Genomic DNA, 44190 nt, shown 5'->3' with positions numbered 1-44190 from the left:
AGCTTCGCGCTCGCCCGGTGCGCATGGGTAAAGGTCGTGCGGCCGCGATACAACGCGGCCTGATGGGTCGCACGTGTGTCGTCGCGCGTACGTTCGGCGCGTGCCTGCTCGGCTTGCGCGAGCCCGTCCTGGGCCGCGGCGTACGGATTGTGCGAGATCCGGCTCATCGGCCAAGCCCCCCGGGCCGGACGCGCGCAGCGGCGATCGTCGTGATGGGGGCGTTCATTGGGGCAACGCGGTGCGCATCATCTGGTTGGCGAAATGCAGCACCGCGGACGCCGCCAGCGGGGCCACGATGACGATCGTGATCACCACCGCCACCAGCTTCACGCCATGCGGCAAGGTCTGGTCCTGCATCGACGTGATCGCCTGCAGGAACGACACGGCGAGCCCGACCGCGGCCGCCACGATGACGACCGGCAGCGAGCAGTAGAGGCACAGCAGCATCCCCTGGGCGGTAGCGCCGATCAGCGCGTCGATTTCCATCGAGAGTCCCTGTGAACAGAGGTTCGGTATCGATTGCAGCGCACTACTTGTAGGTCAGCACGAGGCCGTGGATCAGCGTCGACCAGCCATCCATCACGACGAACAGCAGCAGCTTGAACGGAATCGCGACGTTGGTCGGCTGCACCTGGTTCAGCCCCATCGCCAGGAGCACGTTGGCGATGATCAGGTCGACCACGATGAAGGCGACATACAGCAGGAAGCCGATCTTGAAGGCCTCCGTCAGCTCGGTCAGCGTGAAGGCGGGCGCCAGCACGAACAGGTCCGTGTCCTTCAGTTCGCTCGCGACGTCCTTCGGCCAGACCATCGCCGCCGAGCGGACGAAGAAGCGCCGCTCGCGCTGGTGCGCATGGGCTTCGAGAAATTTGCGGAACGGCTCGCGCGCCGCGCTGAACGCCTGCATCACCGCCTGCGAACTGGATTCGCCGGCGACCGGATCGGTCGGCAGATTGCGCGACGCGGCGATGGCGACCGGCGCCAGCACGTACGCGGAAACCAGGATCGCGATGCCGTTGAGCACCATGTTCGGCGGCACCTGCTGCACGCCGAGCGCGTTGCGCAACAGGCCGAGCACCACCACGATCTTCATGTAGCAGGTGACGACCATCGCGACGAACGGCACGATCGTGATCGCGACGACGACGAGCAGCAGCCCGGTGAGATCACTGTACTGAACCATCGTCGTGTGCCATCCGCAGGATTCGAACGCCGAGACGGTCGGCCACCGCGATCAGCTCGCCCTGGCCGATCGTCTGCCCGTGCGCGACCAGCCTGATCCGCGCGTCGGTCACGCGCGTGTCGAGCTCGATCACATAACCCGGACGCAGCGACGACAGTTGCGCGAGCGGCAGTGCGACGCTGTCGAGCTCGAACTGCACGGGCAGGTCCAGTTCGCCGATGTCGACGGGCTCGTCGTGGAAATCGTCGGCGAGCGGTGGAGAGTCGTCGTCGGTGTGTTGCAGTTCGTCGGTCATGACGGGCTCCTCGATGATGACAAGCCGGCTGCCGTCGATGTCGACAGCGGCGCAAAGCCGGGTCAGCCCCGGCGTCCCCCAGGCGGCGCGCGCGCGAAACGCATCGCCCAGACCCAGTGCGGTCTCGATATGGGTCGGCATCGTGCGCAGCAGGACGTCGCCGGGGCGCAGCGCCTCGAGCGCGGTTATCGCGATGCGGCGCGCACCGATCGTGATGCGGCCCGGGATGCGCAGCGGCGGACGAAAGGTGTCGACGGCGCCGGGCTGCGCAGGCAGCGCGTCCTGCGCCGGGGCCGCGTGCGACCGGCTCGCCCGCAGCGACGACAGGCGCCGTTCGAGCAGCGCGAGGGTCGCCGGGCCGATCCGCAGCGTTGCATCGTGGCGGTATCCGTCGAACGTGACGGACACATCCGCGGCGAGTTGATCGTCGTTGACGTCGCGCGTGTCCGGCGTCCGGCCCGCGTGACGCTCCCGATGCCGCGCGGCCGTCGCGCTGCCGGTTCGCAGCACGTCCGCGACGCGCCACGTGCCGATGCCCGTTGCGAGCAGCACCTCCGTGAGCGGCGCCAGCAGCACGCTCGCGATCGATTGCCGCAACGCGTGCATGGCGCCGGTGCCGGCCGCCGCTCCAGCTCCGCGGGATTCGGGCGCGAGTATCTGCAACGCCGGATAGCGTGCCAGATCGACGTCGATCGACAGGCTCCCCGTGACATGCGCGAGGACGATCCGGCCCGGTTCGGCGGGATGCGCACCCGGATCGGCTGTCGATGCCGCGGGTTTCAGCTGCCATCCGGTGACGCCGCCGAGATGCGACACCAGCGCGTCGACACGCGCGTCGAACAGGATCCGGCTCGCTTGCGCGGCGGCGGGCGTCAGCCGCGGCAGGCCATGCGCCAGCGCATCGGCGGGCAACGCCGGCACGTCGGCGCCGTTCGCGACGAGGGCGGGCGGCCGCTGTGCCGCGCCGCCCGTCATGCCGTCATTTCGCGAAACTGTTTCGGTGAGCACGATAGCGATTGAGGGTTGTCCAGGCCGGTGTCGGGACGCTCGTCGGCAGGCATGCGGCAGACGATCCGAGCGTGACGTCGCGTCACTCGATGACGATCTCGATCTGCCGCGGTTCGCCCCATGCATCGAGGAGTCCGGTCAGTTCGCGATCCAGGAGGCGACTGTGCTGCCAGAGTAGCTGCCTGCTCGACGGATCCTGCGCATCGAAACGAAGCTGCAGACAGGCAGGCGAAAGCGACAGGTACAGCGTCGTGTCCGGCAATACCGCCGGGTCGAGCGGCAGGCTGACATCCCAGTTGCCCGATCGCGCGATCGAGCGGTTCGAGCAGAACTCGGCGATCTCGCGTGCGATGCGCGCGGTCAGCTCGATGAAGCGGTTCTGCTGCCGGTAGACGGCGCCGACGATCGGCGCGCTGGCCGCGCCGATCCGCTCGTCCAGCGCAGCGCCCGCGCGCGGGTGGCGCCGCGCGGTGCCGAACGGCACGTGGCCGCCGGTGTCGTCGCCTTCGGCGCCGAAATCCGGTGCGTCATACGCGTGCTGCCCGTCGCCATCGCCGTCGGATTCCGTGCCGGCCACGCGCGGCACGGCCCGCCGGCGCAGCAGCGCCGCGTAATCGAAGCGCCGCGCGCGGCGCGTGCCTGGCGGGTCGGCCGGCTCGGTGGCGGGCGCGATGATACGGGCGGGGCGGTGGATCCTGGACATCGCGATTTACAGCATCACCCGGCCCAGCGGTTGCAGATCGACATGCGAGCCCAGCTCCTGATACGAGTAGACCGGCAGCCAGCCGAGTTGCGATTCGATCATGCGCCTCACGTAGCGGCGGATATCCATCGACGTCACCAGCGCGATGCCCGCGCGCGGCACCGGACCGACGAAGGACTGGATGCTGTCGACCAGGAACTTCGCTTCTTCCGGCGGCAACGCCAGGTAGTTGCCGGTCGGCGTCTGCTTGATCGCCTGGCGAATATGCTGCTCGACCGGCATGTCGAACAGCACGGCTGGCAACTGCCGCGCGCCGTTGGCGGCGCGGTGCGCGAGGAAGCGCGACAGGTCGCCGCGCACGTATTCCGTGAGCATCAGCATGTCCTTTTCCTTCGGTCCCCACGCGATCAGGCTTTCCATGATGTTGCGCGCATTGCGGATCGACACCTGCTCCTCGAGCAGACGCCGCAGCACGTCCGCGATCCGTTGCGGCGGCAGCACCTTCTGCACCTCGGCGACGAGCCCCGGGTAGTCGCCGCCCATCTGGTCGAAGATGTATTGCACCTCCTGGACCCCGACGAACAACGCCGCGTGCTGCCGCAGCAACGCGACCGACGCATGCGCGATCAGCTGCTCCGCGCGCCACACGCGCGTCTTCGCGGGCACCGATTTTTCGTCGATCCAGTAGGTTTGCGGGCCATTCGCGACGAGCGGCATGCCGACGTCGCACTGCGCGATCATCGCGTTGGCGGCTTCGTTGTCCACGGTGCGCGCATCGCCGGGTTCCGGCGCGCTCGCGGCCGCCGCGCCGAGATCGGGCAGCACCACCTTGCCGGGCGGCAGCGCGAGCGACAGCTGCGGCACGTCGTGCATCAGGAATTCGCAGCTCGACGGCGGAACGCGGTCCGAGACCCAGATCGTGATGCCGGGGAACGGCAACCCGAGTTCTTCCTGCAGCAGCGCACGCTCGGCCTCGAACGCGCGGTCGAGCGCCGGCTGGTTGATGCGCACGACCAGATCGGCGGAAATGCGTACGCCCAGCGGCGCGGCGAACGCGGGTGCCTGCGGCAGGATCGCGGGCGAGCCGGTTTTCGCGCCGGCCCGCTGCATCGAGCCGAGCGGCTCGTCGGCGGACGCGCCGCGGGACGGCTTGCGCTGGCCGAGCCGATACGCGGCGAAGCCGAGCGCACCCGACAGCAGCAGGAACAGCGGCCACGGAAAACCCGGCACCGCGGCGAACGCCAGCAGCAGCAGCGACGCGAAGGCCAGCGCGCGCGCGCTGGCGCCGAGCTGCCGGCCGATCTCGGCGCCGAGCGACAGCGACTTGCCTTCGCGTTCGTCGGACACACGCGTGATCATCACGCCGGCCGCCACCGACAGCAGCAGCGAAGGAATCTGCGACACCATCGCGTCGCCGATCGACAGGATCGAGAAGCGGTTGGCCGCCTCGCCCGCGCTCATCCCGTGATACGCGACGCCGACCGCGAGGCCGGCCACGATGTTGACGACCGTGATGATCAGCCCGGCGACCGCATCGCCCTTGACGAACTTCATCGCGCCGTCCATGCCGCCGTGCAGCGCGCTCTCGAGCGCCAGCGTGGCGCGCTTGTGGCGCGCCTCGTCGGGCGTCAGGTTGTTCGCGCGTAGGTCGGCGTCGATGCTCATCTGCTTGCCGGGCAGTGCGTCGAGCGTGAACCGCGCGCCCACTTCGGCGACCCGCTCGGAGCCCTTCGCGATCACGATGAACTGCACGACCGTGATGATCACGAACACGACGATCCCGACGACCAGATTGCCGCCGACCACCAGTTGCCCGAAGCTGTCGATGATGTCGCCGGCCTCCGCGTGCAGCAGGATCGACTTGGTCGACGCGATGTTCAGCGACAGGCGATACAGCGTCGTGAACAGCAGCAGCGTCGGGAACGCGGACAGCGACACGATGCTCGGCACGTAGAGCGTGACCATCAGCAAGGTCACGCTGATCGCGAGATTGAGGCTCAGCAGGATGTCGATCAGCAGCGTGGGCAGCGGCAGGATCATCAGCGAGATCATCGCGACGATCAGCGCGAGCAACGCGATTTCTCCGCCGGCGGGCAGCTTCAGCGACTTGAACAGGGTGGCCATGGGACGTAACCGGGTTGCGTGGGTCAGAGCGCGTCGGCGCGGGCGCCCGCATCGGGCCGAGCGCGCGACGCGCCGAGCGATTCGACCCAGCGCAGGATTACCGCGACCGTCTCGAACAGCTCTTCGGGAATCGGCGCGCCCAGCTCGACCTGGTAGAGCGCACGCGCGACGGGCGGATTGCCGACGATCGGCACGTCGGCCAGTTGCGCCTCGCGGCGCAGGCGCGCGGCTTCCGCGTCGAAGCCTTTCGCGATGATCACGGGCAGCGGGTGTTCGTCGGGTGCATAGCGCAGCGCGACCGCATAGTGGGTCGGGTTGACGACCATCACGTTCGCCGCCCCGACTTTCGGCCGCGCCGGACCGTTCGACAGTTCGCGCGCGATCCGGCGGCGCTCGCCCTTGATGATCGGGTCGCCTTCGTCCTGCTTGTGCTGGCGCTTGACTTCGTCCTTGCTCATCTTCTTGCTGCGGATGAACAGCCAGTGCTGCAGCTTCACGTCCGCCGCGCCCATGATGACGAACACCAGCGCGGCCACGCCGAACAGCTTCAGCACGATCACGCCCAGCAGCCGCGACAGTTGCGGCAGCGGCTGGTAAAGGGAACCGGCCACCATCGGCATGACCGCGTCGATGGTGCGCCACATCACGAACGACACGATCAAACCCTTGACGATCATCTTCAGCAGATCGATCACCGTGCGCATCGAGAAGATCTTCTTGATCCCGGCCACCGGGCTGACCGCGTTGAGCTTGAACGCCACCGGCTTCATCGACACCTGGAAGCCGACCTGCGGCGCCAGCGCCACCACGACGGCGACGAGGGCCGCCGCGACCGGCACCAGCACGGCGCCCGCCAGCCGCGTGCCGATCTGCTGCAACGCCACCGCCAGCGTGACCATGTCGTGGCTGGCCGCGACGAAATCGAGCGCGATGTGCAGCGACGAGCGCGTCGCGTCGACGATCATGTCGCCGCACGCGAGCAGCACGATGACACCGGTCGCGAGCAGCGCGCCGTCGATGAGGTCGGTGCTTTTCGACACCTCGCCGTCGCGACGCGCGTCGCGCAGCTTCTTGTCGGTCGGCTTTTCGGTTTTCTCGTCGCTCATCGAAGGCCTGGGTCGGAAGGGCGGGCAAGCGCGACGACGTGGCGCCGGGCCGGCCCCGACGGCCGGGGCCGGATGCAGCCGCACCCGGCACGGGGATCCGCGGGCCGTCCGGGCACGCTGCATGTGTCGACGAACCTGCGCCGATCATAGGGCCGCGCGGGTCGGCCCGCCCGGCAGGCCCGAAGCACCGGCGGCGCAAACGAAGCGAGCGGCGGTTCCCGCCGGTTTTGCGCGGTCGTCGCGCGGGGCTTCGTTTGCGCACGGAAGGCTTCGCGTCGCGCGCCGGCCGCGCCGCGCCCCGTTGCTATGGTGGGATGTATCGCTGGTCGCGGTACGCGTGGCCGGATGTCACGAGGGCCGGCGCGCGATGCGCCTGCCGCAACGGCGATTGCCCGTATCCATGGAGAGTCAACGTCATGCTCAACAGCCAGCCTGCGCCGTCTGCGGCGACCGTGCCACCCGACTACCTGCAATGCAGTCACGACGTTGTGTGCGGCCTGATCGATACCGTCTCCGCCGCGCTGTTCGCCCGGTTTCCGAAGGCGGCCGGCGACACGCTCGATGTCGAGCTCGTGCTCGATGCGTTGCGCGTGTTCCGCCCGGCCGTCGCGGAGATCGGCATGCTCGACGGCGTGCTGCATATCGTCCACGGCCGCTGGAACGATGCCGCGCATGCGCTGAGGGCGCTGATCGACCTCGCGCCGGACTTCGTCTACGCGAAGGCGATGATGGCCTATTGCCTCGCGTCCAAGGGCGAGCCGGGCTGGCGCCAATGGGCGCATAGCGCGCTCGAATCGAATCCGAACCGCGAGGCACTCGAACTGGTGCGCGCGCTCGAGGCGCGCGAGGACCTGAACCACGCGGTGCGCGACTATCGCGGCGGCGAATTCACGATTCCGGAATCGTGCCGGCCGTTCGCGGGCGAGCCGCAGGACGAACCATCGCGCCGCGACGACGGCCCGGCCTCGTCGCCGGCTTCCGCCCCGCAGTTGAACTACCTGCGCGCGTGATCGACGCCGCATCGGCGGCATTGCACAGCACCGAACGAGGAGGGCGAATGAGCCACGCAGTCACAAGCCAGATGATCGACTCGGCATTGACCGATCTCACGAAGGGCGGCGATGCCGCCAACGCCGGGGCGGCAGAAAAATTCCAGGCGCTGATGAATCAGCCTCAACTGGTCCCGCCCGGCACGCATCAGGAAGGCGCGAATGGCGGCAGCGTGATCGCGCAAATGCTGACCACGCACGACGCGGCCGCGCAGCACGCGATGGATCGCATCACCGAGTTGTCGGCGCAGAGCGCCAACATGGATGTGAAGCAGGTGATCGCGCAATCGGCCGATGCCGCGATGGAGATGTACCGCGTGCAGTTCGACTTCCAGGCGAAGATGAGCGTCGTGTCGTCGTCGAGGTCGTCGGCCGAAACGCTGATGAAGAACCAGTAGCCATGACGCGCCGGCCTGGATGGAAGCGCGACGCGACGCGGCGGGCCGGCCTGGCCCTGATGCTGGCCGGTTGCGCGTTGCTGGCGTCGTGCAAGAAGGAGCTGTATGCGAACCTCAGCGAGCAGGACGTCAACGAGATGACGGTCGCGTTGCTGGAGCGCGGCGTGAGCGCCGACAAGGCGAGCCCGGACGGCGGCAAGACCTACGTGCTGCAGGTCGAAAGCGGCGACATGGTGCGTGCGATGCAGATTCTGCGGATGCGCGGCCTGCCGCACAGCAAGTTCGACGATCTCGGCAACCTGTTCAAGAAGGAAGGGCTGGTGTCCACGCCGACCGAGGAGCGCGTGCGCTTCATCTACGGCCTGTCGCAGGAACTGTCGGGCACGTTGTCGCATATCGACGGCGTCATGTTCGCGCGCGTGCAGATCGTGCTGCCGAACAACGATCCGCTGGCCCAGCAAGTGAAGCCTTCGTCGGCGGCCGTGTTCATCAAGTACCGGCCCGAATCCGATATCGATGCGCTCGTGCCGCAGATCAAGAACCTCGTCGTGCACAGCGTCGAAGGGCTTTCGTACGATCAGGTGAGCGTGACCGCGGTCGCGGCCGAACCGGTGGAAATCGCGGCCGCAGCGCCTGCGCAGCCGCATCCGCTGCGCTGGATCCTGGCGGGCGTTGGCGCGCTGCTGCTGGTGATCGGCGGCGCGGCGGCGGCCATGCGGCACCGCGTCCTGAAACAGCGGCTCAAGCCGGCCGCCGACGTGCTGGGTGACCGTATCGCGGGCCTCGCGTCGCTGCGCCGCAAGCGCGGCTCGCAGGCCTGAACGTGAAACGCGAGATGCCGGTCGATTCGCGCGATGGGCCGCGCCGGATCGTGACCCTGTCCTGTCGATGAATGCGATGACCGACATGTCCTATCGATTGGCCGCGGCCGCGCTGACGGCGTGGCAGCGCAACGCGCGGAGCGTGCTGCAGTGGGCGCATCCGTCGTGGCTGGCCTGCGCGCTCGGCATCGACGAGGCCGCGGCCGTCGCGCTGGCACGTGCGATGGCCGGGCAACGCGGTGCAGACACGCCGGTATACCCAGCGGCAGATGCCGGCGCCGACGCCGCCATCCGCCTGCGCGCGTGCCTGGACGCGTGCTCGCTGGCACTGCTTCGCTGCGTGGGGTTGCCGCTGCCCGACCTCCAGGCCGCCGCCGGTCCGGGCGCGCTGTGCGTCGACGCGTTGCCGCCGGAGGCCGGCTTGCGCGTGCTGCGCATTCGCGCGCTGCGCTTCCGGCGCGGCGAGATACGGCGGATCGTCGACAAGCGCATGCGCGCACGCGTCGCCGAATGGTCGGGGCTCCCGCTCGACCGGCTGATCGTCGAGCAGCCGGGCAAACGGCAGGCGATGCCGGACATCGAGCAGATGGCGGCGCGCACGCCGATTCCGCCGGTCACGGCAATCGATGGCGCAACGCTCGCGCTGGAAGGGCATGCACTGATCCGGCGCGACCTGGGCAACGCGCATTCGCCGTGCCCGCTGCTGCGTCTCGCGTTGCCGGTCGATGCGGACGACGCGGCCGGATACCGGCCGGCGTCGCGCCACGCGGCGCTCGCCTCGGGCTCGCCGCATCGCTGGGTCGACCGGATTCCGGCCGACCTCGACCGGCACGGCACCGACGCGCTGTTTGCCGAACTCCCCCATCTGTTGCCGGAGTACGCATGGTTATCTGGCTGAGCAAGCCGCGACAAGCCGATTCTTCCGCGGATGATCCGCGCCCGCGGTTCGGCGCGCATGGCGATATCCTGCCGCGCGAAGTGTTCGGGACGCTGGTCGACATCGAGACGGCCTACCGGCAGGCCGGGCAGGATGCCCGCGCCGAACTCGACGCCGCGCGCGAAGAGGCGCGGCGTATCGTCGCCGCCGGCCGTGCCGACGCGGACGCGTTGCTGGATGCTGCGCGCGCCGAGTTCGCATCGGCCGAGCAGCGCGGCTTCGAGGAAGGCAGCGCGCGCGGCGCCGCGGACTGGCTCGTCAACGTGGCGCAGGCGGGCAGCGACGCGCGGGCGGCGCAGGACCGGATGCGCGTGCGCATGGCCGAGATCGTCGCCGTCGCGGTCGAGCAGATCGTGCGCAGCGAAGGCACGAGCGCGTTGTTCGAGCGGGCGTTGTCGGCCGTCGACCGGATCGTCGAGGGTTCGACCTGCCTGCGGGTCGCGGTTCATCCGGACGATCTGGACGATGCGCGCGCCGCGTTCGACGGCCTCGCGAGCCGCTGGCGCGACCTCGGACGGCCGTTGCCGGTCACCGTGTCGGCAGACCGGCGGCTCGCGCGCGGCAGTTGCCTGTGCGAATCCGACGTCGGCCTGATCGACGCGAGCGTGTCGACGCAATTGCGGACGATGCGGGCGGCCATCGCGCGTGCGCTGAAGGAGTCGGTTCAGGAAGCCGGCGGTGCCGATGACGATCGGATGGCAGTGAATGACGACGATGACGACGACGTGCCGGCGGATCCGATCGATGCGGCTGCAACAACTGCAAGCGACGATGCGCAAGCGGAGGAGGCCGACACATGGCTTTGACCGATATGCCGGAGGGGCCGCCTGCGGACACCGCCGATGCGCCGCCGGCCGCGATCCCGGCGGCGCCGGCCGCCGGCAAACGCACTGCGCCCGTGCGCGACACGCGGCTGCGCGACCTGACCGACGCGATCGAACGCGAACTGCGCGCCAGCGTGCGCGTGCATCAAAGCGGCAAGATCACCGAAGTGATCGGCACGCTGATCAAGGTCGCGGGCCTCGACCTGCAGCTCGGCGAGCTGTGCGAGCTGCGTGCGCCGGACGGCACGCTGCTGCAGCACGGCGAAGTGATCGGCTTCACGCGCGACTATGCGCTCGTGTCGCCGTTCGCACGGCTGACGCAGGTCTCGCGCTCGACGCGCGTCGTCGGGCTCGGCCGGCCGCTGTCCGTGAAGGTCGGCGACCGGCTGCTCGGGCGCGTGATCGACAGTCTCGGCGAACCGATCGACGGCCTCGGCCCGCTCGGCATGGACGACGCGCAGGCGCGGCCGATCTTCGCGGATCCGCCGAGCCCGATGACGCGCCGCATGATCGAGGAAACCATGCCGACCGGCGTGCGCGTGATCGACGCGATGACGACCTTCGCGGAAGGTCAGCGGATCGGCATCTTCGCGCCGGCCGGTGTCGGCAAGAGCACCTTGCTCGGCATGCTCGCGCGCGGCGCGCAATGCGATATCAACGTGATCGCGCTGATCGGCGAACGCGGGCGCGAAGTGCGCGAGTTCGTCGAGCTGATTCTCGGCCCGCAGGGCATGGCGCGTTCGGTGGTAGTGTGCGCAACCTCCGACCGTTCTTCGATCGAGCGCGCGAAAGCCGCCTATGTCGCGACCGCGATTGCCGAGCACTTTCGCGACGAAGGCAAGCGTGTGTTGCTGATGATGGATTCGCTGACGCGTTTCGCGCGCGCCGGCCGCGAGATCGGCCTCGCGGCCGGCGAGCCACCGGCGCGACGCGGTTTTCCGCCGTCGATCTTCGCCGAGCTGCCGCGCCTGCTCGAACGCGCCGGCATGGGCGCCACCGGTTCGATCACCGCGCTCTACACGGTGCTCGCGGAAGACGAGTCGGGCAGCGACCCGATCGCGGAAGAGGTGCGCGGCGTGCTCGACGGTCATTTGATCCTGTCGCGCGAGATCGCGGCGAAGAACCGCTATCCGGCCATCGACGTGCTGGGCAGCCTGTCGCGCGTGATGCCGCAAGTCGTCTCGCCCGGCTATCTCGCGGCGTCGACCCGGCTGCGCGAATTGCTGGCCCGCTACCGAGACGTCGAGATGCTGCTGCAGGTCGGCGAATACCAGCCCGGTTCGAATCCGCTATCCGACGAAGCGATCGCGAAGATCGACGCGATCAATGCGTTCCTGTCGCAGCGGACCGATCACTATGCGGACCCCGCCGATACCGAGGCGATGATGATGGAGCTGGCGCAGGTCGGCGGCGGAGGCACGTTCTGATGCGCACGATCTCGCGCCGGATTACGGCGCTCAAGCGCGCGGGCGCGCGCCGCGAGCGAATGGAACCCGAGCTGCGCGGCGCACTCGACGCGCGGCGGCGCGAGCACGCGGAACTGCAGGCGCGCGTCGAACACACGACGGCCCGGCTCGCGGAACTCGACGCGATCGTCGCGCGCCAGCGTGCGCGCATCGCCGGCATGATGACCGGCGCGGAGCCGTTCGCGATCGACGATTTCGACGGCTGCCGTCGTTACCTCGAGGTGGTCGACGCGCAGGTGCTGGCCACGCGGTCAGAACTCGACTCGCAGCGCGACGCCGTGGCCGCGAAAGACCGGCAAGTGGCCGATGCGCGTCGCGCGATCGCGCAGAACCGCGGCCGCATCGACATGTGCCGCACGCGCACGACGCAGCTCGAACGGACGCTCGACCAGATCGCGCTCGACGCCGAGGACGAAGCGGCGGAAGAACTGGCGCTGGCGCGCCGCGGCTGAGCATGAACGATCAATTTCTGCAGGTCGGCCCGCAACTGGTTCAGGACCTGCTGGTGCTCGGCGTGTGCTCGATCCGGCTCCTCGTGATCCTGACGCTGTTCCCGCCGACCGCCGACGGTATCCTGCAGGGGCCGCTGCGCAACGGCGTCGCGCTGATCTTCAGCCTCTACATCGCGATCGCGCAACCGGTGGGTTTCGCCGGATCGCTGGCCGGCACCGGGCTGGTCGTGATCGCGCTGCGGGAAGCACTGATCGGCACCGTGCTGGGGTTTGCCGCCGCGACGGTGTTCTGGGTCGCGGAGAGCGCGGGCATCTATCTCGACAATCTCAGCGGCTACAACAACGCGCAGCTGACCAACCCGATGCGCTCGGAAAAATCGACGCCGTCGGGCACGTTGCTCAGCCAGGTCGCGATCGTCGCGTTCTGGTCGCTCGGCGGGATGGAGTTCCTGCTGCAGGCGTTGTACGAGTCGTACCGCTGGTGGCCGGTGGCCGCCCGGACGCCCATCGACATGAACTTCCTCGAGATGTTCGTGTTGCGTCAGACCGATACGCTGATGCAGATGATCGCCAAGCTCGCCGCGCCGATGGTGTTCGTGATGGTCCTGATCGACCTGGGCGCCAACCTGGCATCCAAGTCGGCGCAAAAGCTCGAGCTCAGCGCACTCAGCCAGCCGATCAAAGGCGCGATGGCCGTGCTGATCCTCGCGTTGTTCTGCGGAATTTTCGTCGATCAGATCCACGATCAGCTCGACTTGCGCCTGTTCGCCGGACAGATGCGCGAGCTCGCGCGCGGGCCGGGGGCGGCCGCGCATTGAATCGCGGCCGCTTGTGCTGAAGCTGCTGAAGCCGCGGAAACACGGCCGGATTTTCAACACTCCTCAAATCGGGGCGTGGCGTTAGGTTTGTTGAATGTTCAACATGTCGTCCTCGTCTACATTGCTCCCATAGCCTGGCACGCTGCTCGACACCCTGCATCAACGGGCGCGCAAGCGATACGCCGGCGGCGGGTGTCGGCAATCGTTTCATGTCGACGCTCCCGATCCATCACTATGGAGTCCGACATGTTTTCAAGCCTCTATTTCCCGCTCGTCTCGGTGCTGGCCTGTCACGATGCGCAACCCGACCATCTCGGCATGCTGCTCGACGGAAAGATCGCGGAGACGATGTCGTACACGAGCCGCTGCGCGGAGCAATGCGATCACGATGAAAGCAGCGCATCGGGCTGCATGCAGATTCAGGCCGACCTGCAAACCATGCTTGGTATCGACGAGGATGCGGAGGATTCGTACCGGGAAGCGCAGAAGATGATCCGCTCGTCCCGCCGCGACCTGCGCATCGCGTCGTGCCGGAACGCCGGCTGGCAGGCCTTTTTCCGTCATCGGTTCGGCACCGCGATGTCGTGCTTCATGTCCATCGTCGACGATCCGCGGCTCGAATCCCGCCAATCGATGGAAGGGCGCTTCGGCGCGCTGTGCGTGCTGCTCGAACTGGGGCAGTTGCATGAGGCCGAAGGGCTGCTCGGCGAACTCGAGGTCATGCTTGATGCGCAGGCCGGAGCGGGCGATGCCGCAATGCCGCAACTGCCGGTATGGCGCGAACTGATCGACACGTTGCGTTACGACCTGCGCGTGCAGAATGCGCTCCGCACCGCCGCACAGCTGGCCGATCACGTGTTCTGGCAGTCGGGCCTGACGGCGGGAAGGGCATCGCCCGTCGATGAGGCCGGACAGTTTGCATCGGCCGTCGCGCACGTGCGCTCGCCGCTGCTGCGCGGCCGGATCGACTATCTGGGCCACGTTCAGCGTCTCGCCGCCGGGCAGCGCGAAGCCGCGCAAGCCGCGGTCGCGCACCTGAACTGGGCGATGGCAAACGGCCTCTATGCGTATCAGTACGCGGTGCGGATCGAGATCGCGCTCGCCGGCTTGGCCGGCGGCGCGCCGCAGCTCGCGGAAACCATGCTGGCGCCGCTCGGCGCCGACCGGCGTGCCGCGCAAGGCCGCTGGAAACTCGAATCGCTGTACTGCCTCGCGAAAACACGGGCCGCGCAGGGCCGCGACGCCGACGCGGCGCAGCTGTACAGCCGTTATGCGCTCGTCGCGATGCAGTGCCTGCGGGACGCATCGGCGGCGCTCGCGCCGTTCGCCCATCGGGCGAAACGCGTGACCGAGCAGCTCGACGATGTCGGTGCACGGTTGCCGGCCAGGTATCGGCGTGCGTATCGCTACCTGATGGAAAACCTCGATCGCAGCGACCTGTCGGTGCGCGAGGTGGCGGCCGAGATCGGCGTGACCGAGCGTGCGTTGCAGAGCGCGTTCAAGAACAGCCTCGGGTCGACGCCGACCGAAATCATTCGCCAGAAGCGCATGGAGCGGATTCGCGCGGAACTCGAAAGCGGCACCACCCTGGGCGCGCCAAGCGTGCTGTTCGCCGCCGCGAGATGGGGCGTGCAGAGCCGCTCGACGCTGGTCAACGGCTACCGGCGCCAGTTCGACGAAGCGCCGTCGGACACGCTCAAGCGCTGAACCCGCCGAGTCCACCGAATCCGCCGCAGCGACGCACCGCGCGTTCGCCCGATCAATTTCCAGTCAGCCGGCAAACCACATGACAGTCATTTCGCGTCGCAATCCGTGGGGAAGGCGATTCGCCGCCAGCCTCAAACTGTGCCTGATCCTTTCCCTGGCCGTCGGCGATGGCGCGCGCCCCGCGCTGGCGGCCGACGTGCCGTTCCGGACCTCGGCCGTGCACATCGAGGTGGAGGGCAAGGACCTGAAAGACGTGCTGCGGGATTTCGCAGCCAGCCAGGGCGTCGTCGCGTCGGTGGCCGGCGACGTGCATGGCGCAGTGTCCGGCCGCTTCGACATGTCGCCGCGGCGCTTCCTCGATACGCTGTCGTCGACGTTCGGGTTCGTCTGGTTCTACGACGGCAGCGTGCTGTCGATCAGCAGCGCCGGCGACGTGACACGCCGGGTGATTCATCTCGACTTCGCCCGCACGAAGGAATTGCGCTCGACGCTCGCGCAGATGGGGCTGGAGAACAAGCGCTTCCCGATCGTCTACGATCCGTCGATGGGCGCGGCGCTGGTGACCGGCCCGAGCCAGTACGTGGCGCTGGTCGCCAACCTCGCGTCGCGCCTCGATCAGAACGCGAACCGGCGGGTCGGCACCGGAGTGCGCATTTTCCCGCTGAAACATGGCTGGGCGGCCGACCACGACGTGGTGATCGACGGCAAGACGGTGACGGTGCCGGGCGTCGCGCGCGTGCTGGCGGAGATGTATCACGCGGGCAAGGACGATGCGGACGGGAACCCGGGCCTCGGCGCGAGCACCATGACGCCCGGCATGGAACGCCAGACGCCGATGACCGATGCGTCCGGCGGCACCGGCGGCGGCTCGCCGTTCAACCCGGCCGGCGGCGGCGTCAATCCGCCGTTGCCCGCCTTCTTCGGTCGCGGCTCGGGCAGCGCGCCGCAGTTTGCCGCGCAGCCGCCGGCGCCGGCGCCGGGCCGCGGCGCGGACGGCGGCTACGCGAACGCCGGCGGCGGCACGGGCGCGGTGCCGTCGGGCGCCGGCATGCTGCCGGTGATCAAGGCCGATCCGCGTACGAACTCCGTGCTGATCCGCGACTTGCCGCAGCGCATCGGCCAGTATCAGTCGCTGATCGATCAGCTGGATGTGCGGCGGCGGCTGGTCGAGATCGAAGCGCACATCATCGAAATCGACGATTCGGCGCTGCGTCAGCTCGGCGTCGACTGGCGCGCGCACAACAGCCACATCGATATCCAGACCGGCACCGGCACGACGGCGGCCAACAGCTATTCGAACGGGCAGTTGAACCCCATCTTCAGCGGCACCGATTCGAAGGGCAGCACGATCCTCAACGCGACGCCGGCCGGCCTGTCGCTGACCGCCGTGCTCGGCGATGCGGGGCGCTACCTGATGGCGCGCGTCAATGCGCTCGAAGACAGCAATCTCGCGAAGATCGATGCCAGCCCGAAGGTGGCGACGCTCGACAACGTCGAAGCCGTGATGGACAACAAGAAGCGCTTTTATGTCCGCGTGCAGGGCTACACGTCGGGCGACCTGTACGCGATCTCGACCGGCACGTCGCTGCGCGTGCTGCCGATGGTCGTCGACGAAGACGGGCGGACCCAGATCAAGCTGCAGGTCCACGTCGAAGACGGCATGACGACCTCGGAGAAGGTCGACAACATTCCGGTCATCACGACCAGCACGATCAACACCGAGGCGGTCGTGTCGCAGGGGGAAAGCCTGCTGATCGCCGGTTATCGGGTAGACAACACGTCGAACGGGGAGAGCGGCATTCCGGTGCTGTCGAAGATCCCGCTGCTCGGCGGCCTGTTCCGCTATCGCGAGAACCAGCACAGCCACATGGAACGGTTGGTGCTGCTGTCGCCGCGGCTGATCGAATTCTGACGACCGGTGGATGTCGTGCGGCACGCGCGGCCGGGCAGCGGACATCCATGCGCAATTCGATCGACCGGATCGCATCGCGTTCGTTCGACCGTCCGTGACGAACGTATCTTCGGTCTACGAATCATTCAATTTTACGAGGACATCATGACACTCCCTGTCGGATCAAGACCGCCAAGCCCGATCGCCGGACCGCACGTTGAAGGGCAAGCGCCCGCGTCTCCCCATGCGCAGCAGCGCGGTTCCACGGAACTTCGCGCAACCGGGGGGCCGCTCGGCGGCTTGAGCACGCGGCCGGCGAGCCGCACGTCGCAAAGGCCGGATGCCGCAGGGTCACCGCAGGCCGAAAGCACCACGTCTTCCCCGGTCGATTCATTCAGCACGTTGCGGGACGAGATCGACTCCACTACCGACCTGGACAAACTGCATCGACTGACCGGGATGGTCGCATCGCGCGCGGACTCGCAAGCGATCCCGGCGTCGAGCGAGCACGCCCCGGAGACGCTCTTCCTCACGATTGGCGGGAAGATGTCCGAGGCGATGACGCGCATCGCGCCCGTCCAGGCGGAGGAACATACGGCTCAGCTCGCGCAATGCATCTCGGCGTTCAGCCGCATGCGCCCCCCGGCACTCGCGGCGGCGGGTGTGTATCACGCTTCCACCCTCATCAACGTCACGCTGCCGCGCGCAGCACAGCAAGCCGTGTTCGACCAATCGCTTGCCGCGGCCCGGACCCTCCCGGCGGGAAATCGGGCAAATATCCTGATCGCGCTGCAGACGGCCATCTTCCGCTCCCCCGAGCCCACCACGCCGGGCTCGCTTCGCGACGCACGAACGAATCTGTCCAGCATCGCGAACAGCACGCGCGGCATCCCGTCGGCGCAGCTCAAACCGATCGTCGAGGGGCTCGCCGCGGATCCGAAGCTCTTCTTGCTGGCGCTCAACGAAGGGAACTGGCAGTCCTCGTTCAACGCGATCGTCGACGCGTCGAACGGCCTAGCGTCAGGCGACCGGCAGGAAGTCCGCAAACGGCTGAGCGATTCGCTCGACACGATCGAGCAGAATATCGGCCCTGCGGGAATCAACGACGCCCGCGCGTATCTGAAAACGCTGGAGCCGGACGCCGCGCGCCACGACGCCTAGAGGCTCGGCCGGGATTCGAGAAAAATCCGTCATATCTCCGTCCAGATACGGCATGCGGTCGGCCGGTGTTCATCAATCACGCACGCCAGGTCGGGTTGCAGACGGGATCTCAGGATCGCTCGAGCGCAGTCTGCCCGCGGGTGTGGACTACCTCCTCGACCGACGGACTCTGCGCTGCCTTCAATAAGTCGACGGCACAGCGGGGGGCTCTGAGGCGCAAACTCGTCCGGAGATGCATGCACTTCAGATCGATTCGGCGGCAAAGCTCGGTGAGTTCAGTTCGCGCCACCGGTTTGGGGTGACGCCCTCCCAATCCCGGAACGCGCGATAGAACGAGCTCGTGTCCTGATAGCCCAGCAGGCAGGAAACTTCGTCGATGCCCGCTGCCGGGTCCGCGAGCAACCGTCGCCAGAGCTCCTGCCGCGCCTCGGCAAGCAGATCCCGAAATGTCGTGCCTTCATCGGTTATGCGGCGCTGAAGCGTCCGCTCACTCATCCCGAGGTCGCGCGCCACATCCGGCAGTTCCGGCCGGCCGCTTGCGAGACACCGCTTGAGCACAGCTTTCACCTGCTCACGAATCGAGCTGCGCGCTTCCAGTTCCCCAAGCGCTTCGGTAAGTGCGGGGGTCAGCATCTCGAGCAATTCAGGATTGTGGCCGGGAAACGGTCGGTCCAGATCGGACGACTTCAGCACGAGCGCATTGCGCGACGCGCCGTAGCGAATCGGGCAACCGAAATACTCGCGGTGGGACGCGTGCCGGGGCCCCGTGCGAACGAACTCCACGCGGCGCGGCGTCAGGCGTTGACCCGTGCCCCGCCTGCCGAGCTCGAGCAACATCGCGAACGTGACATCGGTCGCAATGGCGGGCTCAGGTTCGGTCGCGTATAGCCATTCAGCGGTGAGCGTGCAGTCGGCACCTTCCTCGGCGATATGCAATTGCTCCGGCGTGCACAGTCTCTTGAAGCGTGCGATCCGCTCGAGGCCGTCCCGATAGCCCCGTGCATGGAATGCAGCCAGGATGGAAGGGGGGTGCGTCGCAGTATCGCTTTGGGTCACGAGTGTGATGCCCAGGCTTGGTCCGGGCGCAAGCTGTTCGATCGCTTTCCATAGCGCGAAGTACTGCTCCGTGCTCACGAGTGCCTTCGGATTCAAGTGCAGCGTGGCGGGTAGCCGAGCCAGACGCAGTATCGCGGACGGCGGTACGCCGGCGTGCGCCAACGTGCGCCAGAACGCCTGCGGCACCTTGCACCGGTCTGCCATGACTGCACTCATCGTTGCCTCTGCCTGGAATAGCCCTGGCGTTCGCTCATGTCCGGCTTGTGAGGACGCGCACCCATCCTAGCGCATCTGGCTCATGATCACGCGGTCGAACAGGCGGTCGCCGAGCCAGGTGCGAATCAGTATCATCGGCTTCGCGTATTTACCGGCGACGTATCGCGTGCGCGGCTTTTTAGCACGCACTGCCTGCGATACCACGTTGGCGATGACGGCTGGGTCCGTGCCGCGTCCATTGTCATAGGCTTGCTGCGTGGCCTTCGCGACGGCCTGAGTCAGCTTCGCATAAGCGCCGCTTCCGGAGCGCGCAAGCAGGCCGCGTGAAACCACGTCGCCGAATCCTGTCTCGATCAGGCCCGGCTCCACGATCACGACGCGAATGCCGAATGGCGCGAGTTCGAGCCGCAGACAATCCGACCACCCCTCGAGCGCATGTTTCGTCGCGTGATACCACGCGCCCAGCAGCGTATAGATCTTGCCACCCATCGACGTGATGTTGACGATCGTGCCGCTTCCCTTTTCGCGCATGGCAGGAAGAAGCAATTGCGTGAGGCGGGCCGTGCCGAACACGTTGACTTCGAACTGGTATCGCGCTTCCTCGATTCCAACGTCCTCTACCGGCCCGTACAGCCCGAATCCGGCGTTGTTGACGAGCACGTCCACGCCCCCGGTTTCCTTGAGGATCGTATCGACAGCCGCCACGACTTCCGTTTCGCGGGAAAGATCCATGCGCAGCAGCCTCGCGCCGCGGCGCTCCAGGTCGATCATCTTGTCCACGTTCCGGGCGGCCACATAGACCTGGAAGCCATCGTGGATCAACTGTCGTGCGATTTCCTTGCCCATGCCCGAGGAGGCGCCTGTCACGAGGGCCGTCTTTTTGCTTCTATCAAACATCGTGGTCTCTCAGCGAGTTCTGACTAGGTCGAAAGTTACTCGCTACACGGCGCCGGCACACTAACCGAACGCGCCACGCGGGTTGCAATCCGCGCCATGCCAAGGGTAATGGGAGACGTAGACGAAAAGTAACCATTTACCCCAGTCGGCTTCCTCCGGCTTCGCATTCAATCTCTCGCATGTCCCTCCCGTAGCGGGTGCTTCTTTGGCCATTTCTTTTAGCGAATCCCGGCCGGACCTCGCCTAGGTGTTGCACGCGGCCTCGCTGTCGCTCGTCAGCAGCTTCGACTGCCCGGCCGCGGACGCGCGGAGCAGCCGCGCGTTGGCCGGCTCGCCAACTTGCGCCATCACCCGCTCGACCACGCGCTCGATCCGATAGCCGTGCGCGTACATCGTGCGCAGCACGATGCCGCACGCGCCGTCGAGCAGCAGCTTCTTGCGCAGCTTGTAGATGTGCTGCTCGAGCGTGCGTCCGACGATTTCCTCGGAACTGCCCCACACGGTCGCGGCGATCGCGCGCCGCGTCACGTAGTTGCCCTGCTGCGAGAACAGCACCCACGCAATCGCGAATTCGCGGGTGGTCAGGCGTACCACCTTGCCGTTCATTTCCACGCTGCCGTTGCGGCGGCTCAACCGGTAGATGCCCATGCCGATTTCGTCGTCGGTCGGCTGCGGCTTGCCGGATTCGGCGGGATTGCCGGTGAAGCGATGCACCGCGAGCAGGAAGCGCAGGCGCAGCTCGCGCGGATCGACTGGCTTCAGCACGATATCGTCGGCGCCCGCGCTCAACGCGGCGATCGCCCGGTCGTGCGCGAGAAATTCGCCGATCGCGATCAGCGGCGCGCGCCGGTCGCCATAACACGCGCGCCGGGCCAGCACCGGGTGGGACGCATCCATGCCCGCGGAAGCGTCGAATACGATCGCGCTGAATTCTTCCCGATGCAGCGCGCGCGCCAGATCGATGTCCTCGCTATAGCGCGTGCAGATAACGCCATCGCCGACCAGACAGCTTTGAATCAGATGAAACAACGCCGAATCGTGGGTAAAGATTGCCAGTTTCAATGGGCACCTCGCGAAGACATCGCTCTTTTACTTGGACGCTCGGGAGGACACGACAGCGCCTGTCCCGGCCCACGAAAGGTAGGGGGAGGCCCTCGCTAGATCCGTAACATTTTGTTAAATAACGCAAAAAATGACATGACGCGGCCTGGAACCTGTCACGCTGAGGAAAAAATATTGGAACAATTGCGAGGAATTGAGCGACGTTAAGCGAATATTCAATCAATTTTTCATCGCTCAATATTTGGTCAATTGCTCATCTTAAGAGCAAAATGTCTAACAGATCGCCTGCGCCAGCCTTGTGGCGCAAGGGCTTTCGCGAAATATTACAAGCCGTAAAGTATCAACTGACTTTGATTGAGTATTGGTCAGTTGTTTGGAATCGGTACCGTGCCGTTTGCCGGATGAACCGGAGCGTGCCACGGCGCCGGCATTGCGCCGCCGCGGCCGGTTTGCGTCGCCGCATTCGCTGCGCTGCCGGCGCGCGCGCTGTAAATCAGATAGGTCGCGCCATACGGCACCAGCAGCGTGCTGCCTTCGCGATCGCACAGCGGATCCGGCGGCAGGCCGCCACGGGTGGCGACCTGCTGGATCATCGACGTGCGCGCGAAGCGTCCGCCGCGCATCACGCTGCCCGGACGACGACGCGCGACGAAGCGCGCCCAGACCGGCGTGCCGGCCGTGACCTGCGCGACTGCATCGGCGCGCACGACGACGTAGCTGCTGTCGTAGGCCGTGAAATAGCCGCCCGGCGCGACGGTGCCGACGCTCTGGCGCTGCGGGTCGACGAGCGTCGCGAGATCGCCTTCGCGGGCCCACAAACGCACCTCGCCGTCATGGCGGCATTCGTAAACGGTCTGGCCGCGCGCGGTCAGCACCTGGTCGAGGTGCTGGGCCGGGCCGGCCCGCAGCATCGCGGGCAAGTCGTCATCGGCCGGCACGACATGGGGCGCGGCACAGGCCGCGAGGGCGGCCAGCGTCATCGCCGACGCCAGCGTGCGCGCCGCGCGCGTCGCGTGCGATGCGCAGCACACGATGAAGCCGGAGGAGGGGCTCGGGAACATGCGGATCGTGCCGGCTCGAATCAGGCCGCTTGCACGCGGTTCGAACTCAGCGCTTCCGCGACGCGGGCATGCGCGTCGGCGCTGCGGTAGCCCACCTGCTGATTGTCGCTGGCCGCCGCGAGAAAGCGGTCGACGATCGCGATCGCGGTCGGGTGGCCGTTCGCGAGCACCGCTCGCGCGCAACGCTGCCAATCGATATCGCTCTGCATGTACAGGCACCAGCTCTGCAGTGCCCAACTGATCGGCCCGCCGTCGCCGCGTTCGTCGATCTGCCGTAGCACCTGCGACGCGGCAAGCCAGTTCGACGAGCCGATCTCGAGCCGCGCTTCGCAGATGTCGCCGGTCGTGCCGTGCGGGTGCAGCACGCGCAACGCCGGCAGCATGTCCTCGAGCTCGGCACGCGAGCCGCAACGCACGCCCCAGGAAAACATCGTCAGCAGGATATTCGACACGACTTGTGGGTTCGACATGGTGTTGGCTCCGAAGACGTAGTAAGCGTCGCGACCGGATCAGGCGGACGAACGGGTCGCGTCGATGCGCCGATGACGCAGCCATGGCGGCATCGAGATTGTCCGCGACGTGATGGTCGTGCATGCCCGTGCGCACGAAGCGTTGAATGGGGCGACGAATCGTGCGCGGCAACGAACGGGCGCGCCGCGCACACCGCTATCCGCATCGCGCGGTGATCGACGGGTTCGGTTCGCATGACGCGGCTTCGCATCGGTCGCCGGGTTCGCGCGTGCGTGCCCCTAGTCTGACGGTGAATCGGGCCGCCCACGGACGGTGCGTCCGGTTCTTCTGGCGATCCACAATTTTTCAGCGGGAGCAAATACATGAACGACATCACGTCAGGTTGCCTGAGCGCAATCTTCGGCAGTTCGTCGAATATGTCGCCGCAAGGTCTTTCCGGTGGCGGAATCATGGGTGGTCTTGGCATCTTGCAGAAGCTGAAGCAAGACGTCGAGAAACTGATTGCCGACATGCTGGGGATGGGCGGCGGTGCCGACGGCGGCAACGGCGGCGCGGGCGACGGCATGGGCGGTGGTTACGGGAACGGCATGCCGATGGGGGGTAATGGCATGCCGATGGGCGGTAACGGGATGCCGATGGGCGGCAACGGGATGCCGATGGGCGGCAACGGCATGAACGGCGACGGCATTCAGAGCGGTGGCGGTTATGGCAACGGGATGCCCGGCGATGGTTTCGGGCAAGGCCAGGGCCAGGGGCTGCGTGACGTCAAGTTCAACTCGCCGGCCGGCGGAGACGCACTGCACCTGAAGATGGACCAGAACGGCAATCTGTTCAACGGCAGCGGCAATTCCGTCGGGCGATACGATCAGCAGACCGGCCAGCTTTCGTTCAACGCCGGCGCGAGCGATGAGATCAAGCGGCTCATGACGGGCGGCCGCGATGTTCTCGGCGTCGACAGCAAACTCGCCCCGCAGGAAGGCCCCGGCGGCAACGCGGTCTTCTCGGCATCGCAGTTCACCATGAGCGTCGGCGACCTGAATCAGAAAGCCGATTTCTGAATGGGTGTCCGGCTGCGCAGGCCGGGCGGCAGGTGCCGGAACGCCACGGCGCCGAACCGTTTCCGCCGGCTGCGGACAACGCACTCGCTCACATTCGCTTTGCGGCACGTCGGTTCGGTTCGCGGGCGCCGGGCATGTCACCGCGCGCTAGTCTTTTCATTGCGATCTGGAGTAGCGAAGGTCAACCAGAGTTCGCATCAATCGAGTCTCACACTGGAATCAGGAGAATCAAATGGGTGCAATTGCAGAAGTCGGGGCGAAAGTCCTTGGAGAGATCACCGGAGGTGGCAAGGAGGCCGCCAGCTCGTCACCGGTCGACGGCCTGATGCAGGACTTGCTGGGGTCGGGCCTGAAAACCCTGGAGACCCCGCCGTCCGCCAGCAGAGATTCGTAATCCTGTCCGATTCACTACTCGGAAAGAACGCTCATGCAACCTGACGACGATGATGATGTTGCCCAGTTGGGACGCGCGGTGATCGATAGCATCATGGGGGATCGTTTCGACGAAGCCGAGGCGTTGCTGGAACGGCTTTGCGTCGCGCGTCCCGCCGCGCGATCCCTGTTGATATTTCCCGTGGCGATCGCCATCCGGCGGGGACGCCCGCAGGATGCGCTGCATCTGGTCAACGGGTTGCATGAGGACGAGCGCCCGGACCTGAAGGCGCTCTGCCTGCACGCGCTCGGCGATCCGTTATGGCACAGCTATGCGGTCGAACATCAGGACAGCCCCGACCCCGACATCAGCAAGGCCATGCGCGGCTTGCTCGGCATCGAGCGGCAAGCCCACGGCTTCGAACCGGCGCGATGAAGCGATACCGCCTGGCAGACCGCGCGGATCTGGCGGTCTTCTACGAGGCCGATGCGTCGTACTTTCGTGCCGGCAGAGCTGACATGCTGCAGGTCGTCAGCCAGGAAGTGTTCATCGCTCATTACAGCGGGTGCCCGTCCATCGGTTTCGTATGCGACGGCCACGCGATCGGCGGCATGATTCTCGATCGAGGTCACGCTCACCTGGCCGTGCTGCCCGCGTACCACGGGAGGTGGGCCATTCTGTGGAAGCCCGCGCTCGAATGGCTGTTCCGCATGACGCCGGAGGCATTGGGGGTCGTGGAAGCCAACAATCTCGTCTGCCTTGAATTCATGAAGCGTAACGGCTGGACCGGCGTGCCCACCGGCGACGGGAAGATCGTCTTTCGCATTACGCCGCGCGCACTGCGGCGCGAATGATTGGCGAGGTTTATCGCTTCAAGGTGCTGAACAGTGCGCGCGTGCCGACACGTTGTCAGATGTTGTCGAGCACGCCGAAGACCTTGTCCGCCGTCTGCTTCGCATCCTTGCCGAGGTTGCTGTTCTCGATCGCCGTCTTGGCCTCCGACGTACCCACATCCTTGATGACCGTGAGGATCGCGGATACCGGATTGATGCGGCCTTTCGTGATGATGTCGATGAGGCTCTTGCCGATGCCCTTGAAGAACGCGCCGATATACTTGCCGGCCTGCTCGAACCCCCACTGCAGATTGTCCTTGTTGGTGCCGTCGAGGTTCACGTGGGAATCGTTCGTCTCGTCGAGCTTGTGTCCCGTCTGCTCGAGGTGCGCCCAGCCGCCTCCCGGATGTCCGCCGCCACCGACCACGTCCTGCAGCAGCCCGGCTTCCGTACCGTGACGCGCGTCGCCGTCTTTCGTGAAGCCGTCGATCTTGCCGTTGCCGACCTGCGATGCATCGCGCGCGTCGCCGTTCCTGTTCGCCGAGCTCTTGATGTTGGTGAGCAACGCGGCCGCCTTGAACGCCTGATCGGGATCGTTGTACATGTTGCCGCCAACGAATTTGTTCAGGTTGTCCTTGACGCCGCTCTGATTGCCGAGGTTCTTCAGCAGCGGGTTGTCGTCGATGATCTGCTGGGCCGTCCGGTTGTCACCGGGCGGACGCTTCGTCTGATCGTTCGGCACCTGGGTTGCGAATGGCGCCATCGTCGGGTCCGGAGACGCAGCACACCGCGTCTGGTTTCCGGCAGGCGCGGGGGGGCCGTCCGATTTCGTCGTGTCGGTGGAAGACTGTGTCCGCGTGAAGTTCGTGTGAAAACCGAGCGGCATCGGCGACACCTGCGCCGGCTGGTACTGACCCGCCGGACCTTGAGCCTGCGATCCGCCGAACTCCGTGGCGAGCAGTCCCTCTATGTCCTGCAGGATTCCCTTGAGAACGGACGCAAGATCATTGGATTGACCGGATTGGCCGCCATGAATCAATGCGCCCATCGAAACCGAATCGGGATACTGGATCGAAATCATCACGCCTCCATGACCGAACGCCCCGCATTGACCGCGGGCATGCGTATCGGGTCAATGGACATTCCAATGCTCAAAGACTAGATGGAGACGAGCCGTGCCGCGCGCATCATGCGAAAAACCGTGCGGAAGTCCGAAGTTCCGGCTGTGTAATGCTTACCGATAATAAAATAGGTTTCCTGATTATTACTATCAGGTCGTATTCATTATCTGGCGTCACGGCAGTTTCATGTCCCGTCGCGATAGTGGCTGCATCCCACTACATGATTGTTCCTGCGAGATGTCGACTCCCGCGCTCAACCTATCGACCGGCACGCTGCAAGCACGGGCGACTGACGATGCAGCTGATACGCCGGCCACCACGCCACCACACACGGAATCGGCACCGGCGGCGTCAGGGTCCGGCCAGGTCACCGGTGTCCTGGCCGGACTGAAATCGAGTCTCAAATCCCGCGCCAAGGCGGCCGGCAACGCGATTGCCCATCCGAAGCGGCCGAATCTCCCGATGGATCTCACCGCGCTGTCGTTGCTCAAGATCGGCACGAAAGGCCGGCCGGTTCTTCCGCATCACACGAAGGATCCCACGCGGGACGTTGCCGTTCCGCCGCCTGAATTGTCCGACGCGACGCAGGCCGAATCGCTCGCCTACGCGCCGCCGGGAAGCGCGACGCGCAAGCCCGTGCGATCGATGCAGCAGGCGCTCGGCGGCTTCAGCGCACGCACGGGCGGCACGACACCGGCCGACGATGCAGCCGACCGGATCGACGACCTGGCCGTGACCGCGCACCGTTGCTTCAGCAACCGCGACCCGGCCAGCATCGACCGTCTCGTCGCGGATGTACGGCACGCGCTCGCGTCGGCACCGGGCCTGTCGCCGGCGGGTCTGGCCTGTCAGGGGGAACTGTTGATCGATGCGCTGTCCGACTCCTGCTACGAACAGCCGGGGCTCGCGCGCGACGTGCTGCATCGCCTGCGGCAAGGATTGTCGATCCGGTCGCAACCTGCGCGCGATGCCGGTTTCATCGACAACCATCTGACGGCGCTTGCATGGCGAACCGCGCAAAAACTCGCGGAGACCGCCAGCGGCTACGACTGCGTGCATGCGCTGGCCGGTCGCGCGTGGCCGCCCGCGGACGGTGCGGCGCGGTATGCGCCGAGAGTGTGGCTGCAGGCCGCCGATCGCCTCGTCGACACGACGCGGTGCGAAGCCGATCCGGCGGACGTCGAACGCCACGCGCGGGCATTGATCGACGATACGTCGGCCACGCCGCGCGCCCATGCCGCGTGGATCGTGCGTGCGGCGTCGCGGTTATGGCGAAGCCAGAGCACGACAGGCTTGAACGCATCGGACAAAGGCGCGTTGCTCGCCGGTCGTCAGGGCTTTTTCACGGACGGGCCGGGAACGCCGTTCGCCGCCACGAAGAACCGGCTGGCGCGCTTCCTGAATCACACGATTCCGCGCGCGACGTCGGACCGTTTCGATCCTGCGCCGGACGAACGCGACGATGCCGTGCCGGTCGCGGCGCAGCGCTCGATGTTCGCGGCCGCGGTGCGCCCGTTCGGATACCGGAAGAGCGCCGTCGCGGCGATGAAGGGCGGGGTGCAAGGCGCAAGCCTCGGCGCATGGTCCAAGGACGAACAGGTGCTCGACGCCGCGCTGCGCGATGCGTTCATCGCGATGCACGCGCACGCGGCGGTTCGCGAACCGGCGGGCGGCGCCGGAAAACTGAGGAAGGACAGCCGCGCGATTCACGAGACGGTCGGCGCGGCCGAACTCGCGGTGCTGGCGGCGCTGTCGCGCGCCGCCGAACCTGCGTCCGGCACCGGCAGGCAGCCCGTCGAGTATGGAATGAAATACGACGACGCCACGGTCGGCCTCATCGCCGAACGCGTCGTGCACACGCTCGACGACGCGATGATCGACCGGCTCGCGCGGCGTACCGTGCAAAGGCCCGGCGAACGCGCATCGTCCGGCGGCGGCCGATCGACGCGACGCGAAGCACGCGTGCGCCGCACGCTCGTTGCGTTCCGCGACACGTTGGCAGGCGCCGACCGGAGTCCGCAGGCGCGCGCCGACGCGCTCAAGCGCGTGCGCAAGCATCTGATCGGCGGCTCGGACGTGCTCGATGCGAACAAACTCGGCCGCTGGCGCAAGCACATCGGCGACGACGTGCCGGCCGCGGTCGCCACCCGGTTCGACACGATCGACCGCATCGCGCTCGGGAAAGCGGTCACGCCGCGCGGCACGACAACCGCACATTTCCGCGACGCGGGCGAGCGCATCATCGACGCGCTCGAAGGCAGCGGCAAGGCGGTCGTCACGGAGGGCGGCGTCATCGGCGCGAGCACGCGCGGCATCAGCGCGACCGCCGCGTCGTTCCCGTGGATTGCGCCGCGCGTCAACCTGCAGGCGTCGCACGGACGCCAGTCGGTACTCGAGTACAGCCGCAGCACGGCCGCGTACAAGATCGGCTTCGGTACGCAGCGCAGAAACCGCTTCGAGGCCGGCGGCGGCATCCAGGTGGGCCACAACATCGGGATCGCGCGTGCGGCCGGCAACCTCGAACTCGGGCACGAGTGGGACGATACCGGGCAATGCACCGTCGACCTGAGCATCGCGCGGCGCCTGCATCCGGACAACGACGCGTACGACGATGCGGCAGGCCGGCGGCAACTGAAGGCCGTCAACCGCTACCTGTTCGACAACGCCGGCCGGGGCAGGAACGAGCGGGCGCTGTGGAACGAACTCGGCAGCCGCTTCTTCGACCACGACGACTTCTCGGTCGCCTGGAACAACCAGACCGCCAGGGTGCGGAAAGTCGGCGGCGCGGCCGATCTGCGGGCGGGCGTCAAGATCGGCGCAGGCCAGTATTCGGCACGCGCGAACGCGGCAGCGGGCAGCACCTATCAATGGGTGCGGCGTGCCGAACTCGATTCGGTCGACGCAAGCGGCCAGACGATGATCGAGAACCATCGCGTCGGCAGCGGCCATCGCGTCGGCGTCGAGGTCGGCGTGAACGTCAGCATCAGCGATCAACTGCAGAACGCGCAGACGGGCAGCGCGCATCCGGCCGATGTCGCGACCGTGTCGATTTTCTCCCCGAAGCTGATCGGGCTCGAAGTGCCGGTTCACGACTCGTTTCACCAGGCCAAGGCGACGCTCGTGCGCGAACGCGGCAGGCTGCAGGTGCGCGCGTCGAATGCCGACACCGAATTCGCGGACTTCACGCAGTACAAGAAGGCGTTGCGCGAGGATCCGGCATGGCTCCTCGCGTTCGGCGCGACGCCCGGGAGTCCGCTTCCGGCCACGACGGCGGACTACGAACGGGTGCTCGCGGCCGGCCGTGAAAAAATCGAACGTTACCTGTCCCACGTCGCCGAGAACCGCGTGCAGAACCTGCGCTTCGTGCTGCGGCGCCGCCTGCGCGAACACGCGGCCAGCGAAGCCGACGCGCTCGACGACCGGATCGCATCGCTGACCGCAAAAAATCGCGGCGAAGCGCATGCGCACGACATCGACACACTGCTCGACCGGCGTGACGCGCTGCTCCGGCGCGTCGACTCGTGGATGCCGACCGAGCTTCTGACCATCCAGACGAGCGACCGCCAAGTCACGGCGGGGCTGCGGCTCGGTCTGCAGATCGCGGTGCAGAAAGGCGCGCGCGGCGAGCATGAAGTGGCCGCGCTGAAGCTGTCGCCGCGCGAGGCCGATCGACTGGACCGGCACTGGCCGCGACAGCCGGTGCCGCGGGCATGAAGGGCATGCCGGCCGGCTGCCCCGAAAGCCCGGCTGCCCCTTCGCCTGACAACATGCCCCGGATTGTCGCGATCACGCGTATCCCGCTGCGTTTTCGCGTACATGCTTTCGCCATGAGATGAACCGACGCACGGAACGGACGCAGACAATGAACGCGTGATCGTGCGGTCCGGGTGACGTCGGACCGCGCAACAAGACCCGATGCCGTCATGGGCAGCCCATCTCGTCACCCGGCCGTCGAACACGGGATCGCACCATTCCGCCTTCACGCCGTTGCAGCCCGATGCGTATCACGAGGTGAGCCCGATAAAAACAATTACCGTCCGGAGAACAAAGTGGGAGACGGCAATACGATTGGAGGCAATCGCGCCACGCCGATGAATGTGGAGCGCGCGCTTGAACGAGGCGACGGCCCGGCTCCCGCGTCATCGCCCGCTGAACGGACGGACCGCGGCAACCGGCCGTCTCCGCTACTGGATGGCCTGCGGCACGTGCAGTCTAAGCTTGACGCAGGGCGGCATGCGTTTGCGCCCGCGGGCACCACGCTCAGCCTCGGCGCCGCCAGCTGGCAACAGAGCGTCGGTCCGCGCACGCGCATCAACGATCCGCGTACGGACTGTCCGCCCGGCGAGCCACGCGACATACCGGACGGCGCACCGGTTTTCACGCATCCCGAAGCCGTCACGACCCGAAAGTTTCTGGAACGGACAGCGCAACTGCAATCCGCCGAGGAACCGACGATGCCCGGTGCGTGGCCCGGCCTGCGCCCGGAGTGGGACCTGGCCGTGACGCACCCGAGCACGCCGTCGCACGCGGCCAAGGCATGGGTTCAGCAGCAGATAGGCGCGTTGGGGCAACCCGAGCAACTGATACGCGGGTACTTCCGCACGTCCGTCACCGCGCCGCCCGCTCGCCGGGACGACGCGCGCAGCGCAAGCCGGCGCAGCGAACCCGAGCCCGCCAACGCGCCACGGCAGTTGACCGCCTTCATCCAGGCATTGCCGTTCGAACACCGCTGGGACGTGACCCGCGTGCTGGCCGACGTGTCCGGCGGCAGCCCGACGCTCGCGGTGCAGATCGCGCGGCGGCTGCAACAGCCGTTGCAATTGCACGCCGACGGCCACGGCGACGGCGCGCAAGCGTCGACCGACCCGGCCGTCGAGCGGCTCGCGTGGCAGGCCGCACGACAACTCGTCGGCACCGCGGACCATCCGGGAGGCGTGGCGCTGGATGCGCTGCTCGGTCTCCAGGGCCTGCGTGACGAGGATGACGGCAACGTCGGCAAGGCCGGCGCGCTCGTCGTGTTTCTGCGGGCGACGGCCAAGCTGGCCGTGATCCAGCCGGGTTTCAGCAGTGTGCCCGGCGACGCGCTGAATCCGGACCACTGGGGCGAGTTGGCCGACAACCCGCAGGCATCGCTCGCGCTCGACGCGTTGCGTGCGCTGGGTTCGATGGAAATCGTCGCGAAAGCGCAACCGGGGCCGGCCGCCGCGGTGCAGGTCACGCACGAATCGCAGGATCCGCGCGGCGTGCGAACCGCCGTCATCGATCACGAAGACTATACGGTGCGGATTCGCGCGACGCGGTCCCAACTGGCCGCGGTCGTGGCGCTCCTGTGGTCGCATGACGAGCGCGGGCCCGGCACGCCGTTCACGGACGGCGGCGCGCTCGCTTACCACCGTCTCACCCGTTCCGTCGCAGCCAGTGCCGGCCGTCCGCCGAGCGATACGTGGAGCGCGTGGGCGCATGACGGCATGTCATTCGTCAAGGACACGTTCGGCCGGCTGCAAGGCGGCCCGCTGGCGGCTGTCGCGCGCAAACTGGTATCGCCATTCCAGGCACCGGAGTCGACGCCGGCGCCAGACGTCGCCCCGCCCCGAGAGCAGGCCCTCGGCCCGGGCGGGGCCATCTATCGCACGATGCCCGGCATGCTCGGCCAGGATCTCGACACCAGCGACAAGCAACGGGCCGTGTACGACGGGCACGTCACGGCCACACGCGATGCGTTGCTGGCCTACTGCGAACAACGACTCGCGCACGCGAACGATCCCGGCGAACTCGCGTCGCTGGCGTTGATCGCGGAGCAGCTCACCGCCTGGCAGGACACGCGCGCGCTGGACCTTCCGGGCACCCGGCCGCAGGTCGCGCAAAGCCCGCGGCCGGAGTCGTTCCGCGTCGATGCGGAAACGGCCGGACAGTTATGGCAGCGTGCCCGCGAACGGGTGCAGCAAGATGCCGGCGGCGCCGCCCCGAACGTCAAGGCGGCCGCGTTGCGTCATTTCGACGAGAATCCGAACCGCAAGGCGGAATTCGTCAGCCAGCTGACCGCCGCGCCGGTGCCGTTCGGTCGCGAAGCGCTGCAACGCTGGATCGATCTCAGCGGCGCGAGCCGCCATGCCGAAGACGACACGCTGCAATGGCGCGGCCGGCTGGAGCAGGCGCGACACATCGCCGACGACGGTCGAATCTTGCCGCTGGAGCGGATCGACAGCGAGTCGCTCGAGCGTCAATGGTCGGCGCTGGTCGACCGCACCGAGCCGGGCACGCAGTATCGCGCGATGACGGGCGGCACCGCGGGCGTGCAGTTGTCGGTGGCGCTCGGCGTGGTTCCGGTCGCCGTCGCGGTGACCGGGTTGCAAAGCAACACCAGCGGTTATGCGGTCGGCGCGGAGAACAACGGCTTCGCGATCCGCTTCGAGGATGAGCGCGTCCGCACGGTGGCGGGCGGTGCGTCCGGCTACGGCGGCGTCACCCTCGCGGGCGGAATGGTCGGCATCGGCGGCAGTGGTGGCGGGGCGTTGCGCGGCAGCAGCACGCAAACGCGCGGCGTGCTGTTTCGCGCGGCCGTGCCCCGGCGCGCGTTCGGGCACGATCCGGCCGCGCTCGAACAGTGGCGCGAGGACGGCAAGGACATGGTGCTCACGATGTTCCGGGTGGCAGGCGAGGTCGACGCAGGGTCCGGCGATCCGGACGACTATGCCGATGCGTTCGCCGCCGCGTGCATCGGCAAGCCGTCGATCCAGATGGCATCGCGCAGCGCGAACGCGGCCAACCTGGTGGCCGTCGGATCGGGCAGCGTCAACGCGCGCCTGACCCCGGCCGGTGCAGGCATCCAGCCGGGCGTGTTCGGCAGCGTGGCGGGCACCGCCACGCTCGTCGATCACGCACTGTCGGTCGAACAGGGCGCGTCCGTCGCTTCGTCGTCCACCTTCCGCAGCGCGACATCGGTCAGCACCAACGTTGCGGCGGGCCTGCAGATGCCGACGCTGTCGGCGGGCGGTCACGATCCGGCCGCGCAGCGGTTTTCAGCGTTGACGCTGGCCGATGCCGGCGTGACGGACGCGCTCCTCAGCAGCAAGGTGTCGAGCACGTACCTGGCGCGCGACAATCGCGGCCCCATCGCGTCGCTGATGGTGCGCGACACGTTCTATCACGACTTCAGCGGCTGGCAGAGGGCCGTGGAGCGGAACCCGACGTGGCAGCAGGGTATCGGCCCCGAGCGCCTGGCGCAGTACATCGCGCAGGCCGCCGTCGAATACGACGGCGCGACGAGCCTGGGCGAACGCTGGATTTTCCGGCCGGACACGACGGGATTCGCGGTGTACACGGTGCATGAGCGCATGGTGGAAACGCTCAAGCAGGAGGTGGCCGCCACCGCCGATCCGCACCGCAAGGCACAGGCGCAGGACCGGCTGCTCGCCGCGTCGGAAGCCATGCAGGACTTCCTGAACGATCCGGCCATGCTCGCGCCGGTGGGCCTGTTCGGCATCCGGCAGACGCAGGCCACCAAGACGATCGGCAGCGGATACGTACTCGTCGCGAAAGAGTCGCACACGCAAACGGCCGTGCAATTGACCAATTTCGAGCCGTATGTGGAAACGAGGGCAACCGACCGGCATGCGTGAGTCGAATGCGTTTAAAACGACTGAATGACGATGCGGGGTCTTTCCATAAGATTTTCCAGGGTCGCGCGCAATATATCGTTGCTTGTCGCAATACGCCGAAGACGCGACAGTGGCGGTTGTTCGATATCGATGCTGATGAAGGAAACCGCGCAATGAAGTCGGGAAACAGGATGTCGTTGATGGCCAGCGTGCGCAGGCGGCATGCGGTCGCGCTGAGAATGGCCGCAAGCGGCTCGCTGGTGCTCGCAGCGCTTGTGACCGCGCCGTCCGTACAGGCAGCCGGTAGTGCGCCCGACAGCAAGCCGACGATCGTGTTGCAGCGCGTGCCCGTCCCGAACACCGATCGCGAGATGGGCATGGGAATCGCCGAATTCCCGCCCAATGCCGCCAAGCCGCGTCATGCGGCCACCGGCCCCGAGCTGTGCTATGTCCTCGAAGGAGACGTCACCGTGCAGCTCGACGGCCAGCCGCCGAAGGTATTTCACGCAGGCGAGACCTTCCGGTTGCCGGCCGGCGTCGTGCATGTGACGCGTGCGGGGCCGGCCGGTGCGAAGGTCGTTGCCGCATGGGTGCATACGCCGGGCCAACCGTTCAACCTTCCCGCGCCCAACTGATGCGCCTACCGCCGCCCGTCCGTTGACCGGCACGCGCAATTCGCTGTCCGGATTGCGCAATGACGACCGGGCGGCCGGCGGGTACGATTCGAATGTCCATTCGAATCGACTTGGGTCGTGATGTGCGTATCCGACGAACCAGCGCGCAATGCCGACTCAGACTAAAATGCATTCCCTGATTCTCTGCAATGACCCAGGGGTTGCCTGCGACATCGCGACCGTTTACAAAAACGTGTCAACCAATCGACATGCGCATGACAATAATTTCATCGAGAGAACCGAGCGGATGTGAATGCTCCATCCGCGCTCGCGGCGACGTTGCGTCGCCCCCGCTGTCGGGGTGACCGTCGCGACCGGTTGCCCGCGGCACCCGCGTTCGGCACCCGGCCGGCTCGCGTTGCCGCCGAACGATGACCTGTCCGGATTGTCCAGGTTGACGGTTGCGTCCGGCACTCGCCGCCGCGGACGCACACGGCGCCTCACCGTCGAGCGCCCAGGTTCACCCATCTTCCCGCCTGTATCGGATCGATCGACACGAATCGACGCAGCCCGCGCAACGGTCGATCAAGTTCACGCCGACATGAAAACTCCGCTTCCCTTCGTCTTCGTCGCCGCGCTCCCGAGAGGCGGCGCATGAAGCCAAACCCGTCGCCGTCCGCTTCGGCCGCGCATGTCACGCTGTTCGGCCGCTTTGCGCTCGATCGCGACGCGCGCGTGCTGTATGTCGAAGGCAGCGCACTCGCGATCAACGAGCGCGCGATGGAAGTGCTGATCACGTTGGTCGATGCCGGCGGCAGGATCGTATCGATCGAGCAGTTTCAGCAACGTCTGCGGCCGGTGGCGTCCGTCATGGCCCATAGCGTGCACGCGCTCGTGTCGCAATTGCGCCGCGCACTCGGCGACGATCGCGACATGATCGAGACGGTCCCGCGCCGCGGCTACCGCTTCGCCGCCGAGTGGTACGACCTACGCGACCAGCTGGGCACCGCCGACAACGAGATTCATGTGCCCGCGGCCGACACGTATGCGGCGCCGGGCCCGCGGCAGGCCAACGGTCGCGACGACAGGATCGACCCCGCACCCGAGCGCGACGCCGCGCGAAAGCTGCTGATCGGACGCGATGCCGAGTTGTCCGAGCTGTCGATGCGGGTGTCGCAACATCGGCTGGTCACGTTGATGGGTGCGTACGGCAACGGCAAGACGCGGCTCGCGCACGAAGCGGCGTTGCGCACCGCGGCGCTGTTTCAGGACGGCATCGTCCGCATCGAGCTGGCCGGGCTGACGCTGCCCGAAGGCATCGCGGACGCGATCGCCGCACAACTTCCGCAGCAGCCGCAACCGGCCGCGCCGGGGCTGGACGGGCTCATCGCGCGGCTCGCCGGCCGCCGCACGCTGCTGATCGTCGACGATTGCGATCCGCTCGCCCATGAAGTCGGCGCGGTGGTCGACGCGTTGCTGGCGGCCACCGACGTGTGCGTGATCGTGTGCGCGGAAGCGCCGCTGTTCATCGCCGGCGAATACGTGTTGCCGCTGGCGCCGCTGCGCTTTGCGCTCCGGCCGACAAACGACGCATCGCCCGCCGTGCCGGACGCGCCGCCGTCGGATGCCTGCCAGTTGCTTGCCGCGCAGCTTGAAGCGTGCGGCGCACGGTTCGCGAACGAAGCCGCCGGCGCGGCCTCGAACGGCACGCCGGGCCGCGCCGACCCTGCCGTGTCGCTGCAGCGCAACCTGGAATCGATCTGCCGCGCGCTGAGCGGCAATCCGCTCGCGCTCGACCTAGCGGCGCGCCAGATCGCGGGCGCGTCGCGCGGCCGCACGACACTGGCCGAGTCGGTCGCGGCCTGGGATGCGCGCTGGCGCCGCCTCATGCTGCAGCGAGCCGGCAGCCGCGAGCTGGCATTGTCGCCTGCCGCGCTGGTGCCGATGGTGGTCGCCCACGCGTATGCCGCACTCGATGCGCGTGCGCAGCACGTCCTGTGTTGCGCGAGCCTGTTCGCGGGGCCGTTCGATCTCGCCGATGCACACGCGGTGTCCGCTGAAGACGACGCCACCCGCATCCCCGACGACGACGCGATGCAGGCCGTCGTGTCGACGTTGATCGATGCCGGCCTGCTGGTCGAACTCCCGTCGATCGACGCGGGCCGCCTGTTGCGGGTGCCGACGGCGGTGCGGCGATTCGCGCTCGATCTGCTCGCGCATCGGCACGACTACGCACGGGTGGGAGCCCGACACGCGCTGCGGGTAGCCGAGCGGCTCGGCGAGACCGACGGCCGCGACGACGAGCCCGCGCGTCGCGCGCCCGCGCTTGCCGACGTGCGCCGGGCCGTCGGCTGGTCGATCGACGCGCGGCATTTCCAGACCGCCGCGCGATTGCTGCAGCATTCGGGGCCGCTTTGGGCCGCCGCGCGCCTCACCCGCGAATGGATGATCTGGACCGGCCGCATCCTGGACCACGATCTGTCGCGTTCGATTCTCAAGGTGCGCGACCTCATGCTCCTGCAATTGACGCTGGCGCAGGCCATGCAGCAGGAGATGCCGGCGCCGCCGCCGGCGGACACGATTGCCGCGTGGTGGCGCGTCTACGAACTCGCGACCGCCTGTGCCGACGACGACAGCCGCCTGCACGCGCTGTCGGTCCTGTTGCTGCGCACGCTCGAAGCCGGCTTCAGCGACGATTCGCCCGAACTCCTGATGCGCGTTCGGGCACGGATCGCCCAGGAATGCGATGTGTCATCGTCGCATCGCAGTTTTGCGCTGCTGCGCGGCGCACTGCTGACGCTGGATGGCCGTCACGACGAGGCGATCGAACTGCTGTCGCCCCATGACGCGCCTGTTCCAGCCTCTGACGTGGATTGCGGCAGCGCCGACGTCCCTGCGCCGGACATGTGCCGGCCCGACTACATCACGGCGGTCGCGGACAACGCGCTCACGATTTCGCTGTGGCTCACCGGCGCGCAAGCGATCGCGCATCCGGCGTTGCTGCACGCGTTGCAGGGCGCACGGCAGCAGTCCGATCCGTTGTCGCGCTGCGCCGCCGCGATGATGGCGTGCGTGCTGTTCCTGCTTGAAGGCGATGCGTCGCGCGTCGCGCAACAGGCACGGCTGCTCGTCGAGGTCGCGCAACGCAACGGCCTGGCAGGCTGGCGCAATATCGGACGCAGCTTTCTGCTGTGGATCCAGGCGACCGACGACACGCGCGACGAGACCCGACAGTTGATCCAGCTCGCGCTGCGCAACCTCGCGCGCGGCCACGTGAGCATCATCGATCTGGCCATGCTGGACCAGTTTGCCGGCATGGCGCTGAATCTCGCGGGCGGCCCGGCATTGAATCGCCTGTTCGAGCAGATGAGCGCGAACCTGCCGGACAGTGGACGCCGGTGGTTGCTGCCGGAAGTGTTGCGCGTGCACGCGGTGTTGCGCCACCGCGCCGGCGTGCACGCCGGCGACGTGCGGACGTTGCTCGAGCAGGCGGCGCATGAAGCCCGCCGGCAGCGTGCGTCGCTGCTCGAGCACCGGATCTCGGTGACCATGGAGCAGATCGCACCGTCACGGTAGGCGCCTTACCCGGTTCGGCGGCGCATGCCGCTTGCGTCAGTTCGACTGCATCCGCTGCACGATCAGCCGGACCTGTGCCGCATAACGATCGCGTTCCGCCGGGGTTTGCGAATGGTACGCACCGACCGCCTTCCACGTATTGCCGTACTTGAGCATCATCTTGCGCAGATGCCACGCGGCGATATAGATGCTCGCGCAAGGATCCATCAACGTGTGCGACGTGATGCCGTAGTTCGACAGCACCGACAGATGGATCGAATTGATCTGCATCAGGCCGTAGTCGATCGACCCGTTGGTGTTGACGCGCTTCGCGTTGACGTTGTCGTGCGATTCCTGCCACGCGAGCGCGCGCAGAATCGTTTCGTTGACATGCTGATAGGCGGCCGCCTCGGAAAAGCATTCGGCATGGGCAACAGGCATCAGATACGGCAGCAGCGCCAGAAGCGCGATCGCTCGGATGGCCATGGGTTCGATCGTCGGGAGTGTGAGGCATCCATCATGCCCGCACGATGCGATCGCATACGGGGGGCGCATGCGAATCCACGGCGCGCTGCGCGAATTCGCCGCCATGGTCCGGCATCCTGCCATCGACCGGATAACCATCGCTTCGTCGAACATGCGTTCGCATGCGCGCCGGGCGACAGGCCGCTCGGAGGCGATCATCGGCGTTTTTCCTTTTTCGAAAAACGCTCGACGCAACAGGCGACGCCATGCCGAACATCTCCCGATCCTCTCCCAGCGTCTCGAACGCTTCCAGTCGCTCCTCTTCGCCGGATTCGAGCGATTCCGATTCGGACTCTGGCTCGGACGCCGACGTCCGCTCCCGGACATCGGCGGCGGAACCGCCGCCATTGCCCGAGCGGCCGGAATTTCTCAAGCGTATGCAGTCGTCTGCCGGCGCGTCATCCCGGCCCGCGCCGCGCCAGTTGACGACGCGCATCGCCGAAACGAATGTGCGCCTGACCGCGGCTACGCGGGCGACGACGCAAACCGCCATCGAACTCGCCCGGCGCACCGGCGGCCCGATGCAGCATCGCATTGCATCGCTGGACGCGGCAGAGGGCAGGCACGAGCGAGCGCTGGCGCTTGCGAACCGATTGACCGAGCGGGAAGCGGAACGTCAGGGTGAGGTACACGCGGCACGCGCGGCGCACGAACGATCGCTGCTGGCGGCAGGCGAGCGACTGGAAGCGTTCGCCGCGGGGTTCGATACCCGGGAACGGGCCGATCGGCCCGGCAGTGCCGCGCGCGATCATTCGCCACCGCCCGGTAACCGCGCAGCCATCCACCACAACACCCCCGTGTTGTCCGGACACGCGGTGCAAGGTCCGGCACGACAGCTTCACGTTCAGGACGTTGTGCTGCACTACATCGAACAGGACACGGATTCGCTGGTGACCAAAGGTGGGAACGAACTCCTCAACTTTGTGTTCGACCTGGGTGAACATCTCGGGCTCGACGAGCGTGTTCTGGGCCCGCTTCGACACGAGCTGTTTCCGTGGAACGCGTTGGCGCGACGAACGGCAGCCCGTGCGGAACTGGAGCGCAAACTGGATGAGGCCATCACGCAAAAGATCGATTCTCGCTTTCACGTCGTGGTGAGAAGCGCGATCGCCCGGCACATGAAGGAGATGTTCTACACGCCCAGCACCGAGACCGCACTGACACAACAACGCCCGGACCCGACCCGCAAGCCTCGCCTCTGACACGCGCGGCCTGACCAATGCTCGGCGGCACGCTCGATCATCCGTCAAGCGCGTTCGCGGCCCACGCGTCGGGAAGCATGCGGTATGCACACGCCGCGTTCGCGCTACGCCGGCGCGGCTGCCTTCGCGATGCCTTCCGAACTGGTCTTCATTGCTTCGGTTTGAGCCTGTACCAGACTCGTAAACGACTGAATCTTCGCCAATTCGAATTGCGACTCCATATTGCGGTCCAGCGGCGACGCAGGCTCGCTTTCGTGACCATTCGACTGCGCCGCCGACTCACGTGAGCCGCGAGCCATCCGCGGGGCGAGGCCGGCGAGTTGCCCGGGAACCGCGGGCCGATTCGAAAATCGGGCGGTACGGGGCGCACCGGCCTCGTCCGCCGTTGATGGGCGCGGCAAAGGGGCTGCGTTCGCGCCTCTCACACGTGATATCGACATGTCTGGACTCCGGGCTCTTGCGTTAAAACCCAGTTCTAACACGACTTCTTCGGCCCTTCGGTTCACGCATGCGAACGACCATCCGACCATGCGAAGTTTGCTCGAATCACACGCGCCGGCATGTCGCTCCGACCGGATTCGATCCTGACCACGTGATCGAATGGCCGCGATTGATCGTGCTTCGCGTTTCCGTCAACCGCTTCCGATGCATGGTGAAGCGGGGCAGGTAGACGGAATAGGCTGAAACTTCTGCTTTCGCTCCGCCATACGACCATGCCGCTTCCCATCGATCGCGCGCCGCCTGTCGGCCATGCACCGGACAACGTCGGCACGGGCACGCCGGGCGCGGCGCGGCAACCGCCGCTGCCCACGGGCCGATCCATGCCGCCGGCACTGGCGAATCTGACCGCCCGCGCCAGCGGCTCGACGCCTTCATCGTCGACCGTGAATCCGATGGAAGTGATGCCGCGCACGCGTGACTTCGAGGTACTTGCCGCACCTGACGGCCAGCCACCGATGCGCCATGTTTCATCCTATTCGTCGGCACTCGTTCGCCCGGTCCAGATTCTGCGGGAGAACCGGCAAGGCAGTATCCTCGCCGCGACTCGCCAGGTGTTCGCCGTCGAAGTACAGTCGGCCCCGGGATGGGTCACCGATCGGGAAGCGCTGGTCATTCGCGAGTACGGCTACGCACCGCACATGGCCCTTCTCGACGAGTCGGCCGACCATCGTTACGAACCTCGGCACAATGAACCGGTGAGGCCGCTTACGCCGACGATCGACCGCGCGTTCGTGGCGGTGTCGAATACGCGCGTTCCTCTCTCCGATACGGATCGCGAGCGCTACCGCTGGTTCGACGCGATGCGTTCGATGATCCCCGACGATCATCGAACGCACTATATCCGGGCCACGGCGAACGTCCGCTTCGACAATGTCGACAATGTCGAAGACGGCGAGCTGAAGGTCATCGTGGTGCCGCCCGGCGGCGATCGCAAGCTCGGCACGCAGGGCGTCGCGAATTGCATCGCGTGCGCGGCAAGCGCGCCTTCGCGCAGCGCCCGCGGCAGCACCGTTCTCGCACTGACCCATTACACCGGCGCCGCGAACGGACGCATCGTTACCCCGCGGGCATGCCTGACGGAATTGCAGGATCGGGTCATTGCCGCGGGTGGAGATCCATCCATGCTCGCGATCCGGCTCGCAGGCGGCGAACGCTCGGCATCCGTCAACGAAGGTGCCCATCAACTCGACGAAGAATTCGAATTCCTGGCATTGAGAGGTGAATTTCCGATCGTCGCCGCTCACATTCAGGCGTCGAGTGTCGACACGAACTCCGACAACCAGACAATCTGGCGCGGCACACGCGATGGTCATGGCCACGTCATCAGCGCGGTGCTGGCGACCGACGGATTCTTTTATGCTCACGCGCCGCTCTACTGAGGGGGCGCCGTGAACGGAACGGGGACCTTCAATGCGTTTCAGCAAGACAAGCGCAGCGGCCTGTTGCTTGCCGCGGACACCTCGATGGTCGTGGGCGCGAAGAAGGACATGGGCACCAACGCACTGATCAAGCCGGTGCTCCCGCACAACGAGAATCTTCTCAAGCCACGTCCGCAAGATCTTCAGGGGATATTCGTCAGCCCGCACGAACCGGAAGCGGCGCTGGAATTGCAAAGGCAATATGCGTCGATCCATGGCGGCGCCGAATTGCCTTTCATGACCTATGACGGCCGCTCCGGAACGTCACAGGTCATCACGCCTGACGCCGTACGGAAAATGATCAAGACATAACGCAGGCGGGCGGCGGCGGCCAGCGCGATCGAATTTGCTGCACTGCGCTGCGATCGATCGTCCCCGGCGACGTCGCGCCTGCCGCCGGATGGCGACGTTTCGGCAACGGGCGTAGCATTCAGACATGCGGCCAGCCGCGATCCTCACCGACGGATCGGCGGCACACCCCGATCGGGCCGCAGCCGGCCGCGCATGACGGCCCGGCAAAGGAGCCTCGATGCGCTCGCAAGCAACATCCGTCTCGCGCCTGAAACGCTATGGGATCGCGGCTGCAATCGTCATCGCCTGCCTGATCGTCGTCGGGCGCATCACCGGGGTCCTGGTCGACTGGCTGTGGTTCTCGTCGATCGGTTATGGCGGCGTGTACTGGACGGTCCTGTCCACGCGGGTGCTGCTGTTCGTCGCGGTGTTCGCCGTGGCGGCGGCCGCGATCGGCGCGTCGGGGTTGCTCGCGCATCGTCATGCAAGGCCCGTCGATGTCTGGCCGGTCGAGGACACCGCGTCGACGCGCGAGGAGGAAGTCCTTCTGGCGCTGGCAAGGGACGTCGCGTCGCGCATTCCATGGCGCGTGGTCATTGCCGCCGGCGCCGCCTTCCTGGGGCTTGCGATCGCCGCCGGTGCGATGTCGAGCTGGGACGTTGCGCTGCGCTTCCTGCATCAGGTGCCGTTCGGCGCACACGATCCGATCTTCGGCAAGGACATCGGTTTCTATCTGTTCGCGCTCCCCGTCTGGATCGTGCTGAAGAACCTGCTGCTGCAAGTGGTCGTGTGCTGCGCGATCGCCGCAGGCATCGTCTACTGGCTGCGCGGCGACATCACCCTGCGGCGGCCGAAGGGGCTTTCGTCGGCCGCCGCCGTTCACGGTTCGGCGCTACTGGCGCTCTTCTTCCTGCTGAAGGCGTGGTCGTGGTGGCTCGAACGCTTTCTGCTGCTCTACGACAACAACGGTGTCGTGGTCGGCGCCGGTTATACGGATGTCCACGTGATGCTGCCGGTGCTGTGGCTGCTCGTCGGCCTCGCCACGGCGTCGGCCGTTGCGATGCTGGTCAACATGCGCCGGCCCGGTTATCGGCTGCCGGCCGCTGCGGTGCTGCTGGTGTTCGGCACGTCGTTTGCGCTCGGCATCCTCTATCCCGCGCTGTTCCAGCGCTTCTACGTCAAGCCGAGTGAACTGCAGCTCGAGACGCCCTATATCCAGCACAACATCGCGCTGACGCGGCAGGCTTACGGTCTCGCGCAGATCGAGGTCAAGCCGTTTGCGGCCGAGGAGGGCCTGAATCTCGCGTCGCTGCAGGCGAATCGCGCGACCGCCGACAACATCCGCCTGTGGGATGTGCAGCCGCTGATGGATACCTATGCACAGTTGCAGGAGATCCGGACTTACTACAAGTTCTTCTCCGTGGATATCGATCGCTACCGGCTCGACTCCGGTTACCGGCAGGTCATGCTGTCGGCGCGCGAGCTGGAGCAGACGATGCTGCCGGAGAACGCCCGAACCTGGGTGAACCTGCATCTGCTGTTCACCCACGGCAACGGCGTCGTGATGTCGCCGGTCACGGAGAAATCCACGGAAGGCTTGCCGTCGCTCTATCTGCGTGACATTCCGCCGGTCGCGGAGGGCGGGCCGGCCATCAGCGAACCGCGCATTTACTTCGGTGAAGGCGGGCAGGGTTATGTGATCGTGAAGGGCAGCGTGCCCGAATTCGACTACCCGAAGGGGGACAGCAACGTCTACACGTCCTACAGCGGGCGCGACGGTGTCGCGATCGGCGGCGTGGCGCGGCGCAGCCTGTTCGCGTGGCAGTTCGACGATCCCAACATCCTGCTGACGCACTACATCACGAACGACAGCAGGATCCTGTTTCACCGCAACATCCGCGACCGGATCCGCACGATCGCGCCGTTCCTCGCGCTCGACCACGACCCGTACATCGTAGCCAGCAACGGCCGCCTGTTCTGGATGCAGGACGCCTATACGACCAGCCGCTGGTTTCCGTATGCGCCGCCCGGTGTCGGCGACGGCGCCAACTATATTCGCAATGCGGTCAAGGTAGTGGTCGACGCGTATAACGGCACGGTCGACTTCTACGTCAGCGATCCGTCCGATCCGCTGGTGCGGACCTACGCGCGCATCTTCCCCGGTTTGTTCAAGCCGCTCGACGCGATGCCGCAGGATCTGCAACGGCATATCCGCTACCCCGAAGACCTGTTTCTGATCCAGGCGAACCTCTACCGCGCGTATCACATGGACGCGCCGGAAGTGTTCTATAACCGCGAGGACCTCTGGCAGTTTCCGCGCGCGCTGGGCGATATCGACGGCGCCGACGCCGCGAACACGCGGATGGCGCCGTACTACACGATCATGCGGCTGCCC

The 44190-nt window shown here is 66.9% G+C and carries 38 protein-coding genes (1 of these 38 cut by a window edge); 24 read left to right on the top strand and 14 right to left on the bottom strand.

Features of this window, described 5'->3' with window-relative positions; genetic code table 11:
- Positions 1 to 222: 222 nt before the first annotated feature.
- The 6 genes from sctS to sctU form a co-directional block, all read right to left on the bottom strand.
- Positions 223 to 486 (bottom strand): type III secretion system export apparatus subunit SctS, encoded by a 264-nt coding sequence (sctS, locus tag VL15_RS09180; protein WP_048245064.1) that lies wholly within the window; start codon positions 484 to 486, stop codon positions 223 to 225.
- A gap of 43 nt (positions 487 to 529) precedes the next feature.
- On the bottom strand, positions 530 to 1183 hold the full coding sequence (sctR, locus tag VL15_RS09175; protein ID WP_048245063.1) for a type III secretion system export apparatus subunit SctR: 654 nt from the start codon (positions 1181 to 1183) through the stop codon (positions 530 to 532).
- Positions 1167 to 2453, bottom strand: a complete 1287-nt coding sequence (sctQ, locus tag VL15_RS09170) for a type III secretion system cytoplasmic ring protein SctQ (RefSeq protein ID WP_053077612.1) — start codon at positions 2451 to 2453, stop codon at positions 1167 to 1169. Before sctQ ends, sctR begins: the two co-directional genes overlap by 17 nt.
- A gap of 115 nt (positions 2454 to 2568) precedes the next feature.
- The gene (gene sctP / locus VL15_RS09165; protein WP_048245061.1) at positions 2569 to 3189 is read right to left on the bottom strand and encodes a type III secretion system protein SctP; all 621 of its coding nucleotides are present in this window, start codon (positions 3187 to 3189) and stop codon (positions 2569 to 2571) included.
- A 6-nt stretch (positions 3190 to 3195) separates the two neighbouring features.
- On the bottom strand, positions 3196 to 5313 hold the full coding sequence (sctV, locus tag VL15_RS09160; RefSeq protein WP_196319563.1) for a type III secretion system export apparatus subunit SctV: 2118 nt from the start codon (positions 5311 to 5313) through the stop codon (positions 3196 to 3198).
- A gap of 23 nt (positions 5314 to 5336) precedes the next feature.
- The gene (gene sctU / locus VL15_RS09155; RefSeq protein WP_048245059.1) at positions 5337 to 6419 is read right to left on the bottom strand and encodes a type III secretion system export apparatus subunit SctU; all 1083 of its coding nucleotides are present in this window, start codon (positions 6417 to 6419) and stop codon (positions 5337 to 5339) included.
- Positions 6420 to 6835: 416 nt separating this feature from the next.
- On the opposite strand from sctU, the gene VL15_RS09150 reads away from it, so the two are divergent.
- The 11 genes from VL15_RS09150 to VL15_RS09100 all read left to right on the top strand — a co-directional run bounded on the left by VL15_RS09150 (position 6836) and on the right by VL15_RS09100 (position 17943).
- A complete protein-coding gene (locus VL15_RS09150) occupies positions 6836 to 7429 on the top strand; it encodes an HrpB1 family type III secretion system apparatus protein (protein ID WP_048245057.1) in 594 nt (197 codons plus the stop codon).
- A gap of 47 nt (positions 7430 to 7476) precedes the next feature.
- Positions 7477 to 7866 carry a hypothetical protein gene (locus tag VL15_RS09145; protein WP_155420173.1) on the top strand — a complete coding sequence of 130 codons (390 nt, stop codon included), beginning with the start codon at positions 7477 to 7479 and terminating at the stop codon, positions 7864 to 7866.
- 2 nt (positions 7867 to 7868) lie between these two features.
- Entirely contained in the window at positions 7869 to 8687 is an 819-nt protein-coding gene (gene sctJ, locus VL15_RS09140; RefSeq protein WP_048245054.1) for a type III secretion system inner membrane ring lipoprotein SctJ, read from the top strand.
- Positions 8688 to 8772: 85 nt separating this feature from the next.
- Positions 8773 to 9585, top strand: coding sequence for a type III secretion protein HrpB4 (locus VL15_RS09135; protein WP_196319562.1), 813 nt, complete (start codon positions 8773 to 8775; stop codon positions 9583 to 9585).
- A complete protein-coding gene (sctL, locus tag VL15_RS09130) occupies positions 9570 to 10430 on the top strand; it encodes a type III secretion system stator protein SctL (RefSeq protein WP_063778203.1) in 861 nt (286 codons plus the stop codon). Before VL15_RS09135 ends, sctL begins: the two co-directional genes overlap by 16 nt.
- Positions 10421 to 11875, top strand: coding sequence for a type III secretion system ATPase SctN (gene sctN / locus VL15_RS09125; RefSeq protein WP_230684403.1), 1455 nt, complete (start codon positions 10421 to 10423; stop codon positions 11873 to 11875). Before sctL ends, sctN begins: the two co-directional genes overlap by 10 nt.
- Positions 11875 to 12366, top strand: a complete 492-nt coding sequence (locus VL15_RS09120; protein WP_048245050.1) for a hypothetical protein — start codon at positions 11875 to 11877, stop codon at positions 12364 to 12366. The genes sctN and VL15_RS09120 overlap by 1 nt, the downstream gene beginning before the upstream one ends.
- A gap of 2 nt (positions 12367 to 12368) precedes the next feature.
- On the top strand, positions 12369 to 13184 hold the full coding sequence (sctT, locus tag VL15_RS09115; RefSeq protein WP_048245048.1) for a type III secretion system export apparatus subunit SctT: 816 nt from the start codon (positions 12369 to 12371) through the stop codon (positions 13182 to 13184).
- 246 nt (positions 13185 to 13430) lie between these two features.
- Complete coding sequence (locus tag VL15_RS09110; protein ID WP_048245107.1) at positions 13431 to 14891, top strand: helix-turn-helix transcriptional regulator; 1461 nt, start codon at positions 13431 to 13433, stop codon at positions 14889 to 14891.
- 79 nt (positions 14892 to 14970) lie between these two features.
- On the top strand, positions 14971 to 16803 hold the full coding sequence (sctC, locus tag VL15_RS09105; protein WP_080970770.1) for a type III secretion system outer membrane ring subunit SctC: 1833 nt from the start codon (positions 14971 to 14973) through the stop codon (positions 16801 to 16803).
- Positions 16804 to 16947: 144 nt separating this feature from the next.
- Positions 16948 to 17943, top strand: coding sequence for a hypothetical protein (locus VL15_RS09100; protein ID WP_155420172.1), 996 nt, complete (start codon positions 16948 to 16950; stop codon positions 17941 to 17943).
- Positions 17944 to 18186: 243 nt separating this feature from the next.
- Here VL15_RS09100 and VL15_RS09095 read toward each other — a convergent pair whose 3' ends face one another.
- From VL15_RS09095 to VL15_RS09075, 5 genes are all read right to left on the bottom strand, one after another.
- Positions 18187 to 19215 (bottom strand): AraC family transcriptional regulator, encoded by a 1029-nt coding sequence (locus tag VL15_RS09095; RefSeq protein ID WP_048245044.1) that lies wholly within the window; start codon positions 19213 to 19215, stop codon positions 18187 to 18189.
- A gap of 66 nt (positions 19216 to 19281) precedes the next feature.
- Positions 19282 to 20112 carry an oxidoreductase gene (locus VL15_RS09090; protein ID WP_048245042.1) on the bottom strand — a complete coding sequence of 277 codons (831 nt, stop codon included), beginning with the start codon at positions 20110 to 20112 and terminating at the stop codon, positions 19282 to 19284.
- A 243-nt stretch (positions 20113 to 20355) separates the two neighbouring features.
- Positions 20356 to 21141, bottom strand: coding sequence for a response regulator transcription factor (locus VL15_RS09085; RefSeq protein WP_053077611.1), 786 nt, complete (start codon positions 21139 to 21141; stop codon positions 20356 to 20358).
- A 398-nt stretch (positions 21142 to 21539) separates the two neighbouring features.
- Positions 21540 to 22235 (bottom strand): DUF3455 domain-containing protein, encoded by a 696-nt coding sequence (locus VL15_RS09080; RefSeq protein WP_048245040.1) that lies wholly within the window; start codon positions 22233 to 22235, stop codon positions 21540 to 21542.
- 20 nt (positions 22236 to 22255) lie between these two features.
- Positions 22256 to 22705 carry an HrpB1 family type III secretion system apparatus protein gene (locus VL15_RS09075; RefSeq protein WP_048245038.1) on the bottom strand — a complete coding sequence of 150 codons (450 nt, stop codon included), beginning with the start codon at positions 22703 to 22705 and terminating at the stop codon, positions 22256 to 22258.
- 363 nt (positions 22706 to 23068) lie between these two features.
- On the opposite strand from VL15_RS09075, the gene VL15_RS39065 reads away from it, so the two are divergent.
- The 4 genes from VL15_RS39065 to VL15_RS09060 all read left to right on the top strand — a co-directional run bounded on the left by VL15_RS39065 (position 23069) and on the right by VL15_RS09060 (position 24991).
- Positions 23069 to 23764 (top strand): hypothetical protein, encoded by a 696-nt coding sequence (locus tag VL15_RS39065; RefSeq protein WP_155420171.1) that lies wholly within the window; start codon positions 23069 to 23071, stop codon positions 23762 to 23764.
- A 232-nt stretch (positions 23765 to 23996) separates the two neighbouring features.
- Positions 23997 to 24158 (top strand): hypothetical protein, encoded by a 162-nt coding sequence (locus tag VL15_RS41850; protein WP_155420170.1) that lies wholly within the window; start codon positions 23997 to 23999, stop codon positions 24156 to 24158.
- A 33-nt stretch (positions 24159 to 24191) separates the two neighbouring features.
- The gene (locus tag VL15_RS09065) at positions 24192 to 24572 is read left to right on the top strand and encodes an HrpB1 family type III secretion system apparatus protein (RefSeq protein WP_048245036.1); all 381 of its coding nucleotides are present in this window, start codon (positions 24192 to 24194) and stop codon (positions 24570 to 24572) included.
- Positions 24569 to 24991 (top strand): hypothetical protein, encoded by a 423-nt coding sequence (locus VL15_RS09060; RefSeq protein WP_048245035.1) that lies wholly within the window; start codon positions 24569 to 24571, stop codon positions 24989 to 24991. Before VL15_RS09065 ends, VL15_RS09060 begins: the two co-directional genes overlap by 4 nt.
- 55 nt (positions 24992 to 25046) lie before the next feature.
- On the opposite strand, the gene VL15_RS09055 is transcribed toward VL15_RS09060, so the two are convergent.
- On the bottom strand, positions 25047 to 25733 hold the full coding sequence (locus VL15_RS09055) for a hypothetical protein (protein ID WP_230684396.1): 687 nt from the start codon (positions 25731 to 25733) through the stop codon (positions 25047 to 25049).
- 105 nt (positions 25734 to 25838) lie between these two features.
- Here VL15_RS09055 and VL15_RS42650 point away from each other — a divergent pair, with 105 nt between their 5' ends.
- The 5 genes from VL15_RS42650 to VL15_RS09035 all read left to right on the top strand — a co-directional run bounded on the left by VL15_RS42650 (position 25839) and on the right by VL15_RS09035 (position 37879).
- Complete coding sequence (locus VL15_RS42650) at positions 25839 to 26132, top strand: hypothetical protein (protein WP_196319564.1); 294 nt, start codon at positions 25839 to 25841, stop codon at positions 26130 to 26132.
- 421 nt (positions 26133 to 26553) lie between these two features.
- The gene (locus VL15_RS09050; protein ID WP_048245033.1) at positions 26554 to 29805 is read left to right on the top strand and encodes a hypothetical protein; all 3252 of its coding nucleotides are present in this window, start codon (positions 26554 to 26556) and stop codon (positions 29803 to 29805) included.
- A gap of 491 nt (positions 29806 to 30296) precedes the next feature.
- Positions 30297 to 33710, top strand: coding sequence for a hypothetical protein (locus VL15_RS09045; RefSeq protein WP_048245031.1), 3414 nt, complete (start codon positions 30297 to 30299; stop codon positions 33708 to 33710).
- Between the two features lie 152 nt (positions 33711 to 33862).
- Positions 33863 to 34324, top strand: coding sequence for a cupin domain-containing protein (locus VL15_RS09040; RefSeq protein ID WP_230684395.1), 462 nt, complete (start codon positions 33863 to 33865; stop codon positions 34322 to 34324).
- A gap of 633 nt (positions 34325 to 34957) precedes the next feature.
- The gene (locus VL15_RS09035; RefSeq protein ID WP_048245029.1) at positions 34958 to 37879 is read left to right on the top strand and encodes an ATP-binding protein; all 2922 of its coding nucleotides are present in this window, start codon (positions 34958 to 34960) and stop codon (positions 37877 to 37879) included.
- A 36-nt stretch (positions 37880 to 37915) separates the two neighbouring features.
- Here VL15_RS09035 and VL15_RS09030 read toward each other — a convergent pair whose 3' ends face one another.
- A complete protein-coding gene (locus VL15_RS09030) occupies positions 37916 to 38344 on the bottom strand; it encodes a lytic transglycosylase domain-containing protein (RefSeq protein WP_048245095.1) in 429 nt (142 codons plus the stop codon).
- 31 nt (positions 38345 to 38375) lie between these two features.
- On the bottom strand, positions 38376 to 38819 hold the full coding sequence (locus VL15_RS41845; RefSeq protein ID WP_155420169.1) for a hypothetical protein: 444 nt from the start codon (positions 38817 to 38819) through the stop codon (positions 38376 to 38378).
- Between VL15_RS41845 and VL15_RS41840 the strand changes: the two genes are divergently transcribed.
- The 4 genes from VL15_RS41840 to VL15_RS09005 form a co-directional block, all read left to right on the top strand.
- A complete protein-coding gene (locus tag VL15_RS41840) occupies positions 38806 to 39585 on the top strand; it encodes a hypothetical protein (RefSeq protein ID WP_155420168.1) in 780 nt (259 codons plus the stop codon). The genes VL15_RS41845 and VL15_RS41840 overlap by 14 nt on opposite strands.
- A gap of 713 nt (positions 39586 to 40298) precedes the next feature.
- Positions 40299 to 41465 carry a hypothetical protein gene (locus tag VL15_RS09015; RefSeq protein WP_048245024.1) on the top strand — a complete coding sequence of 389 codons (1167 nt, stop codon included), beginning with the start codon at positions 40299 to 40301 and terminating at the stop codon, positions 41463 to 41465.
- A 9-nt stretch (positions 41466 to 41474) separates the two neighbouring features.
- Positions 41475 to 41816, top strand: coding sequence for a hypothetical protein (locus VL15_RS09010; protein WP_048245022.1), 342 nt, complete (start codon positions 41475 to 41477; stop codon positions 41814 to 41816).
- A 217-nt stretch (positions 41817 to 42033) separates the two neighbouring features.
- Positions 42034 to 44190, top strand: partial view of a UPF0182 family protein gene (locus VL15_RS09005; protein WP_048245020.1) — the 5' portion only. It continues 603 nt past the right edge of the window; the window shows 2157 of its 2760 coding nt (coding positions 1–2157); it begins with the start codon at positions 42034 to 42036; its stop codon lies off the right edge, out of view.

The organism is Burkholderia cepacia, assembly GCF_001039005.1.
Lineage (GTDB): Bacteria > Pseudomonadota > Gammaproteobacteria > Burkholderiales > Burkholderiaceae > Burkholderia > Burkholderia theae.
The sequence above is the reverse complement of the archived record's forward strand: the minus strand, read 5'-3'. Positions and strand labels throughout refer to the sequence as shown.

What these genes read in the sequence shown, in the direction of transcription:
- sctL (WP_063778203.1), top strand. Translation starts at nt 9,570, where the DNA reads ATGGTTATCTGGCTGAGCAAGCCGCGACAAGCCGATTCTTCCGCGGAT.
- sctN (WP_230684403.1), top strand. Translation starts at nt 10,421, where the DNA reads ATGGCTTTGACCGATATGCCGGAGGGGCCGCCTGCGGACACCGCCGAT.
- VL15_RS09110 (WP_048245107.1), top strand. Translation starts at nt 13,431, where the DNA reads ATGTTTTCAAGCCTCTATTTCCCGCTCGTCTCGGTGCTGGCCTGTCAC.
- VL15_RS09075 (WP_048245038.1), bottom strand. Translation starts at nt 22,705, where the DNA reads ATGTCGAACCCACAAGTCGTGTCGAATATCCTGCTGACGATGTTTTCC.
- sctQ (WP_053077612.1), bottom strand. Translation starts at nt 2,453, where the DNA reads ATGACGGGCGGCGCGGCACAGCGGCCGCCCGCCCTCGTCGCGAACGGC.
- VL15_RS09050 (WP_048245033.1), top strand. Translation starts at nt 26,554, where the DNA reads ATGGATCTCACCGCGCTGTCGTTGCTCAAGATCGGCACGAAAGGCCGG.
- sctV (WP_196319563.1), bottom strand. Translation starts at nt 5,313, where the DNA reads ATGGCCACCCTGTTCAAGTCGCTGAAGCTGCCCGCCGGCGGAGAAATC.
- VL15_RS39065 (WP_155420171.1), top strand. Translation starts at nt 23,069, where the DNA reads ATGAACGACATCACGTCAGGTTGCCTGAGCGCAATCTTCGGCAGTTCG.
- VL15_RS09055 (WP_230684396.1), bottom strand. Translation starts at nt 25,733, where the DNA reads ATGGCGCCATTCGCAACCCAGGTGCCGAACGATCAGACGAAGCGTCCG.
- VL15_RS09035 (WP_048245029.1), top strand. Translation starts at nt 34,958, where the DNA reads ATGAAGCCAAACCCGTCGCCGTCCGCTTCGGCCGCGCATGTCACGCTG.
- VL15_RS09080 (WP_048245040.1), bottom strand. Translation starts at nt 22,235, where the DNA reads ATGTTCCCGAGCCCCTCCTCCGGCTTCATCGTGTGCTGCGCATCGCAC.
- sctC (WP_080970770.1), top strand. Translation starts at nt 14,971, where the DNA reads ATGACAGTCATTTCGCGTCGCAATCCGTGGGGAAGGCGATTCGCCGCC.
- VL15_RS09150 (WP_048245057.1), top strand. Translation starts at nt 6,836, where the DNA reads ATGCTCAACAGCCAGCCTGCGCCGTCTGCGGCGACCGTGCCACCCGAC.
- VL15_RS09015 (WP_048245024.1), top strand. Translation starts at nt 40,299, where the DNA reads ATGCCGCTTCCCATCGATCGCGCGCCGCCTGTCGGCCATGCACCGGAC.
- VL15_RS09030 (WP_048245095.1), bottom strand. Translation starts at nt 38,344, where the DNA reads ATGGCCATCCGAGCGATCGCGCTTCTGGCGCTGCTGCCGTATCTGATG.
- VL15_RS09145 (WP_155420173.1), top strand. Translation starts at nt 7,477, where the DNA reads ATGAGCCACGCAGTCACAAGCCAGATGATCGACTCGGCATTGACCGAT.
- VL15_RS09100 (WP_155420172.1), top strand. Translation starts at nt 16,948, where the DNA reads ATGACACTCCCTGTCGGATCAAGACCGCCAAGCCCGATCGCCGGACCG.
- VL15_RS09065 (WP_048245036.1), top strand. Translation starts at nt 24,192, where the DNA reads ATGCAACCTGACGACGATGATGATGTTGCCCAGTTGGGACGCGCGGTG.
- sctJ (WP_048245054.1), top strand. Translation starts at nt 7,869, where the DNA reads ATGACGCGCCGGCCTGGATGGAAGCGCGACGCGACGCGGCGGGCCGGC.
- sctS (WP_048245064.1), bottom strand. Translation starts at nt 486, where the DNA reads ATGGAAATCGACGCGCTGATCGGCGCTACCGCCCAGGGGATGCTGCTG.
- sctT (WP_048245048.1), top strand. Translation starts at nt 12,369, where the DNA reads ATGAACGATCAATTTCTGCAGGTCGGCCCGCAACTGGTTCAGGACCTG.
- VL15_RS41850 (WP_155420170.1), top strand. Translation starts at nt 23,997, where the DNA reads ATGGGTGCAATTGCAGAAGTCGGGGCGAAAGTCCTTGGAGAGATCACC.
- sctR (WP_048245063.1), bottom strand. Translation starts at nt 1,183, where the DNA reads ATGGTTCAGTACAGTGATCTCACCGGGCTGCTGCTCGTCGTCGTCGCG.
- sctP (WP_048245061.1), bottom strand. Translation starts at nt 3,189, where the DNA reads ATGTCCAGGATCCACCGCCCCGCCCGTATCATCGCGCCCGCCACCGAG.
- VL15_RS09090 (WP_048245042.1), bottom strand. Translation starts at nt 20,112, where the DNA reads ATGTTTGATAGAAGCAAAAAGACGGCCCTCGTGACAGGCGCCTCCTCG.
- sctU (WP_048245059.1), bottom strand. Translation starts at nt 6,419, where the DNA reads ATGAGCGACGAGAAAACCGAAAAGCCGACCGACAAGAAGCTGCGCGAC.
- VL15_RS09120 (WP_048245050.1), top strand. Translation starts at nt 11,875, where the DNA reads ATGCGCACGATCTCGCGCCGGATTACGGCGCTCAAGCGCGCGGGCGCG.
- VL15_RS09060 (WP_048245035.1), top strand. Translation starts at nt 24,569, where the DNA reads ATGAAGCGATACCGCCTGGCAGACCGCGCGGATCTGGCGGTCTTCTAC.
- VL15_RS09095 (WP_048245044.1), bottom strand. Translation starts at nt 19,215, where the DNA reads ATGAGTGCAGTCATGGCAGACCGGTGCAAGGTGCCGCAGGCGTTCTGG.
- VL15_RS09135 (WP_196319562.1), top strand. Translation starts at nt 8,773, where the DNA reads ATGTCCTATCGATTGGCCGCGGCCGCGCTGACGGCGTGGCAGCGCAAC.
- VL15_RS41845 (WP_155420169.1), bottom strand. Translation starts at nt 38,819, where the DNA reads ATGCGCGTCGTCAACTGGCGCGGCGCGGGCCGGGATGACGCGCCGGCA.
- VL15_RS09040 (WP_230684395.1), top strand. Translation starts at nt 33,863, where the DNA reads ATGAAGTCGGGAAACAGGATGTCGTTGATGGCCAGCGTGCGCAGGCGG.